Raw genomic sequence first — 57671 nt, 5'->3', positions numbered from 1 at the left:
TCGGGGTAGGCGAGGGTCGCTTCGTCCAGGACGTGCAGGAAGCCGGGCGGGCCGGCACGGAAGGTGTTGTCGCACTCGCCGTACCGGTCGGCGGTGGCCAGGAAGAACATCTCCTGGCGTGCCACGAACTCCCGCATCCGGGTGTTGAGCCGGTCCAGGACCTGCTCGGCGTAGAACTTGTCGGCGCGTTCGGTGGTGCCCGTACGCTGCTGGACCAGGTGTTCGCCGTCGCTGCCCGGGCGGGTGGTGCGTACGGGCGCCGCCGAGCGGTGCCCGGTCTGTTCGGATGTGCTCAATTCCTTGCCCCGACCAGTTCCTCGATGGAGTCGTGCCGTATGCGGTGGGTGGGGATGCCGATCCCCAGCAGGGTGTCGACGCCCTGGCGGATCATGCCGGGCGGGCCGGACAGGTAGGCGTCGTACGTGTGCCACGGACCGTATTCGTACATGGCGTCGGGGAGCCGGCCGCACAGGTTGTCGTCGGGGCCGTCGTCGACGACCGGACGGACCGAGAGCCAGGAGTGCGACTGCTGCATGCGCAGCATCGTGTCGATGTCGTACAGGTCGTGGTCGCGGCGGGCTCCGTAGAAGACCTGGACGGACCGGCGGCGGCCGTGCCGGGCCACGTCCTCGACCAGGGCCTTGATGGGCGCGATACCGGTGCCGCCGCCCAGGCACAGCAGCCCGTTGTCGGTGGTGTGGTCCACGGTCATGGATCCGGCGGGGCCGCCGAGCCGGATCACGTCGCCCGGGCGGGCGCGGTGCACGAGGGCGCCCGAGACCCAGCCCGCCGGGACGGCCTTGACGTGGAAGGAGAGCAGCCCGTCGGAGCGGGGCGCGGAGGCGAAGGAGTAGTTCCGCCAGACGCGCGGCCACCAGGGGGTCTCGACGGATGCGTACTGGCCGGCGAGGAAGGGGTAGGGGGCGTCGGGCCGGAGGGTCACGACCGCGATGTCCGGTGTCCGCATCTCGTGGGCGACCACCTCCGCCTGCCACCAGGCGGGGGCGCGCAGCTCGTCCTTGGCCGCCGCGTCGATCATGATCTGGGAGATCACGGTGTACGCGCCCACCCAGGCGGCCTCCGTCCTGGGACCCCAGGTCTGCGGGGCGTAGGTGGAGAGGGCGCCGATGAGGCACTCGCCGACGGCGGGATAGTGCTCGGGCAGGGTGCCGTACTTCCGGTGGCCGCGGCCGAGGTTCGTCAGGTACGCGGTCAGGACGGCGGTGTCCTCCACGTGGGTCGCGGCGGTGAGCAGCGCCTTGAAGAGGCGGTCCCGCTGGGTGTCCATCGCCGCGGGGAACAGGGCCCGCAGGTCGGGGTGGCGCAGGAACAGCAGGGCGTAGAAGTGCGAGGTCACCTTGTCGGCGATCGGCTCGATCTCCGCCATCGTGCGGCGCAGCAGCGCGCCGTCGGAGGTGTCCTCGGGCGCCGGCCCGGCCGGGCCCGAAGGACCCCGAAGGCCGGAAGCGTCGGGCCCTGCGGGCCGGCCGGGTCCCGAAGGGCCCCCAAGGCCGGAAGCGTCGGGGCCTGCCGGTCGGCCGGGTCCCGAAGGGCCCCCGAGGCCGGAAGCGTCGGGGCCTGCCGGTCGGCCGGGTCCCGAAGGGCCCCCGAGGCCGGAAGGGTTGGGTCCTGCGGGCCCGGCGGGTGCGGCGGGGCGCGCCTGCGCGGGGGCCGCGGGGGCCTGCGGGGTCGTGGGGGCGGTGCGGTTCCTGGCGGCGCCGTTGCCGACCGGGCGTACCGGGGTGACGGGTCGGCTGGGTGTGCGGCGCGCGTCCGGGGGATGCTGCCCGGGCCCCGCGGGCGCCGGCGCCGGGGTCGTCGCCTTCGGGCTTCGACCGAACCAGCCCGCGTCCCGGCCGTCGCCGCCCGATCTGTCGCCATTACCCGACGTGGTGGTCGGAGCATCCATCGGTTTGCCTCGCCTCGAACGTCTTCCGGTCGGTCTTCGCACGCGGGGGCCGTGCGTGCCCCGATTTCTCTCCCCCATCGGAATTCCCGGTGATGCACACCCCTCCCACCGGCGTGCGAACGGGCTCGACCATACCCGGCGTGTGCGAATCACCGAATGCACTGTTCGATCGTCAGGCGGCGTCGAGTTGTGGCTGGTCAGCGCCCCGCAGGGCTCAGGAGCTCGGGTTTCGTCACGAGTTACCGACGAGTTAGACCGATGCGACAAGCCATTCTCCGCACAGTCATACGAATTCCCTGACGAAAAACCTGCGGGTCGCCCCGATCTCCCCCACGCAATGCACGCAAGTTCTTCACATCATCGCTGTACGGCGTCCCTACACCGCGGCGCAGGCCGGGCACAGGCCGCGGTAGGTCACCTCGGCTCCGGAGACGGTGAAGCCGAACCGGCCCTCCTCCGGGAGGTCGGCCAGGGGGTCGCCGGCCGGGTGGACGTCGCGGATGAGCCCGCACCCGGAGCACAGGAGGTGCTGGTGCGGCTGGTGCGCGTTGGGGTCGTAGCGCTTCGCGCGGCCGTCGGTGGAGACCTCCACGACCTCGCCGAGGGACACCAGTTCGCCCAGGGCGTTGTACACCGTCGCCCGGGAGATCTCGGGCAGCAGCTCCATCGCGCGGGCGTGCACCTCGTCCGCCGTGAGGTGGGTGTGGTCGCCGTCGAGGACCTCCGCCACGACCCGCCGCTGGGACGTCATCCGCCAGCCACGGCCCCGCAGTCGCTCCACCAGGTCACTCATGTCGGCTCACCTTTTCAGGTTCGGCGGGATGCCCCGGCGCGTTCGGTGTTCCTTGATTTGGTGTTCTTCTTGACTTGGATTCCGTCCATCGTAGGATCGGTTCCGCAGATAGCCAAGGGACAGGAAAACTCCAGAGCGGGCCAATGGCCGGGGGCTGGGCCCCGCGAGTTCCACAGCATGCAGTTCCTCCTGAACACCGTGATCCGTTTGGTCCGGAAGGATTCCCATGTCTGAGAACCACGACGCAATCGTCACCGACGCCAAGGCCGGGGGTGGAGGTGGCTGCCCCGTCGATCACGGGCGCGCCGCGCATCCCACCCAGGGTGGTGGAAACCGCCAGTGGTGGCCCGAGCGCCTCAACCTGAAGATCCTCGCCAAGAACCCCGCCGTGGCCAACCCGCTCGGTGAGGAGTTCGACTACGCCGCCGCGTTCGCCACCCTCGACCTGCCGACGGTCAAGCAGGACATCGCGCAGGTGCTGACCACCTCGCAGGACTGGTGGCCCGCCGACTTCGGCCACTACGGCCCCTTCATCATCCGGATGGCCTGGCACAGCGCGGGCACCTACCGGATCAGCGACGGCCGCGGCGGCGCCGGGGCCGGCCAGCAGCGCTTCGCCCCGCTCAACAGCTGGCCGGACAACGCGAACCTGGACAAGGCGCGGCGCCTGCTGTGGCCGGTCAAGAAGAAGTACGGGCAGAGCCTCTCGTGGGCCGACCTCATGATCCTCGCCGGCAACGTCGCCCTGGAGTCGATGGGCTTCGAGACCTTCGGCTTCGGCGGCGGCCGGGCGGACGTCTGGGAGCCCGACGAGGACGTGTACTGGGGTCCCGAGACCACCTGGCTGGACGACGAGCGCTACACCGGCGACCGCGAGCTGGAAAACCCGCTCGGCGCGGTCCAGATGGGCCTCATCTACGTCAACCCCGAGGGCCCGAACGGCACTCCGGACCCGCTGGCCGCCGCACGCGACATCCGCGAGACGTTCCGGCGCATGGCGATGAACGACGAGGAGACGGTCGCCCTGATCGCGGGCGGCCACACCTTCGGCAAGACGCACGGAGCGGGCCCGGCCGACAGCGTCGGCGCCGACCCCGAGGCGGCCCCGCTCGAGGCGCAGGGCCTCGGCTGGAGCAGCACCTTCCGTACCGGCAAGGGCGGTGACACGATCACCAGCGGTCTCGAGGGTACCTGGACGAACACCCCGGTCGCCTGGGACAACAGCTTCTTCGAGATCCTCTTCGGCTACGAGTGGGAGCTGTTCAAGAGCCCCGCCGGCGCGCACCAGTGGCGGCCGAAGGAGGGCGCCGGGGCCGGTACCGTGCCCGACGCGCACGACGCGTCGAAGAGCCACGCTCCGACGATGCTGACGACCGACCTCTCGCTGCGGATCGACCCGGCGTACGAGCAGATCTCGCGCCGCTTCCTGGAGAACCCCGCCGATTTCGCGGACGCCTTCGCCCGCGCGTGGTTCAAGCTGACCCACCGCGACATGGGCCCGGTTGTGCGCTACCTCGGCCCCGAGGTCCCGGCCGAGACGCTGCTGTGGCAGGACCCGCTGCCCCCGGTCACGCACGAGCTCGTCGACGCCGCCGACATCGCGGCGCTCAAGCAGCAGGTCCTCGACTCGGACCTGACGGTGTCCCAGCTGGTCTCCACCGCGTGGGCGTCGGCCTCGTCCTTCCGCGGCAGCGACAAGCGCGGCGGCGCCAACGGTGCCCGTATCCGCCTCCAGCCGCAGAGCGGTTGGGAGGTCAACGAGCCCGACCAGGTGGCGGCGGTCCTGCGCGTCCTGACCGGGATCCAGGAGACCTTCAACGCCGCCCAGAGCGGCGGCAAGCGGATCTCGCTCGCCGACCTGATCGTGCTCGCCGGCGCCGCCGCCGTCGAGCAGGCGGCGAAGGACGCCGGCTTCACGGTCGAGGTCCCGTTCGCGCCGGGCCGCGCGGATGCCTCGCAGGAGCAGACGGACGTGGAGTCGTTCGCCGCGCTCGAACCGACCGCAGACGGGTTCCGCAACTACCTCGGCAAGGGCAACCGGCTGCCCGCCGAGTACCTGCTGCTCGACCGGGCGAACCTGCTGACCCTGAGCGCCCCGGAGCTGACCGTCCTCGTCGGTGGCCTCCGCGTCCTGGGCGCGAACCACCAGCAGTCCCCGCACGGTGTGTTCACCACGACCCCCGGTGCCCTGACGAACGACTTCTTCGTCAACCTGCTCGACCTGGGCACGACCTGGACGCCGACGTCCGAGGACGCGAACGCGTTCGAGGGCCGCGACGCCGCCACGGGCCGGGTCAAGTGGACCGGCACCCGGTCCGACCTCGTCTTCGGGTCGAACTCGGAGCTGCGCGCGCTCGCGGAGGTCTACGCGAGCGACGACGCGAAGGAGAAGTTCGTCAAGGACTTCGTCGCGGCATGGGACAAGGTCATGAACCTCGACCGGTTCGACCTCCGCTGACGCCGGCGTTCGATCGGCCGGGCCCCCGGCCCGGCCGACCGAACGGTACGCGGGCCGCCACACAACTGTGATGTCCACCAGGTGAGTTGTCACCCAGAAGACATGGAACGTTGCACACCGTTCGTGTAGCTTCCCTCACGTCGCCGCCACACCTTGGGCACAGGGCTCCTTGGGACTTGCGGCGCGAAGGACCCGACACCCTGTTGACGACAGCAACCGAAGTCTTCACAGTCCGTCCGTACACCCCGCACTGCCAGGTGATCCACACCGAAGGCGATCACGCGGTCATCGGCATCTCCCCCGGGAACAGCTACTTCTCGGCCCAGAGGGTCACGGACCTCGCCCACTGGGGCATGCGCAACTTCCAGCAGGTCGACATCATTTACACCGACCTGTACGTGGCCGAGATGTACGAGGCCCTCGGCTACGGCCCGGACGAGGCACGCCGCAAGGCGGTGAAGAACCTGCGCGGCGTCCGCGCCAAGGTGAACAACGCCGCCGCCGAAGCCGATCCCACCGGCCTGCGGTTGCGCGCCCGCCCGATGTCGTCCCTCACCGACATCCCCGCCTACCGCGCGCTCCACTCGCACCTGAACACCCTGCTGGACAGCGACCCGGAGTTCCGCGAGACGTGCAACTCCCTGGTCGACGCGTTCCTTTCCTCCAAGGTCCTCGGAGGGCAGGCCGCCACCACCCGGCAGCGCGAGGTGTGCCTGGAGTACGTGTGCGCGGAAGCACCGCTCTTCCTCGACACCCCGGCCATCCTCGGCGTGCCGTCCTCCCTCAACTGCTACCACCAGCTCCTGCCGATGGCGGAACTGCTGTACTCGCGCGGCTCGGGCCTGCGCGCCTCGCGCAACCAGGGCCACGCCGTCATCACCCCCGCCGAAGGAGAATCCGATGAGCACTGACACCCTTCTCGACTTCCCGTTCTCCGCGCGCGGCGACCAGCTCCCGCCCGAGGTCGAAGCCCTGCGCAGCGAACCGGTCAAGCGGGTTCGCACGATCGCCGGGGACGAAGCCTGGCTCGTCTCCTCCTATGAGCTGTGCAAGCAAGTCCTCGAGGACCCCAGATTCAGCCTGAAGGACACCTCCGCTCCGGGGGTGCCGCGCCAGTACGCGCTGACGATCCCCCCGGAGGTCGTCAACAACATGGGCAACATCACCGGCGCCGGCCTGCGCAAGGCCGTCCTCAAGGCGATCAACCCCAAGACCGACGGCCTCACCGACTGGATGCGCGAGCAGGCCTCCGCCCTCGTCGACGGCCTCCTGTCCCACGGGGCGCCGGTCGACCTGCGCGGCCAGTTCACCAACCCCTACGCGGAGCACCTGCACTGCCGGATCCTCGGCATCCCCGAAGCCGACGCCCCGCGCCTGGCCGCCAGCCTCGACATCGCGTTCATGAACTCGGCGTGCCCCATCACCGGCGCCAAGCTCAACTGGGACCGGGACATCGCCTACATGGTGGAGCGCCTCGACGACCCCGCCACCACCGGGCTCATCGCCGAACTCGCCGCCCTGCGCGAGGACCCCGACTACGCGCACCTGACGGACGAGATGCTGGCCACCGTCGGCGTCACGCTGTTCGGCGCCGGGGTCATCTCCACCATGGGCTTCCTGACGATGGCGCTCGTCTCGCTCATCCAGCACCCGGAGGTGTGGGAGCGGCTGCGCAAGGAGCCGGAGAAGATCCCCGCCGCGGTGGACGAACTCCTGCGCATCAACCTGTCGATCGCCGACGGGCTGCCCCGGCTCGCCCTGGAGGACGTCACCCTCGGCGACGTCGAGGTGAAGAAGGGCGAGCTGCTGCTGGTCCTGGTCGAGGCCGCGAACACCGATCCGGCCGTGTACCCCGACCCGCACGTCGTGGACATCGACCGGCCCAACGCCGGCACGCACCTGTCCTTCGGCGGCGGACAGCACTACTGCCCGGCCACCGCCCTCGGCAAGAGGCACACCGAGATCGCCATCGAGGTGCTCCTGGAGAAGATGCCGAACCTCCAGCTCGCCGTGCCGATCGATCAGCTCGTCTGGCGCACCCGCTTCATGAAGCGCCTGCCGGAGCGCCTGCCCGTGCTCTGGTAGCGGCAGCCACCACGGTGTCCCCGGCCGGAACCTCCGGCCGGGGACACCGGTTCACCACCTGTCGTCGGCCAGCAGCCGCAGCGCCTCCAGGGCCACGGTGGCGGCCCTGCCGACGCCGTCAGCGACCACCTGCCGGTGCGGGTCGTACCCGCCGGTCGCCTCCACGTCCACGAGGTCGTCGGCGTTCGCCCCGTCCACCACCAGCACTCCGCCCGCGGTCAGTCCGCGCAGCGAGGCCGTGACCAGCAGCGCGGAGAGTTCCATCTCTATCGCGGCGACGCCGGCCTCCCCGTACGCCGGGAAGGGCAGCAGGCCGGGCTGGAAGGCCGCGCGGGTCCAGACGAGGCCCCGGTGGTGGGGTGCGCACGCCTCGCGGGCCGCCTTCGCGAGCGCGAGGACCGCCTCGGGCGCGGCCACCGCGGGGTACTCCGGCGGCAGCAGCTGCCCGGTCACCCCGTCGTCGCGTACCGCCCCTTCCGCGATGACCAGGTCGCCGTCGGCGATTCCGGGCCGGATCGCGCCCGCCGTACCGAGCCTGATGAGGGTGCGCACACCGGCGTCGGCCAGCTCACGGAAGAGCAGGATCGCCCCGGGGGCGCCCACCCCGTGTGAGGCGACCACCACCGGCAGACCCTCCCAACTCCCCGTGAACACACGGTATTCGCGGTGGTGCGACACCTCCTTGGCATCGTCGAGCAGCGCCGCGAGGGCTGCGGCGCGGGCCGGATCGCCCACGACCAGCGCGGAGGGCGGGAGGCCCGTGCCCGGGATGCGGGTGAGGGGCAGCGTGTCCAGCGTCATACGACGGCTCCGGTTCTCGTACGGGCGGCACGGCGGCGTGCCGCCGTGGTCAGGAAGAGGGCGACGAGCGTGACGGCGTACGGGGCGGCGTCCGTGGCCTGCTGGGGGAGGCCGAGCCCCTGCAGCCGGAAGCCGACCGCTTCGGCGAGGGCGAACAGCAGGGCGGCCAGCAGGACGCCCAGGGGCGCGGCGCGGCCGAGCATGACCGCGACCACGGCGATCCAGCCCCGGCCCGCCGTCATGTTCTCGGAGAACAACGTGACGTTGCCCAAGGCCAGTTGGGCACCGCCGAGCCCGCACAGCGTCCCGGCGGCCAGCACCGCCCCGTAGCGGTACTTGACGGGGCTCACCCCCAGGGCCGCGGCGGCGGCGGGCGCTTCGCCGACCCCGCGCAGCCGCAGACCCCACACGTGGCGGGAGAGCGTGAAGGCGGTGAGCAGGGCGGCGGCCCAGGCGAGATACGCGAGCGGCGACTGCCCGCCGATCAGCGGGAGCCCGGCCAGCCGGGGGTCGTCGAAGGTCCCCCGCACGCCGAAGACGGTGCGCAGCAGGAAGCCGGTGAGCCCGACGGCGAGGAGGTTCATGGCGACGCCAAGCACCACCGCGTCGCCGCGCAGGGTCACCGTGCCGACGGCCAGGATCAGGGAGTACGCGGCGGCGGCGAGCGCTGCGGCGAGCACGCCGAGCCACGGGCTGCCGGTGAACCAGCTCGTGGTGACCGCGGTGAAGCAGCCGATCAGCATCATGCCTTCGAGGCCGATGTTGAAGACGCCGGCCCGCTCGCACAACGCCCCGCCGAGCGCGGCGAGCAGGATCGGGGTGAGCGCGCGCAGCACCGAGAGGAAGAGGTCGGATTCGAGGGACATCAGGCGGTCTTCTCCTTCTCTTGCGTGCGCCGGCCGGCGCGCCGGGTCAGCCGCAGCCGGGAGGCGAGGAGGACGATGACGAGGGCCTGGAGCACCTGGGTCAGCTCGCGCGGCACCTCCGTGGCCCTCTCCATGCTCAGGCCGCCGACCTGCAGGACCGTGAAGAAGAACGCGGCGAGCACCGTGCCGAGCGGGGCGGCCGCGGCGAGCAGCGCCGCCGTGAGTCCCGTCCAGGTGTAGCCGGGCCCGGTGAGCGCGCCGTCGAGGAAGCGGTACGGGAAGCTCAGCACCCCGATCGCCCCCACCAGGCCCGCGATCGCGCCGGAGGTGCCCATCAGGCGCAGGGTCAGCCGCGCCCGGTCCACCCCCGCGTAGGCCGCGAAGCGCGGGTTGAGACCGGTCATCCGGACCTCGTAGCCGATGCTGGTCCGCGCGTCGACGAAGGCGAGGACGAGAGCGGCGGCGGCCATGAGGAGCAGCCCGGCGGTCACGGTGGTCGACCCGAACGCGGGCAGGGCCACGCCGTCGGGCAGTCGCCGGGTCTGCGGCAGGCTGGAGCCGGGTTCCTTCAGGGGGTACCGCACCAGGTAGGAGGCGAAGGAGACTGCCGGGTAGGCCAGGAGCAGGCTGCTGACCAGCAGCGGCACCCCCAGTCGGGTCTCGCACACGGCGGCGAGCACGGCGTGGGCGGCTCCGGCCGCCATGCCGGCGAGGAGGGCCGCGGCGACGGTGAGCGGGGCGGGCAGCGGCGCGTAGAGGCCGGTGACGGTGGCGGCGAGGCCGCCGAGCACCAGCTGCCCGTCGCCGCCCAGGTTGACGAGGCCGGCGCGCAGCGGCACGGCCAGCGCGAGGGCCATGCCGAGGACGCTGGTGCTCGTCGTCAAGGTGGCCGCGAAGCCGTCGGGGCCGAGGGAGCCGCTCAGGACGGCCCCGTAGCCGGTCAGCGGGTCCGCGCCCGCGGCGGCCAGGAGGAGCGCCCCGATGACGAGGGCGGCGACCACGGAGGTCAGGACGGGGGACCGCAGTACGGACGTGCGCGCGGAGGGGGAGGTGGATGTGGTCATGCCGCTGCGCCGACCCCCGCCATGGCGAGCCCCAAAGCGCGCTCGTCGGCCTCGTCCCGCGTGTAGGAGGCCGCGATCCGTCCCTCGTACATCACCAGGATGCGGTCCGACAGGGCTTGGATCTCGCTGAGTTCGGCCGATACGAGCAGGATGGCGTGGCCCGCGTCCCGATAGGCGATCAGCTGGTCGTGGATGTGCCGGACCGCACCGATGTCCACGCCGCGCGTGGGCTGTTCCACGAGCAGCAGCGGTGCCTCGTGGGCGAGTTCGCGGCCGACGAGCAGCTTCTGGAGGTTGCCGCCGGACAGCGCTCCCGCGGGGGCCGCGGGCGAGTGCGTCTTGATGCCGAAGCGTTCGATCAGGACGCGGGCGTGCGCGCGCAGGGCCTCGGGGTGCAGCAGCCCGCGCCGGGTGGCGAGGGGTCGCCGGTGGTGGCCCATCGCCAGGTTCTCCGCCACGGAGGCGGCGGGCGCGGTGCCCACCGCGGAGCGGTCCTCCGGTATGTAGGCGAGGCCCGCCGTCCTGCGCCGGGCCGGCGGGGCGTGGGTGATGTCGCGTCCGGCGAGCTCGACGCGGCCCGAGCCGACGGGGCGCAGCCCGGCGAGGGCCTCCACCAGCTCGCTCTGGCCGTTGCCCGCGACGCCCGCGATGCCGACGATCTCGCCGGCCCGTACGGTCAGGTCCACCCCGCGCACCGCCGATACGGACAGCACCGCCTCGCCGGGGGTACCGGGCGGGTGGACGCGGTCCAGCGCCACCCGGCGGCCGGTCATCGCCTCGGCGATCTCCTCCGCGGTGGTGTCGGCGGTACGGAGCCGGGCCGTGACCCGGCCGTCGCGCAGCACCGTGACGTTGTCGCTGCCCTCCAGCACTTCGTGCAGCTTGTGGGTGACGAGGATGACGGAACGTCCCTGCGCGGCAAGGGACTTGAGTACGGCGAGCAGGCGGCCGGCCTCGCCGGGGGTGAGCACGGCCGTCGGCTCGTCGAGGATCAGGACGCGGGCACCCCGGTACAGCAGCTTGAGGATCTCCACCCGCTGCCTCACCCCGACGGGCAGGGTGGCGACCGGGGCGTCGGGGTCCACCGGCAGCCCGTGCTCCTCGGCGAGTTCGACGACCAGGCGCCGCGCGGCCGCACGGTCGAGGAGCCCGAACCGGCCGGGCTCGGCGCGGAAGACGACGTTCTCGGCGACGGTCAGCGAGTCGAAGAGCCGGAAGCTCTGGTGGACCATGCCGAGCCCGGCGGCGATCGCGTCGGCCGGGCCGGAGAAGGCCACTTCGCGCCCCTCGACACGGATGGTGCCCGCGTCCGGCCGCTGCGTCCCGTAGAGGATCGACATCAGGGTGGACTTTCCGGCGCCGTTCTCCCCCATCAGGGCGTGGATCTCGCCGCGCCGCACGCTGAGGTCGACGGCGTCGTTCGCGAGCGTGCCGGGGTACCGCTTGGTGATCCCCCTCAGTTCGACGACCGGTTCGGAAGGGCTACTTGGCAGCAGGGTCATCGACCTTCAGCTCCCCGGAGACGATCTGGTCGCGCAGTTGCCTGACCTGGTCCAGGACCGGGGCGTGCCGGGCGATGACGCACTGGGACTCCGCGACGCCCGGCTCCAGGCCGGTCAGGCTGATGCCGCCCTCCTTGAGTCCATAGGAGACGCTCTGGCCGCCCTTGCCGCCGAGCACCTGCTCGATGCCCTTCTCCACCGCGACATCGGTCTTCTTGATCACGTTGTCGACGACGGTGCCGGGCGCGGAGGGGCACTGGTTGACGTCCACGCCGTAGGTGAGGGCGCCCTTGGCCTTCGCCGCCTCGAAGACGCCGTAGTTGCCCGCGGCGGCGGCCGCCATCAGCTGGTCGGTCCCTGCCGCGATCAGCGAGCTCGCCTGCTCCTTGGCGCGGGCCGAGTCGTTGAAGGGCGACTGGCCGCCGACGAAGCGGGTGGTGGCCTCGCTCGCGGGCGCTGTCTTCTTCGCCCCCGCCGCGAACGGATCGCTGTACCGGTGGAACTGGGGCGTGTCGAGCACGTCCACCGCTCCGACCTTGCCGCTCTTGCTGAGCAGTCCGGCCTCGGCGCCGGCCAGGAAGACCCCTTCGTGCTCCCGGAACACGGCGCAACTCACGTTGGGGTAGGTCTGCTTGGTGCAGGCGTCGACCACCAGGAACCGCTGGTCGCGATGGGCCTCGGCCTGCTGGGCGACCAGGTCGGCGAACTCGAAGCCGACCAGGACGATCACCTCGGGCTCGGCGTCCACCGCGGCCTGGACGTTCTGCTGCCGGGAGGCAGCGTCGGTGGACTCGTAGACCTTGGAGCTGCCGGAGTGCGCCTTGGCCGCCGCCTTGACGCCGTCCACGGAGAGCTTGAGGAACTCGTTCTGTCCCACCGCGTCCGGGGTGACGAGCGTGAAGGCCGGGCCGGCGCTCTTGCCGCCCTCCTCCTTCTTCGCCGCGGCGGCGTTGCAGCCGGTGGCGAGCAGGGCGCCTCCGGCCAGTGCCGCGGCGAGTCGAAGGGCGTGGGTACGGGATCTCCGGGACATGGAGGTGACCTTCCGGGACGGTTCGGGTGTACGGACGCACGGGTGGACGCGCGTCCGGGGATGCGGGATCGCGGTCCAGGCGGCCGCCCGCATGTGAACGGCGCGCGACATCGATGAATTCGACGTGAAATCCGGCGTGTTGTGAAAGGCTCGTCAGGAGCCCGGCGAGGGAGCGCTCAGCCGCGACAGGCGTCGCTGGCGCACCGGCCGTAGTCGAGGTAGCGGCGCAGCGTCAGCAGCATGTGCGCTCTCCCCTCGGACTACCGTGCAACAGATCGTTGAGGTCAGGAGCGTAGCACCGGGTCCGGGTGACGGGCCCTCCGTCTCGAACTGTGGTTCCCGCGGCTCCTGTACGGTGACGCGCACCCCTCCCCTCCCTCCTGTCCCCCCTTGAGCCTTTGGAGTGCACTGCCATGACCCGGGAACTGCGTGCCGTCGAGTGGGCCGGAGACGGTCTCGCGCTGATCGACCAGACCGCGCTGCCGCACCGCACGGAGGTGCTGCGCGTCGACGACGTGGAGGGCCTGGTCGACGCGGTCAAGCGGCTCGTGGTGCGCGGCGCACCGGCGATCGGCGCTGCCGGGGCCTACGGCGTGGCCATCGCGCTGCTGCAGGGTGAGCGCGAGGGCTGGGACCGTACGCGGGTACGCGAGGAGGTCGCCCGGATCCGGGCCGCTCGGCCGACCGCGGTCAACCTGGCCGTGTCCCTGGACCGGGTGCTGGCGCGGCTGGACGAGGGCCTGTCCGCGGTCCTGGCCGAGGCGGCCGCCGTGCAGCGCGAGGACGTCGAGGCCAATCACGCGCTGGGCGCGCACGGCGCGGACTGGCTGCTGAAGCGGCTCGGCGTGGACCGGCCGCTGCGCATCCTGACGCACTGCAACACCGGCGCGCTCGCCACGGCCGGCTGGGGCACGGCGCTCGGCGTGATCCGCGAACTGCACGCCCGCGGACGGCTGGAGACGGTGTACGCGGACGAGACGCGGCCGCTCCTGCAGGGGTCCCGGCTGACCGCCTGGGAGCTCGTCCAGGAGGGCATACCGCACTACGTGCAGGCCGACGGTGCGGCGGCCGGGACCATCCTGCGGGGTGAGGTGGACGCCGCGGTGGTGGGCGCCGACCGGATCGCCGCGAACGGCGACACCGCGAACAAGGTCGGCACGGTCGGCATAGCCCTGGCCTGCGCCCACGCGGGCATCCCGTTCATCGTGGCCGCACCGACCACGACGGTGGACCTGGCGACCGCGGGGGGCGAGGAGATCCCCATCGAACTGCGGGGCGAGGAGGAGGTGTTGGAGTGGGGCGGCGTCCGCACCGCGCCGGCCGGCTCCCGCGGCCACAATCCGGCCTTCGACGTGACGCCGGGCAGCCTGGTGACCGCGCTGGTCACCGAGCGGGGCGTGCTGGAGGTGTCGGCGGGCGAGCTCCCCGCGGAACACCTCGCCTGACCCGCGGCACGCGGAGGGGCCCTCCCCGCGGGGAGGGCCCCTCCGCACGGAACTCCACGGCTCGTCAGCCCGTCGCCAGCTCCAGTTCGAGGAGCCATTCGACGATCTCGGTGTGGTGGCGCGCCTGGCGCGGGGAGTCGCCCCACGCGTACAGGCCGTGGCCCGCCACGACCACCGCCGGCATCCGCGGGTCGCGGGCGGCCTCCAGGCGGTCTCCGAGGACCTTCATGTCCTGGCTGTTGGCGATGACGGGCAGGGTGATCTCCTCCCCCTCCGCCGGATGCCCGACGCCCTTGAGCATCTCCAGGTCCTTCAGAACGATGCCCCCCGGCTGCCTGCGCCCCATGAGCACGGAGGCGACGGTGTGCACGTGCACCACCGCGTTCGCGCCCGTCAGGTGGGCGACCCGCGCGTGCAGCTCCGCCTCCGCGGACGGCGTGCCGCCGAGCAGCGCCGCACCGTTACCGTCGACCAACACCACGTCCTCGGCAGTGAGTTCGCCCTTGTCGTGCCCGCTGGCCGTCACGGCCAGCCGGAACGGCTCGCGGGACAGCAGCACCGACAGGTTGCCGGAGGTACCGCGCATCCAGCCGAAGGAGGCGAAGCGCGCCGCCTCGGCCGCCAGTACCGCCCCCGCCCGCTCCAGGTCGGACTCCGTCGTCACGCTCCGCTCCCCACCACGCCGATGTCCTCGAAGGTCCGTGCCTCCGTGTGGTCCTGTACGCCCTGCTCGTAGTACGGCTCCCCCGGCCGCCGCACCCCCACCGCCCGCCATCCCGCCGCCCGGGCGGCGTCCAGTTCACCCACGCGGTCGGAGAGGAACAGCAGCCGGTCCGCGGGGATCCCGGTGCCCGAGGCGATGGTCCGGAAGGACCCGGCGTGCTGCTTCGGGCCGGCGTTCTCCGTGTCGTACCAGCCGCTGACGAGGTCGCTGAGATCGCCCTCGGGGCTGTGCGCGAACCACGCCCGCTGTGCGGCCACCGACCCGGACGAGTACACGTACAGCCGCACGCCCGACGCGTGCCAGCGGCGCAGCACGGGCACCACGTCCGCGTAGAAGTGCGAGACGAGTTCACCGCGTGCGAACCCCTCGGCCCACAGCACGCCCTGAAGGGTCTTCAGCGGCGTCACCTTCCGGTCCTCGTCGAGCCAGGCGTTCAGCGCCCGCTCGATCCGTGCCGGGCCCGCGTCCGGCTCGCCCAGCTCCGCCCGTACCAGCGCGAGGGCGCGGGCCACCTCCGGCTCGCCGGCCCGTTCGGCGAGCAGGGCGCCGAACCGCTCGCGCGCGTACGGATAGAGCACGTCGACGACGAAGCCGGTGGCGCTGGTGGTGCCCTCGATGTCCAGTACGACGGCGTCCACGCTGTGGGTCACGCCGCGTACCCCGCCGTGATCGTGTCGAAGTCGGGGAACCGCCGCGAGATGCCGCTGCCGGTGAACGTGCCGATCCAGCCGTCCTCCTCGTGGAAGAAGCGGATCGCGGTGAAGGCCGGCCGGGTGCCCATGTCGAACCAGTGGGTGGTTCCCTTCGGCACCCCGAGCAGGTCGCCCCGCTCGCACAGGACCGCGTGGACCTCACCCGCCACGTGCAGGTAGAAGATGCCCGAGCCGGCGACGAAGAAGCGCACCTCGTCGTCGTCATCGTGCGTGTGTTCCTCGAGGAACTTCTCCCGCGCGGCCTTCGCCTTGTCGGCGAAACCGGGGTCGCCGTCGGGGTGCAGGGCGACCACGTCGACGGTGGCGAAGCCCTCTGCCGCGGTCAGCCGGTCGATCTCGGCCCGGTAGGCGGTGAAGACGGCATCGCTGCCGGCGTCCGCCGGGACGTCCTCGCGTACCGGCCACCGCTCGTAGCGGACCCCGAGCGGCGCCAGCGCGGCGGCGATCTCGGCGGGCTCGGAGGTACGGCGTATGACGGTCTCCGGGCCGCTCTCCGGCCAGGTCGTCAGCAGCGTCACGGAATGCTCCAGGGTGGAAGGAGAGGGGTGCGGGGGTGCGGATCCCTGCCCCGCGCTGATTCTCGCCGCCTGTTGTTGCCACGGGATGGCGGCCGTATGGCAAGTGTGACAGGCCGTCGGCCCGAAGCGGGTGGCCCTCACGGGACCGCCCCCGCTACGCGGGCGGCGGCGGGAGGGCCGGCCGCTCCAGCCAGGCCGAGAACAGCTCGTCCAGCGGCTGGTCCGCGTAGCGTGCCGCGTGGCTGATGAACCCGGTGGTGGTGACCACGCCGTGGCGGTGCACGGTCGCCCAGTCGCGCAGCATCGGGAAGAACGCGCCGTCGCCCAGGGCCCGGCGGAGCGCGTGCACGGCGAGCCCGCCGCGCTGGTAGAGGCGGTCGTCGAACATCAGCTTGCGGCCCGGGTCGGCCAGTTTCAGGTCCTGGGGCTGCGAGGCCAGCAGCCGGTGTGCGGCGGCCGCGAGTTCGTGCGCGGTGCGGCCGCCGGAGCGCTCCGACCACAGCCATTCCGCGTACTTGGCGAAGCCCTCGTTCAGCCAGATGTGCCGCCAGTCGGCGATGGTCACGCTGTTGCCGAACCACTGGTGGGCGAGCTCGTGGGCGACGAGCCGTTCCGAACCGCGCGCGCCGTCCACGTGGTTGGTGCCGAACAGGGACATGCCCTGGGCCTCCACGGGGACGTCCAGTTCCTCATCGGCGACGACGACGGCGTACTCGCCGAAGGGATAGGGGCCGAACAGCTCCTCGAACAACCGCATCATGTCGGGCTGCCGGGCGAAGTCGCGGGAGAACTCGGGCAGCAGGTGCGCCGGCACGTGGGCGCTCTGCGTGACGCCGCCGAGCCCGGGGTCGCCGAGCAGCACCGTCTGGTACATGCCGATGGACAGGCCCACGAGGTAGCTGGAGGTCGGGGCGGGCTGCTCGTACACCCAGGTGGTGGTGCTGGCCCTGGTGGTACGGGTGAGCAGCCGGCCGCCGGCCACCACCGTGTAGGCGGAAGGGGTGTTGAGGGAGATCTGGTACGAGGCCTTGTCGGCGGGCCGGTCGTTGCACGGGTACCAGGAGGGCGCACCGACCGGCTGGCTGGCGACCAGGGCACCGTCGGTCAGCTCCTCCCAGCCGAGGCCGCCCCAAGGGCTGCGCACGGGCTTGGGGTTGCCCGCCCAGTGCACCTCCACGGTGAAGGCGGCGCCGGCGGGCAGCGGCTTGGCCGGGCGGACGCGGAGCCGACCGCCCCGGTGGGTGTAGTGCGGGGCCCGGCCGTTCACCAGGACCCGCCCTGTTTTGAACTCGGCCAGGTTCAGGTGGAACTCGGCGAGCGGCGCCCGCCCGGCGATGGCGCTGAGCCGGGCCGTCCCGGCCAGCCGGTTGGGGCCGGGGCGGTATTCCAGGGCGAGTTCGTACCGGTGCACGCGGTAACGGGGGTCGCCGTTGGCCGGGAAGTACGGGTCGGATGGCGCTGTCTGCTGGCCGTTCACTGCCGCTTCCGTTCTGGCCCCGTCAGGACCGCCACGCCTCGATCGGATTGCCCAGCCAGCGGGTGTCGGCGGGGACGGACTCCCCGGCCATCACCAGGGAGGCCGGCCCCAGTGTGCTGCGGGCCCCGACCGTGCTCCCGGGCAGGACGATTCCGCCCGGGCCCAGGGTGGCGCCCTCGCGGAGGACCACAGTATCCGTCCTCAAGATCCGGTCGTGGAAGAGGTGGGTCTGCAACACACAGCCGCGGTTGACGCTGACCGCGTCGCCCAGCACCACCAGGTCCGTCTCGGGCAGCCAGTAGCTCTCGCACCACACGCCCCGGCCGATCCGGGCGCCGAGCCCGCGCAGCCACAGGGTCATGAGCGGTGTCCCGGGGACCGCGCCGACCAGCCACGGCACGGCCAGTACCTCGACGAAGGTGTCGGCCAGTTCGTTGCGCCACACGAATCCGCTCCACAGCGGGTGCTCCCCCGCCCCGTGCCGGCCCACCAGCAGCCACTTCGCGGCGACCGCGACCACGCACGCGGCCGCGCCGGCCGTGAGCAGGACGGCTCCGGAAAGCAGTGCGGTGCCCCAGATCCCCGGGCCGCCCGCCGTGGCCGGCGCGCAGAGCGCGGCCACGGTCAGTACGGCCAGGGCGGCCGAGCAGAACACAGGGACGAGGCGGCACAGTTCCACCAGCCCGCGCGCCCACAGCAGGTGCGCGGGCGGGTCGTAGGTGCGGCTCCGGTCGGCGTTCGCGGCGGAGCGCGGCAGCCGGACCGGCGGCAGGCCCAGGTAGGAGCTGCCCTTCTTGGCCTTCTTCGGCGTGGCGGACAGCACGCCGACCAGTCCGTCGTCCGGCACGGTACGGCCCGGCGCGGTCATTCCGGAGTTCCCGAGGAAGGCGCGCCGGCCGATCTCGGAGGGGCCGATCCTTATCCAGCCGCCGCCCAGTTCGTAGGGGGCGGTCAGGGTGTCGTCGGCGAGGAAGGCCCCCTCGCCGATGGTGGTGAGGCTCGGCAGCGCGAGCACGGTGGACACCTCCGCGCCCCGGCCGATCTTCATGCCGAGCAGCCGCAGCCACACCGGGGTGATCAGGCCGGCGTACAGCGGGAAGAGCGTCTCCCGGGACAGGTCCATCAGCTGGGTGACCGTCCAGGCCTGCCAGCCGACCCGGCTGTGCGTCGGGTGGATTCCCGTGCGCAGACCGAGACTGAGCAGGCGTACGGAGACCAGCAGCAGTAACGCGTACGCGAACCCGAAGGCGAGCGCCCCCGGCACCACGGCGAGCAGCGCTCCGCCCAGCGCCCGGGCGAACCCCGCGTCGGCGGGCACGAACCGGCTCACCACGAGCAGGGCGGGCAGGGCCGCGAGCACCGGCAGCGCGGTCAGGCAGAAGCCGGTCGCGCCGTACATGGCCCGCCACCACATCCCGCGCGGCGGGCGCTCCTTGGGCCGGTTGTGCTTGGCCCTGCCGAGTTTGACGGCGGGTGCGCCGGCCCAGCGCTGGCCGGTGGGGATCTGTCCGGCCACGGCGGAACCGGGGGCGACCTCGGCCCGCTTGCCGACCCGGGCGCCGGGGAAGAGCATGCTGCGGGTGCCGACCACCGCGCCCGCACCGACCTTGACCGGGCCGATCTCCAGCCGGTCCCCGTCCAGCCAGTGTCCCGAGAGGTCCACCTCGGACTCGACGGCGCAGCCCCGGCCGAGTTTGAGCATGCCGGTGACCGGGGGCAGGGAGTGCAGGTCGACCTCGGGGCCGACCTTGGCTCCGAGGGCGCGGGCGTAGCGTTCCAGCCAGGAGCCGGTGAGCGAGGTCGCCCCGGTGTACTCGGCCAGCCGCTCGGCGGTCCACAGCCGCAGGTGCACGCTGCCGCCGCGCGGGTAGCGGCCCGGCGTCACGCCGCGCAGCAGCAGGCGGGCGCCGCCGGCCGCGATCGCGAGGCGGCCGGGCGGGCTGAAGAGCAGCACCGCACCGGCGGCGACGAGCCACCAGGAGGCGGTCGGCGCCCACGGGTAGGGCCCGAACCGGTGGAGGACGTTGCCGAGGGCGAGCAGTGCCACCGTCCAGCGCAGTCCCACCAGGGTGAACAGCGGGAGCAGCAGGAGCGCCTGGACGGCCTGGGACCGGAAGGGAACCGGGGCGACGGTCCGGGCGGCGCCGTCGTCCTGCGCGGACTTCTCCAGCCGCCGGGCCAGCTTGCGCAGGGTGGGCTGCTGGTAGATGTCGAGTACGGCCGCGCTCGGGTAGCGGGTGCGCAGCCGCGTGGTGAGCTGTGCGGCGGCGAGGCTGTTGCCGCCGATCGCGAAGAAGTCGTCGGCGGCGCCGGTGACGGCCACGCCGAGGGTCTCGCTCCACTGCTCGGCGAGCCAGGCCTCGGTGCCGTACAGCTGCTCGGCGGGGCCGGTGGCCTCCAGGTCGGGCAGGGGCCAGGGCAGCGCGTCGCGGTCGACCTTGCCGGAGGTGCGGGTCGGCAGCTCGTCGACGGGCGCGAGCAGCGGTACGAGGGCGGCGGGCAGTTCGGCGCGCAGCCGCCGGGCGGCGGCCGCCCGGTCCCAGCCCTCCTGGGTGACGAGGTAGCCGACGAGCAGCTGGTTGCCGCCGCGGGCGGTGCGGACGGCCGCTGCCGCGCCGGCGACGCCGGGCAGGGCCTGGAGGGCCGCGTCCACCTCGCCCAGTTCGATGCGGCGCCCGCCGAGCTTGATCTGCTCGTCGCCGCGGCCGAGGAAGACCAGCCCCTCCGGTTCGGCGCGTACGAGGTCGCCGCTGCGGTAGGCGCGCTCCCAGCCGAGTGATGCGAGCGGGGCGTACTTCTCGGCGTCCTTCTCGGGGTCGAGGTAGCGGGCCAGCCCGACGCCGCCGATCACGAGCTGGCCGCTGCCGCCCATCGGCACCGGCTCGCCCGACTCGTCGACCACGGCCAGTTCCCAGCCGTTCAGCGGGAGGCCGATGCGGATGGGTTCCTCACCGGTGAGGAGGGAGGCGCAGGCGACGACGGTGGCCTCGGTGGGGCCGTAGGTGTTCCAGACCTCGCGGCCCTCGGTGACCAGGCGCTGGGCCAGCTCGGGCGGGCAGGCCTCGCCGCCGAAGATCAGCAGCCGGACCTCGTTGAGCGCCTCGGGCTCCCACAGCGCGGCCAGCGTCGGCACGGTGGAGACGACGGTGATCTCCTGGTCCACCAGCCAGGGGCCGAGGTCGGCGCCGCTGCGCACCTGGGCGCGGGGGACGGGGACCAGGCAGGCGCCGTGGCGCCAGGCCAGCCACATCTCCTCGCAGGAGGCGTCGAAGGCGACGGACAGCCCGGCCATGACCCGGTCGCCGGGGCCGATCGGCTCCTCGGCGAGGAAGAGTTCGGCCTCGGCGTCCACGAAGGCGGCGGCGCTGCGGTGGCTGACGGCGACGCCCTTGGGCTTGCCGGTGGAGCCGGAGGTGAAGATGATCCAGGCGTCGTGCTCGGGGTCCGGCCGCCGCGCGGCGGGCCGGTCCTCGGCGGGGGCGGCTCCGGTCGCCGCGGTGGCGGCGGCCGGTCCGGCGGCCCCCGGGGCCGCGCCTGCCTGGATGCGCTGTCCGGCGCCCAGCACCGCACGCACCCCGGCCTCGCCGAAGACCAGCTCGGCGCGCTCGTCGGGGTCCTCGGCGTCGACGGGCACGTAGGCGGCGCCCGCGGCGAGCACCGCGAGGATGCCCGCGTACAGCTCGTTGGTCCCGGACGGCACGCGTACGCCGACCCGGTCGCCGAGCCCCACCCCGGCGGCCGCGAGGGCGCGCCGCCGGCGCTCGACCTCGGCGGCCAGCGCCCGGTAGGTCAGCTGCTCGGTGCCGTCGTCCAGGGCCAGCTCGTCGGGGTACGCCCGTACGGAGGCCTCCAGGACGTCGACGAGGGTGCGCGCCGGTGCGGCGGGCCCGGCGGTGAACCGGGCGGACTTGCCGGACTCCTCGTACCCCTCGCCCCCGTCGGACACGCTCCCGCCGCCGGGCACGGTGTCGTCGACCAGAGTGAGTTCACCGTGCTCAGGTGTGGCTGCCATCGGCCCTCACGTGTCGCTCCCGGAAAGGTCCGGGGCGCCGGCGGGGCCCGGGTCTGCCCAGGTTGTTCCGGTCCGGCGCCGAACAACCCACCAGCCTAATGGGGCATCAGGGTTTTTCTCGCTGAAGCCTTGCGTGTGGCCGGTAAGGAGCGGTAAAGGGCCGCGCGTCGAACTGCGCCGGTGCCGGGAGCGGGATATCAAGGACCGAGAAGGTGAGCGCGAGGCCCGGCGGTCGCCACCCACGGTTGAGGAGTACGTCTCGTGGAGTTCGAGGTCAATGGCGCCCAGCGCACGGTGGACGTGGACGACGACCCGGCCGCCGTGGAGGTGGTGCGCGACCGGCTGGGCCTGACCGGCACCAAGCTGGTCTGCGCGGGCGGGGTCTGCGGGGCCTGCACCATCCAGGTCGACGGCGAGCCCCGGGTGTCCTGCCTGACTCCCGCGGTGGGCCTGGCCGGACGGCGGGTGACGACGGTGGAGGGCCTGGCCGGCCATCCGGTGGCGCGCGCCTTCGCCGGCGAGGACGCCCTCCAGTGCGGCTACTGCACACCGGGGTTCGTGGTCGAGGCGGCGGCCTTCTTCGAGCGGTGGCGGGCCGCGCACGGCCGCACACCGCCCGGCCGGGAGCAGATCGCGGACGCGCTGGCGGGCCACCTGTGCCGCTGCGGCGCGTACGAGCGGATCTTCAGCGCGGTGGCCGCGGCCTGCGCGGGCGACTACGACGGGGCGCCGGGCGGTACGGACGCACGGGCGGTCCCGCGCACCGAGGCCCCGGAGAAGGCCGACGGCTCGGCCCGGTACACGACGGACGTGCGGCCCGAGGGAACGCTGGAGGGGATCCTCATCCGCTCGCCGCACGCGCACGCGCACGTCCGCTCCCTGGAGGCCGGGGACGTCCCGCTGGTGCCGCTGCTGCCTCCCGACGGGGTGGTGCGCTACGTCGGGCAGCCGGTGGCCGCGGTCGCGGGGCCGGACCGGGCCGCCGCACGGGCGGCCGCGCAGCGGGTCAGGGTGGACTACGAGGTGCTGCCGGCGGCGCTCGACGCGGCGCAGGCCCGCACCGGGCAGGGCCCGTTGGTGTACGAGGACAAGGCGGCCCGCAAGCGGGCACCGGGTTCCGGTGAGACCCCCCAGCTGCTGCCCACCCGCTGGCGCGGCAACCTGCGGGGCCCGACCGCCATGAGCAAACGCCCCGCCACGGCCGTGCGCCGGATCAGCGAGGCCCGGGTCCGCACCCCCGAACGGGTGGTCGAGGGCGAGTTCACGACCGCCGCGCAGACCCACACCCCGCTCGAACCGCACGCCTGCCTGGCCCATTGGGTCGACGGCACCCTGCACCTGGAGGTGTCCACGCAGTCGGTGCGGCAGGTGGCCGAGGAGGCCGCCGAGCGGTTCGGCGTGCCCGCCGACCGGGTGGTGGCCAGGGCCGTCCACGTGGGCGGCGGTTTCGGCTGCAAGATGGGGCTGACCTCGGACGTGGTCGCGGCGGTGGAACTGGCGCGGATGCACGGTGCGCCGGTGCGGGTGGTGTTGGACCGGGACGAGGAGCTCACCGACGGCGGATACCGGCCGGGCAGCCGGATCCGGCTGGCGATGGCCGCGGACGCGGACGGCGGCCTGAGCGCGCTGGCCATGGACGCGGACAGCGACGGCGGGGTCTCGGTGGGCGGCACTGTGGCGGCGCTGGCCCGGTTCGTGTACGGCAAGGCCCCGCGCCGGCTCCGCGACTTCGACACGCTCACCAACCGGCCGCCGGGCGCCCCCTTCCGCGGCCCGGGCGGGCCCACGCTGTGCTGGGCGCTGGAGCAGGCCGTCGACGAGATGGCCCACCGGCTCGGCCAGGACCCGATCGCCCTGCGCCGCCGCTGGGACGGCAACCCCAAGCGGCACGCCCTGTACGACTGGGCGGCCGCGCTGCCGGTCTGGTCGGGCCCGCGGGGCGGGACCGGGCGGCTGCGCCGCGGCGTCGGCGTCGCGGCGGGCAACTGGCTGTACTTCCTCGATCCCGTCACCGAGGTCGAACTCACCGTCGAGGACGGGATCGTCGTCGCCCGCTGCGCCGTGCAGGACATGGGGACGGGCTCGCGGACCGTGCTGCGCCGGGCCGTCGCCGACGCGCTCGGCCTGCCCGAGGGGCGGGTGATCGCCGAGGTCGGCCGGAGCGACACCGTGCACGGTCCCACCTCCGGCGGCAGCCGCACCACGCCCTCCCTGGTGCCCGCAGCGGCGGACGCCGCCGAGCGGCTGCGCGGCGCGCTCGGCGGCCCCGGCGTGGACGTCGCCGCCCGGCTGGAAGCGGCGGACGGCGTACGGGTGACAGGCCGGCGCCCCCGTGACCGCCGGGGCTTCGTGACCCCCTTCACGATGGGCGGTGTGTCGGTCGGCCGTGGTTTCACCGGCTCGGTGCAGGTCGCCGAGGTCGAGGTGGACACCCGGCTCGGCCGGATCCGTCCGCTGCGCGTGTGGAGCGGCATCGCCGCGGGCCGCATCCACGAGGACCGGCTGGCGCGCAGCCAGTGCGAGGGCGCGGTCGTCCAGGGCATCGGCTACGCGCTGTACGAGGAGCGGCGCACCGACCCGGCCACCGGGCGGGTGCTGACGGAGAACCTGGAGGACTACCGCGTTCCCGGCATCGGCGACACCCCCGAGATCACCGTCCACTTCCACCAGGAGGGCTTCGAGCACGTGCCCGGCGGCGGTGTCGGGCTCGGCGAGGTGGCGACCCTGCCGACCGCGGCGTGCCTGGCCAACGCGGTCCACGACGCCACCGGCTGGCGCCCGTACGACATGCCCATCCGGCCCGACCGGCTCCTGGAAGGACTGCGCCGTTGAGCACCGAGCCCGCCCTCACCGACCTGTCGGCCGCCGTCCTGACCCGGGGCGGGGAGCTGCGCGCCGGCGGCACCGACACCACGGCCCGGCAGCGCAGCGGCATCTCCCCGGGCCCGTTCACCGACCTGGGCGGCGCCGGCCACCTGCGCGGCACCAGCCCGCTGCCGGGCGGCGGGCTGCGGATCGGCGCCCTGACCTCCCTCGCCTCGCTGGCCTCCGACCCGCAGGTGCGCGCCGGCTGGCCGGCCCTGGCGCTCTCGGCCGGGACCGCGGCCACCCCGCAGATCCGCGCGGCCGGCACCCTGGGCGGCAACCTGCTGCAGCGCAACCGCTGTTGGTACTTCCGCAATCCGCATGTCAGCTGCCTGCAGAAGGGCGGCTCCGACTGTCCGGCGCGCACGGGCGACCACCACTTCGGGGTCGTCAGCGGGGACGGGCCGTGCATCGCCCCGCATCCGTCCACCCTCGCCATGGCCCTGCTCGCCTACGACGCCGAGGCCGAGGTCCACGGCGAATCCCCGCGCAGTGTCGCCGACTTGTACGGCGACGGCGACCGGCTCCACCGCGCCGACCACCTGCTGCCGCCCGACCGCATCCTCACCGCGATCCGGCTGCCCGCTCCCCTGCCCGGCGAGCGCGCCGCCTGCCACCGGGCCACCAGCCGCGCCCACGCCGAATGGCCGCTGGTGGAGGCCACGGCACGGCTCGCGTTCGACGGGGCCACGGTCACCCACGCCGCCGTGGCCGCGGGCGGGGTGGCGCGCGTCCCGCTGCGGCTGACGGAGGTGGAGGCCGTCCTGATCGGGCGCGAGGCCACCCCCGGGCTCCTCGCGGAAGCGGCCGCGACGGTCCTCGACCGCTGCCGGCCGCTGCCGCAGACCGGCTACAAGGCGACCCTGTTCCGCGACACCGTCCTCGAAGTCCTGGAGCAGGCCGCGGGCGCCCCCTAGGAGGTGTCCGCGGCCGTGATCCGCTCCAGGTCGGTCATCAGGGAGTCCAGCCACGACACCGTCGCGTGGTACCGCCGCGGCGCGCCGTCCGGGGGCGCCGCGGATCCGTCGAACGCCGGGTCCCGCAGCGGAAGCGGTGCCTCCGGGGTGTCCCCGCCGGGGTCCAGCCGCGCCGACACGAGCAGCATCCGCCCGGCCACCCGGTCCCCGAGCCGGGTCGTGCGCGCGGCCGCTTCCCGGCTCAGCGCGGGGACGAAGGCCCGCCCCCGCTCGGGCGGCGCGAGCAGCCGGTCCGCTCCCCACAGCGTGTGGTGACCGGTCATCAGTGCCGCCTGCCAGTCGGTCCCGCGGCGTGGCCGGCCGCCGTCCCCGAAGCGGGCCGGCTCGCTCTGGAACTGCGCGTACGCCGACTCCGCCAGGATCAGCGCGTGCCGCAGCGACCGGTGCCCCGGAACACCGGCGGCCTCGTCCCGCACGCCGCCGGCCGCCACCGAGGTGCTCGTCGCGACCACGATCTCCGCCGCCCTGCGCAGCAGCCCAGCCGTCGCGCGTCCCAGTTCGTCGTGCGCGCCCCGGGGCCAGGCCAGGAGACCGAACACGGCGCCGATCGCACTGCCGATCAGCACGTCCAGCATCCGGAGCCCGGCCAGCCGCCAGCTCGCCGGTGCCAACTGCGCGAACACCAGCGCCACCAGCACGGTGAACAGTCCCTGCGCCCACCCGACCCCTCTGACCGGCCCGACCGTGAACGAGAAGAGCATCCACAGCGGCAGTACGGCGGCGTACACCACGGTGTCGGAGCCCGCCAGCGTCAGCAGCCCCGCGGTCACCAGTGCGCCGACGAACGTGCCGGCCAGCGCCACCCGGACCGTGCTCCAGGTCTCGCCGACGGTGGTCCGCGTCAGGCTCAGGGTCGCCAGCATCGCCCAGAACCCGTGCGGGAGCGTGTCCACTCCGGAGACCAGCCGGACCGCCGCCAGCGCGAGGGCGATCCGCACCGCGTTCTGGAAGAGGACGGACCGCTGTCCGGCGTGCCCCTGGATCCGGTGCCACCACAGGCGCGGGGTCCTCATCCGCGCGTACCAGAACCGTGCGGAGGGCGCGTCCGGTGCCGCGGCGCGGCCCCGCACGGCCAGGTCGGCGGCCGTCGCCGTCACGAGCGCGGCGTCGGCGACCTCCAGGAGGGCCGCCTGCCGCCGCAGCACCGCCGGGGCGGCCTCCGGGTCGGCTCCGGCCAGCCGGGCGCGGGCCCCGGCGAGGTCCTCGTACGCGTCCCCGGGAGGTCCGCCGGTCCGCTGCCGGAGCACCTCGGCGGTACGCTCCGCGAGCCGCTCCACGCCGCGCAGCACGTCCGAGCCGCCGCCCCCGGGCGCTCCGGGGAGCACGGACAGGCGGCTCAGCAGGGTGCGCATGGCCAGACCCGTGTGCGCCAGCGCCCGCTCGCGCACGGTCGGCCCGGCCGGCCGGTCCGCCTCGGGCACCGTCAGCGGCCGCAGGCGGGTGCCCGCGTCGCGCGCCGCCCGGAGCGTGGCGTCCGAGGGCGCGTAGGGCGGTCCGGCCAGCTCCCGGGCGCAGCGCCCTGCGGTCTGTGCGGCGCGGGCAGCGAGTTCCCGGTAGGGCGTCGTCGGCGGTTCGGGGAAGAGGTACCGCTCGGCCAGGACGAGCAGCGCGAGCCCGACGGTCGTGCCGGTCAGCCGCTCGCCCAGGGAGCCCGGATCGTACGGCGGGAACGACGGCAGGATGTACAGCAGTTGCAGCCCCGGCCCGGCTCCGGCCGGGCGCGGCCCGCCGACGGCGGCGAAGGCCAGCGCGAAGCCGACGACCAGCATGCCGGTGACCGCGCTCCAGGTCCGCACCGACAGGTACGTGCCGGCCACGACCAGCAGCCAGCACACCGGCAGGAGCCGCAGCACCAGGGCGGCCCGCTGCGGTCCCGTGCCGGGGATCCGGGAGAGTCCGGCCAGGGCCACGGCGGAGAACAGCGCGTACGTCGCGCCGGTGGCCGAGCCGAACCCGTAGAGGAACAGGTAGAACCCGGCGGCGCCGACGAGCGTCACCCGCACCGCCCGGCGCCCGGTGGCGACGTAGGCCGCGGGGATCCGGCGCCGGGGCCGGTGGTCAGAACTCGACGGTGACAAAGCCGTCCTCGGCGGCCGGTTCGGGCTTCAGCACGCGGTAGCCGAACTCCTCCTTCAGGCTGCCGAGGTCCCAGTTCGCCGCCCGGTCGCGGTAGTTGAAGACGAGGTCCTTGGTGGCCCCGCCGTTCTTGAGGATCCGGGCGATGGCGACGTCGTCCGGGTGGCCGTGGACCTTCCCGTTGGTGGAGATCAGGTAGCGGCCGCAGTCGAGGAGGCCGAGGAGGTCGTTGGAGAGGTTCTTGGAGCTGCCGTGGTGGGCGACCTTCAGGGCGTCGATCCGCAGCCGGCCGCCCTCGGCCTCGGCGCGCGGCCGGATGGAGGCCACCAGGCGCGGGTCGTCGGCGTCGCCGGTGAAGACGATCCGGGTGCCCTCGAACTCGAACAGCAGGCCGATGCTGGTCGGGTTCGTCGGGGAGCCGTCCCGCTTGAACGGCGTTGCGGCCAGCGCGTCGATGTCGAGCGCGCCGAAGTGTTCGATGCCGGGCGCGAGCCCCCTCTCCAGGGGGTCCACTCCGGGGATCAGCCCGGCCTGCTCGCACTTCGCCTTCCACGTGGGGATCAGCGATTCGAGGAGGCGGCGGTCCGGCGCGAGGACCTCCATCGTGGATCCGTCGTCGAACCAGGTCAGTTCGTGGTCCACTTCGATGCTGCGGCCCTGGAAGGCCTTGTTCCAGGGCAGGTGCTGGGTCATCAGGGCGGTGGTGACCTTCTCCCCTTCCACGGCGCCGAAGATCTCGCGGTCGTGGAGGTGGTCGAAGCCGTTGAACCACACGTCCCCGAAGTCCACCGTCCGGTCGAGGTCTTCGAGGAGCGCGAGCGCGCCGAGGATGTGGTCCTGGTCGACGTGGGTCACCACGAGTACGTCGATCAGGCCGCCCAGGTCGGCGAGCACCGGCTTGATCCGCTCGTAGGTGCCGTGCCGTCCGCCGTCGAAGAGGATCCGCCGGGTGAAGTCGCCGTTGCCGTATTCGAGGAGCAGGCAGTCGCCGTCCTCCGCGGGCAGCATCCTGAGCCGGATCATCACGTGCTCCTTTGCCGCAGGTCGAGGATGAGGAACGGCTGGCGCATGTCGGCCAGCCAGGACACGCGGCGTACCTCGTCGAGGCGGCGTGCGCACTCGGGGTCGTCGGGGAAGGCGGAGAGCCCGTCGACGAGCCAGACGAGCCCGAGCGCGTAGAACGGGATGCCGCGCTCGAAGGCCTCGATCAGCCCGTCCCGGGCCCGCCGCAGGTCCGGGGAGGCGCGGCGCAGCAGGCGCACCGCCCGCAGGATCGCCCCGTCGCTGAGCCGGGGGAAGGAGTCGGCCAGCCGCTCCAGCCACGGGTCCCAGTACGTCTCGCCCCTCGTGTGGTCGGTGCCGATGAGGACGTAGGCCCCGGCCGCCGCCGCGAGCGGGTTCTCGAACTTGGAGTAGAGCATCGCCTCGACATCGGTGAAGAGCCGGGCCGCCATGTCCAGAGCGCCCTGGGACATGTACGCGAGCCCCGCGCCGACCCCCGGGTCGCGGACGGCGATGGCGACGGCGCTGCCGGTCGGGCTCTGCCGCAGGTTGACCAGGACTTCGACCTCGGTGTCGCCCCAGGGCAGCGGGAGGGTGACCAGGCGTACGGATCCGGCGGCCTCGACGACCAGGAACTGCCGCTCGCCGGGCGGCTCGCCGGGGATCCCGACGGGGCCGGCCGGGCCGAAGCGGTAGAGCGGCGCGACCGCCTCGCCGTGTACGTCGGGCTGCGGAAGGACGAGGGGCTCGCCCCGGGCGATGCGGCCGGCGACCGACCCGTCCGGCGGGCCCTCCCCCAGCTCCAGTACCGATGCGAAGGTGCAGCTCGCGGGCGCGGCGTCGCCGATCCAGGTGGCGAGCGCGGTCAGGTCCACCTCCGCCTCCGCCCCGGCGGAGGGAGCCGGGGCGACCATGGACCGTGAGGCGACGGACTCGGCGAGCGGGACCTCGGCGGGGCTGCGGTAGACCCTTTCCGACTCGATGTTGCCCATGAGGTACTGCCAGGAGTGCGTCTCGTACGGCGAATCCGTCATCACGAAGTCCACCGGGGTCTCCTCGCCCGCCACCGCCACGGCGTCCTCCGTCAGGACCAGCCCGGACGGCAGGGTCGCCGACACGAGGTAGCGGCCGGGCGTCACGGAGTAGGCCGCGGGGCGGGGCGAAATCCCGCAGGGGATGAGGATGTTGCGCCGGCTCTCGCCCTTCAGGTCGGCCGAGAGGATGTCACCGACGATCACCGCCTCGTTGGACTCCCCCGTGGGCGAGGAGGAGAGGAGGAGCCTGACGGCGAGTGCGGTGCTCATGGCCTGGCCAGTCGGACGCGGAAGAACGGCGGGCGGGCGTCGAGCCTCTTGCTGCGCAGGTCGTCGGGGCCCAGGACGGCCTCGACCGTGTACTCGCCGAACGCCAGGAACGGTGCCCACTCGCCGAGGTCTGGTTCCTCGCCGGGTTCGGGCGCCGGCCGCCGCAGCGGCTCCAGGTCGTCGCGGCGGCAGGCGAACGCGGCGCGCGCGTTGTCCTGGGGGTCGTCGCAGCCGATGTACACCGGGACGAGCGGGTCGCCCCGCAGCTCGTGGAGGTCGAAGTCGAACGATTCGCTGCTGACCGGGGTCGAGGCGTTCACGAGGGTGCCCGCGAACGAGGGCTCCTGCATGAAGCGGACGGTCGAGCGCAGCAGGTTGAGGGTGGTCACACGCCACACGCCCTCCTCCGTGTTCTCGCTCCCGGAGCCGTCGAGGCTCCGCAGCAGGGCGTCGGTGAAGAGGCTGACCCCGCCGGCGCGTGCGACGGCCTCCGTGCCGAGCAGGGTCGCGTAAAGGACGGCGTGTTTGCGCGGCTCGAAACCGGCGGGCCGCAGGTTCCCGCCGACGACGACCCGCCCGAGGGTGTCCCGGCCCACCGTGTTGACGAGGGTGTCGGAGCCCTGCCGGCAGGCGTCGACGAAGAAGACCTGCTGGGCGGCGCGGCAGTTGTTGAGGCCCCGCACCAGCGCCTCGAAGTGCAGGGCGCCGTTCAGGGGGCTGTTGCGGTCGGCGAACATGTCCGCCGCCAGGAGGGAGGAGTCGGTTCCCAGCGAGACGCCGTGGCCGCAGAAGTAGAAGACCAGCCGGGCCTCGGCGTGGTCGCCCCGGTCCATCCACTCGGTGACGGCGTCCACGATGTTGTCGATGGTTGCGCTTTCCACCACACGCGCGGCCTGCGTCTTCGGGTGGACGAAGGGGGCGGGCGCCGCCTCGCTCAGCAGGAGTGCCAGACTTCCCAGCGGTCTGCCCTTGTCGTTGTACTCGTCGATCATCCACGTCGCGAACGCGCGCGCCGAGAGAGGTGGTGAGGACAGCTGCCGCATTCCCACGGCGCCCGGGTGGTCCGTGGGCGACGGGCCGCCGTCCAGATGCGTGTAGGCACCGACCCCGATGACGAGCGCGTGCGTGGAGGCCGGCCCCGCGTTCTCGTCCAGGTGCACCGTGAAACCGGCCATGGCACCTCCGCGTGACGCACCGGCAGGCCGGTGGGAGGCTTTGCTCCTAGTATAGGAATGAATATGACGTATGTCCCTCGGAGACCGTGATGGGCAAGAACATCGTGGTGTGCCTGGACGGGACGGGCAATCAGCTCAAGGCCCGCGGCAACACCAACGTCGTCAAGCTCTACGAGATGCTCGACCTCCGCGACCCCACCGCGCAGATCGCCTACTACGACCCCGGCGTCGGCACCTTCTCGGCCGCGGGCGCCTGGTCGCTCCCGGCCCGCAAGCTCTCCAGGCTCTTCGGGCTGGCCTTCGGCTCGGGGCTCAAGGCGAACCTCGCCGAGGCCTACACGTATCTGATGCACCATTACGAGCCGGGCGACCGGATCCTCCTCTTCGGCTTCAGCCGGGGCGCGTACACCGCACGTGCCCTCGCGGGGCTGCTCAAGGCGGTCGGCCTGCTCCGTCCGGGCTCCGAGAACCTCGTCCCGTACGCCATCGCCGTCTACGCCAAGAACCGGGACTGGAGCCCCGACGACTGGAAGCAACTGCACCACTTCGCAGGGTCGTTCAGCAGGAAGGTCGACGAACGGACCGGCATCCCCGTCCACTTCATGGGCGTGTGGGACTCGGTGAAGGCCGCCGGGGTGCTGCGCTGGAACCTGCGCTGGCTCTTCACCCGGCGGATCCCCAACGTCGGCCGGGTCCGCCACGCCGTCTCCATCGACGAGAAGCGCCGGCCGTACGAGGAGTACCTGGTCCTGCCCCCGGAGGAAGCGGGGGCGGCGGGCCCGGTGATCGACGAGGTCTGGTTCGCCGGGGTCCACTCCGACGTGGGCGGCACGTTCGAGGACGACCCGAAGCTGCCCGCCGTGACCCTCAAGTGGATCGTGGACGGCGCCCTCGACTCCGGCCTGCTCCTCAAGGACGGGGCGTACGCGGACCACCTCACGCTCGGCCCCGCCCACGCGCTCGGCACGGTCCACCGGATGGGCGCCGTCTGGGCCCTGCTCACCTACCGGCGCCGCCGCGTCCCCGACGGCGCCCGGGTGCACGAGACCGTACGGCTGCGCGTCGAGGACGACGCCGGGTACGGGCAGCGGATCCCGGCCGGGGTGGTCTGGGCGGACAAGGACTGGCTGACCCCGCACCCGAGCGCCGGCTGACCGGCTGACCGGCTGACGCCGAGGTCGTCATCGACCTCGGCGTTCGCATGCGCGGCGCCGGTGCGGCAGCGGTCCTCCGGACGGGTGGTTCTGGCGAGGATCTTGGTGAATTCCCGTGACTCGGTCATGGGTTCCCCGGGTGGAGCGGCGGCGCGCTGCCACAGTCCTCTCGCGAGATGAGCGGGCCGCCCCGGTGCACCCGTCGGCGGCCGGGCCGGAAGGAGAGGGATGAGCGGAATCAGAGAGGGGGGTGCATGCTGAGCAACCGGGTCCAGCGGCGCGCCCTCACCATTGTCGGCAGTATTCTCCTCGTACTGCAGTCGCTCGTGTTCGTCGAGGCGGCGACACCCGCCTGGGCGGGCGACGACCGGGTGGTCGACAACACCGGCTTCGAGCCGCACAACGCGGTGGCCAACCCCCGCAGACCGTCACAGGTCGCCGTCATGCGGGGATGCACGGTCCGCATCGACAACAACTTCGGCAAGGACGCCTTCCCGATCACGCGGACGACGACCGTCCCGTGCTTCGGCGACCCGACCCTCGCCTTCGACTCGCAGGGCCGCCTGTTCGTCACCCACCTCTCCTCCAGCTTCAACACCACCGCGAACCGGTTCGGGGTGGGCGTCGCCCGGATCAACGACCTGACGACCCCGGGGAACCAGACCTACACCCCCGTCCAGGTGAGCGGGAACAGCCCGAGCAACCACGACAAGCCCTGGCTGGTGGCCGACTCCAACCCCACCAGCCCCTACCGGGACAACCTCTACGTCGTGTGGACGCACCTCGGCGCACCGTCGTGGCAGATCCAGTTCTCCCGCTCCGTGAACGGTGGCGTGAACTGGTCGACGCCGAGCGTCCTTTCCGTGGCCGCGGACGGAAACCCCTGGCCCTCCCACGCCGCCGTCGGCGCGAACGGCGACCTCTACGTGGCCTACCACGCCAACATCTGCAACGAGGGCACCGACGGAGCGGCCAACCAGGGCACCGTGCAGGTCCTGCGCGACGGCTCCGGCGGCGCCGACTTCGCCGGCGGCACCGTGCAGCAGCGGACCACGGCGTTCGCGGCGGGAGCGGCGACCGTCACCTGCAACGTGCAGGACGGCACCGGTGACATCCCGGGGACCGACTTCTGGCTCCAGGGCTCGATGCAGCCCTGGGTGCTGCCCGACCCCGGCCTGCCCGGCAACGTCTACGTCGTCGCCAACGACGACCCGAACAACAACTTCGGGAACGGCGACGACGGCGACGTCCGCATCGCCCGTTCCACGGACAACGGTGCCACCTTCGCCGCGCCGACCAGGGTCGACCACGGGCCCGGCCAGACCCTCGCCGTGATGCCCACCGCGCACATCGACCAGGACGGGAACATCGTCGCCCACTGGTACGACACCCGCGGCGGCCGGCGGAACGCGGGCAACAACTTCCTGCTCGACCTCTACGGGACGGCCAGCCGCGACGGCGGCGCGACCTGGGCGCAGGACTTCAGGATCAGCGACGCCCCCTTCGACCCGGACCTCAACGCCCGGTGCCGGTTCGGGAACAACCCGAACTGTGGCACCGTGACCGCCTCCCCGCAGCTGACCACGCGCATCGGCGAGTACAACGGCGTGTGGGCCGTCGACGGGATCGGCTACGCGAGCTGGACCGGCAACGCCACACCGCCGACCCCCACGACCCCGGCGCTGGGGGCGCAGAGCACCTACTACGACACGTTCTCGCTGCTCGGGGCCTTCCCCGACGCCTTCGAGCCGAACGAGTCGATCGACACCGCCGTGGCCACCGCGATCGGCGCGAACAACAGGGTCACCAAGCCGCGGCTGACCCTGCACAGCGCGACCGACGTCGACTTCTTCCGGATCGAGCCGCGCCACACCGGGCACCTCCAGGCCGAGATCGACTTCAACGAGGTGATCTCCGGGCTCCAGGTCCGCGCGTACGACAAGTTCGGCAACAAGGTCGCCACCGGGACCGTCGCCACGACCAGGCCGGGCAGCTCGACGAGCCGGCTCGCGATCCCGGTCGTCAAGGACGAGCCGTACTTCGTCGCGGTCAGCGACGCCGGCGTCTCGGACCCCACCGCGCCGGGCGACGCCTCGCCGACCGACCCGCCGCAGGCCACCTACGACCTCACCGTCGTCAACCGGGCGGCGCCCGAACCCTTCGGCCTCGACCTCAAGCGCGAGTCCGACACGGGCCGCTTCGACAACGACGACGTCACCAGGACCGCAGGACCGGAGCTCTTCCTCCGGGTCGACGACGCGGAGCTGCGGGCGGCCGGCATCCCGCTGTCGCCGCAGAACGCCACGGCGACGCTCGCCGACGACACCCCCGGCTACAAGGTGGCGGTCAAGCGGGACGGGGAGCGCGTCGGCTTCGCCCAGCCGGTGAATCCGGCCACCAAGCCGGGGCTGTACCGGATCGTCCTGGACCCCGTGCTGGTGGAGGGGGAGAACCACATCACCGCCGAGGTGGTGATCGTCGACCCGTCCGACGACCCGCGGCTCGCCGGCGTGCTCCACGTCGTCGGCGCGGGCGCGGAGAGCGCGCACCGGCTGCTGATCACGCTGGACACCACGGCGCCGGCCCGCCCGGCCGCTCCGGACCTGCTGTCGTCGAGCGACACCGGCGGCAACGACATCGACAACATCACGACGATCCCCAAGCCCGCCTTCCAGGGTTCGCGGGTCGAGCCCAACGCACTGGTGCGGCTGACCGCCGACCCGGCCGGGGCCCCGGGCCCGTCCGTGGTCGGCAAGGACACCGTCACCGCGGGCGGTGAGTACGAGGTCACCAGCTCGGCGCTCAACGACGGCAGGTACGACTTCGCCGTGCTGCTGGAGGACCTCGCCGGCAACGTGAGCCCGGCGTCGCCGTCCCTCGGGGTGACCATCGCCCAGCACTCGCTCACCCTCATGGGCGCGACGGGGAACCTCCTGGTCGACGTGGGCCAGGAGACCGTCACGGGCTACCCGGGCATCCCGGGCGGCTTCGTCGGCATCCGCGGGATCCCCGTGGTGAACCTCGACGCGAACGGTCACGGCGTGAGCGTGCGGGGCGGGGCGGCCGACGAGCAGCTGACCTTCACCCCGACCGGCTCCGACAGCGGCCGGCTGACCCGCTCGAACTCCGCCCAGGTGCTGAACTTCTCCCACGTGGTGGGTGACGTGCAGGTCAGCCCCGACGGCGGCGACGACGAGGTCACCATCGTGGGGACCACGCGGCAGGACAGGATCCGCGGCATCGTGGACCGGTTCACGACGCTGCGGGTCGAGGCCCTGCCGATGCTGCGCGGCCCGTCATTGACGCTGTCGCCGCTGCTCGGCCTGCGGATCGCCACCGGCGAGACCGAGCGGATCGGGATCCTCTCGCGCGGCGGCCAGGACACGGTGGACCTGACCGTCCTGGACACGGTCAGCGCCCAGCTGTGGGTGGACGGGGGTCCGCCGTCCGCGGTCCATCCGGCCAAGGGCGACGAGCTGATCGTGCGCGGCGGCTCGCCTCAGGCCGAGCTGTTCGAGGAGTACGGGGACAAGTCGGGCCAGGGATCGGTCTTCGTCACGTACCCGGAGACGACCCAGGCCAGGACGCGCATCGACTTCACGGACATCGAGGGCACCACACTCGACAACGGGGAGCCGGGCCACGCCGAGGGCGGTCACCACAAGCCCGAGGGCAAGGCCAAGCCCAAGAAGCAGCAGCCGTAGGACGACGACGCACCGCGCCCCGCCCCGGATGACCGGGGCGGGGCGCGGTGCGCTGTGCGTGACGTCAGCCGGTGCGCGGAGGTCAGACCGCCGGAACCGGGTAGGTCGGGTACTCCACGCCGGAGACGTGCTGGACGACGCGGATGACCTGGCAGGAGTAGCCGAACTCGTTGTCGTACCAGAGGTACAGGATCGCGTTGTCGCCGTCGACCTTGGTGGCGCCGGCGTCCACGATCGAGGAGTGGCGCGAGCCGACGAAGTCCATGGAGACGGCGTCGGGGGCGGTCGTGAAGTCGATCTGGCGCTTCAGCGGCGAGTGCAGCGACACGTTGCGGAGGTAGTCGAGGACCTCCTCGCGGGTGGTCTCGCGGCCCAGGCGCAGGCTGAGGATCGCGATCGAGACGTCCGGGACGGGGACGCGGATCGAGCTGCCGGTGATCGGAGCCTTCAGCTCGGGCAGCGCCTTGGCGACGGCCGAGGCGGCACCGGTCTCGGTGATCACCATGTTGAGCGGCGCGGAACGGCCGCGGCGGTCGGCCTTGTGGTAGTTGTCCAGCAGGTTCTGGTCGTTGGTGAACGAGTGGACGGTCTCCACGTGGCCGCGCAGCACGCCGTACTCGTCCGCCATCGCCTTCAGCGGCGGGACGATCGCGTTGGTGGTGCAGGAGGCGCAGGAGAGGATCTGCTCGTCCGGCTTGATCGTGTCGTGGTTGACGCCGTGCACGATGTTCGGGACGTCGCCCTTGCCGGGCGCGGTCAGGACGACCTTGTCGATGCCGGGGCGCAGGTGCTTCGACAGGCCCTCGCGGTCGCGCCACTTGCCCGTGTTGTCGATGAGGATGGCGTCCTTGATGCCGTACGCCGTGTAGTCGACCTCGGACGGGTCGTTGGCGTAGATCACCCGGATCTCGTTGCCGTTGGCGACGATCGTGCTGTTCGCCTCGTCGACGGTGATGGTGCCCTGGAACTGGCCGTGGATGGAGTCGCGGCGCAGCAGCGAGGCGCGCTTCACGAGGTCCTGGTCGCCGCCACCGCGGACGACGATGGCGCGCAGGCGCAGACCGTTGCCGGAGCCGGCCTTCTCGATGAGGAGGCGGGCGACGAGGCGGCCGATGCGGCCGAAGCCGTACAGGACGACGTCGCGGCCCTCGCTGCGCTCGATCTTGTTGGCCCCGGTGGCGCCGGCGACGGCCCCGGCGGTGAACTCCTCCACCGAGAGACCGCGGCCGTCGCTCTTGTACGTCGCGGCGAGCATGCCGATGTCGATCTGCGAAGGGCCGAGATCGAGCGCGGTGAGAGCCTGCAGGAACGGCAGGGTCTCGGTGACCGAGAGCTCCTCACCGTCGATCTGCCGGGCGAATCGGTGGGTCTTGAGGATGCTGACCACCGACTTGTTCACCAGCGAGCGGCTGTGAAGCAGGACCGTGACGTCCCGCTCCCGGTGCAGCTTCCCGATGATCGGGATCATCGACTCCGCGATCTCTTCGCGGTTTTTCCAGCTGCTGAACGAGTCCTCAATGACAGTCACAGGTTTATCTTTCGAGCTAGGCGGTGCTCATATGCTAACCCGCCGCTTTTCGGGCCCTCCCAGCGGGGGGCCGACCGTCGCGCGGAGGCTACTCGGCGATCTCCGTACGTTCCCACCACTCGTAGACCGGGAGCGGGCCCTCGGGGCCGTCCTGGTGGCGTGGGGTGGCCTTGAAGTGCTCGTATCCGCCGCGGTGGGGGATCTTCAGGTCTTCTCCCGGAGCGTCCACGGGCACGATCCGCTCGGTCAGGTCGTCCGGGCCGCCCACCAGTGCCGCCTTGTTCGCCACCTTGTTCGCCATGGCTCCAGTCTTCCCGCCCGCCGCACGCCCCGCACGTCGGAGGCCGCGGTGGTTCGGCCGGCCGTGGAGCGGGCAGGCGGTCAGCGAGAGTCCCGGTCCGCACCCCGGGAGGACGCCGTGAAGCTGCAGTTCCTGGGCCCGCTGTACGCCCACCCCGGCCCCGTCGCCTCGGTCTGCCTCGACACCTCCCGGGACATCGACGAACCCGACCGGGCCCTGGACCTGCGCTGGCGCAGGCTGCGCCGCAGCCTGCTCGCCCACGACGCCGACGAGGCCACGGTCGCGGCGCTGGAGGCCGCGGTCGGCAGCGACCGCGAGGTGGCCGGGCGGCACGGCCTGGCGGTCTTCGCGGCGCACGGGAGCCTCGTCCTGGCGGAGCGGCTGCCCGACCCGCCCGAGCGCGACAGCGCCCGGTTCGGGATGCTGCCCGACGCCCTGGCGCTCGCCCTCCAGCGCGGCCCGGACATCCCGTACGCCGCGCTCGCCGTCCGCCGGGTGCACCTGGCCGAGGCCGCGGGCGGCGATGAGGAGCTCCAGCTGGACTTCGAGACCGGCCGGTGGCCGATGAGCCGGGTCGCGCCCGGAGCACGCCTCCACCGCCGGATACCGGTCGAGGGCTGGCCCAAGGAGGCCGAGCAGCTCCTCGCCGAGCTGGTGGCCGCCGTGCGCGCCGAGGCCCTGGAGCTGGTCGTGCTCGCCGGTGATCCGTGGACCGTGAACAGCCTGATGCGGTCGGCCCCGAAGAAGCTGCTCGGCAACTTCGTCAAACTCAAGGACGGCCACTACCGGCGCCCGGAGCCCGGCCGGGCCCTCATGGAGGAGGAGCTCGGCCTGCTGTTCGAGGGCAGGCTCTCGGAACACGACCGGCACCAGCTGGACGCCTACCTGGGCCAGCACGCCCGGCACCCGGAGTACGTCGAGGGACTCGCCGCCACCGTCGCCGCCTTCCAGCGCGGGCAGGCCCGGACCCTGATCCTCAACCGGCCGGTGCGGTTCTCCCGGCACCTGTGGGTGGGCACGGCGCCCACCCAGCTGGCCCTGTCCGGCGAGGACCTGAACGCCTTCGGCCTGAACTACTACTGGGAGGAGCCGGCCCCCGGAGCCGCCCTGATCCGGGCCGCGGCCGGCACGCAGGCCGAGCTGGTCGCCGTGCCCGAGGAGGAGCTTCCCCTGGAGGACGGCGTCGCCGTGCTCCTGCGGTACACCGTCCCCGAGTGACCTCCGCTGCGCGCCTCCCCGGGAGCGGGCGCCGCACGCGGCATGCTCGGTCGCACAGGCCGGACACCCGTGGGCCCAGCGCCCGGGGCGGTCGGCGACCCGCGGCGGGAAGGCGTGGAGAGGGTGCCACCGGCGAAGGAGACAGCGCGCGCGGCGGACCGGGTGCGCCGCGCCGCCTCGGCGCTCGATGCCCGGCTGCCGCTCGCGGAGCTCGCGAAGGGCGGCGTCCGCAAGGCGTTCCCGGACCACTGGTCCTTCCTGCTCGGCGAGATCGCGCTCTACAGCCTGATCGTGCTGCTGCTGACGGGCACCTACCTGGCCTTCTTCTTCCAGCCGTCGATGGGTGACGTGCCGTACGAGGGCGCGTACGGCCCGCTGCGCGGCCTGCGGGTCTCGCAGGCCTACGCCAGCACGCTGCGGATCAGCTTCGACGTCCGGGGCGGCCTGCTGCTGCGCCAGATGCACCACTGGGCGGCACTGGTGTTCGTCGCGGCCATCGCCGTGCACCTGCTGCGGATCTTCTTCACCGGGGCCTTCCGCCGGCCGCGCGAGGTCAACTGGACGGTCGGGCTGACCATGTTCCTCCTCGCCCTGATCGAGGGCTTCGCCGGCTACTCGCTGCCCGACGACCTGCTGTCGGGGACCGGGCTGCGCACGGCGCAGGGGATCATGCTGTCGGTGCCCGTCGCCGGCACCTACCTCAGCTTCTTCGTCTTCGGCGGCGAGTATCCGGGCGAGGACATCGTGTCCCGGCTGTATCCGGTGCACATCCTCCTCGTCCCCGGCCTGCTCGTCGGACTGGTGACGCTCCACCTCCTGCTGGTCGTCCACCTGAAGCACACCCAGTGGCCGGGCCCCGGCAGGACCGGCCGCAACGTCGTCGGCAAGCCGTTCTTCGCGCAGTACACGGCCAAGTCGGCCGGCCTGTTCTTCATGGTGGCCGGGGTGCTCGGCGTGCTCGGCGGGCTGGCGCAGATCAACCCGGTCTGGGCGTACGGCCCCTACCGGACGGACGTGGTCTCCACCGGCGCACAGCCCGACTGGTACGTGGGCTTCCTGGAGGGGGCGCTGCGGCTGATGCCCGGGGTCGAGACCCGGCTGTGGGGCCACACGCTGATGTGGAACCCGCTGGTGCCCGGCGTCGTCCTGCCCGGTGTGCTCTTCACGGGCCTGTACGCGTACCCCTTCTTAGAGCGCTGGATCACCCCGGGCGGGCAGGAGCAGCACCTGTGCGACCGGCCGCGGCACCGGCCGGTCCGCACGGCCCTGGGCGTGGCGGTGCTCTCGGCCTACGCGGTCCTGCTGCTGGCGGGCGCGCAGGACCTGCTCGCCTTCATCTCCGAGATCAGCGTCCAGGCCATCACCTGGACCCTGCGGTGCGCCCTGGTGCTCGTACCGCTCGGCGCCTTCTGGCTCACCCGGCGCGTCTGCCTCGCCCTCCAGCGCGGGGACATCGAAGCGCTGGAGCACGGTGTGGAGACGGACGAGGTGCGCCAGACGGTCGAGGGCGGCTACCGCCCGTCGCACCGGCCGCTGGAGGGCGCGCAGCGGCACGTGCTGCTCGTGCACGCGGTCCCGGAGCCCGTCCTTCCGGATCCGGCGGAAGCCTCGCAGGGGGTGCGGCGCGCGGCCGGGCGGCTGCGGGTGGCGCTGAGCCGGTGGTACTACCGCGACCGGCTGGTGCCGCCGATGACGCAGGCGCACCGCGGGCAGGTCGCGCAGATCCTGGCGGCTCCGCGGTGGACGGGGCAGGAGGAGGAGACCAGGTCCGGATCCGATTCCCGCTCCGGGGGCTGATCACCCGTCCTCCCGGCCGTCGTCCCGTCAGGAGGCCCGGTCACCGGCCCCGAACACGAACCCGAGGACGCCCGGGGCGAGCACGCCGAAGCCGATGAGGGCGAGCCACAGCCCCTGCACCACGCCCAGGCCGATCAGGGCCGTCCCCACGGCCGCGGTCACGGGGGCGTAGCTCCGGGCGGGGAAGGAGAACCGCCGGTCCCCGCCCTCCGCCACCTGCGCGCCCTTGCGGTCCTCGGGTCGCCGGCCGCCCCGCTGGAACTGCCGCCACAGGAAGGCGGCGATGAGCGCCGACATCAGGAACGACACGGCGAGGGCGGCGACGCCGGCCGGATCGGTCGAGTACCGCGCGTAGACGCCGCCGGTGACGACGAAGAAGACGGCGACACCGCTGAACATCCAGGCCTCGGCCTTCACGGCGACTTCACCTCCGGGTGGTGCAGGTCGAAGGCCGGGGAGTCCGACCGGATGCGCGGCAGGGCGTCGAAGTTGTGCCGGGGCGGCGGGCAGCTCGTGGCCCATTCGAGCGAACGGCCCCAGCCCCAGGGGTCGTCGACGCCGACGGCCGTGCCGTACCGCAGGGACCGGGCCACGTTGTAGAGGAAGGGCAGGGTCGACAGGCCCAGGAGGAAGGCGCCGATACTGGAGAGGGTGTTGAGGAGGGTGAAGCCGTCGGCTGCCAGGTAGTCGGCGTACCGGCGGGGCATGCCCTGCTCGCCGAGCCAGTGGTGGACGAGGAAGGTGAGCTGGAAGCCGGTGAACAGGCTCCAGAAGTGGATCTTTCCGAGGCGTTCGTCGAGGAGCTTCCCGGTGAGCTTCGGCCACCAGAAGTAGAACCCCGCGAAGGTGGCGAACACGATGGTGCCGAAGAGCACGTAGTGCAGGTGCGCCACGATGAAGTAGCTGTCGGTGAGGTGGAAGTCCATGGGCGGCGAGGCGATGAGGACGCCGGTGAGCCCGCCGAGCAGGAAGGTCACCAGGAAGCCGATGCACCACAGCATCGGCGTCTCGAAGGACAGGGAGCCGTTCCAGGTCGTCCCGATCCAGTTGAAGAACTTCACCCCGGTCGGGACGGCGATGAGGAACGACAGGAGGGAGAAGAACGGCAGCAGGACGGCGCCGGTCGCGAACATGTGGTGGGCCCATACGGTGGCGGACAGGCCGGTGATGGCCATCGTCGCGCCGACGAGGGCCACGTACCCGAAGATCGGTTTGCGGCTGAAGACCGGCAGGATCTCGCTGACGATCCCGAAGAACGGCAGCGCGACGATGTACACCTCCGGATGGCCGAAGAACCAGAACAGGTGTTGCCACAGCAGCGCCCCGCCGTTCGCCGCGTCGAAGACGTGGGCCCCGAACTTGCGGTCGGCCTCCAGGGCGAGCAGGGCCGCGGTCAGGACGGGGAAGGCCAGCAGCGCCAGGATCGAGGTGAACAGCACGTTCCAGGTGAAGATCGGCATCCTGAAGAGGGTCATGCCGGGTGCGCGCAGGCAGACGATCGTGGTGATGAAGTTGACCGATCCCAGGATGGTGCTCAGCCCCGAGACGGCCAGGCCCATCACCCACAGGTCCGCGCCGACGCCGGGCGTGTAGACGGCCCCGTTGAGCGGGGCGTAGGCGAACCAGCCGAAGGCCGCGGACCCGTTCGCCGTCAGGAAGCCGCTGACCACCATCAGGCCGCCGAACAGGTAGACCCAGTAGGTGAAGGCGTTCAGGCGGGGGAAGGCCACGTCGGGTGCGCCGATCTGCAGGGGCATCACCGCGTTGGCGAAGCCCGTGAAGGTCGGGGTGGCGAAGAGCAGCATCATGACCGTGCCGTGCACCGTGAACAGCTGGTTGTACTGCTCGTTGGAGAAGATCTGCAGGCCGGGCCGGGCGAGTTCCGCGCGCATCAGCAGGGCCAGGACGCCGGCGAAGAGGAAGAAGGCGAAGGCGGTGGCGAGGTACATGTTGCCGATCACCTTGTGATCGGTGGTCGACAGGATCCGCAGCACCGTGGAGCCGGACGCGACGCGCCGGTCGGTGAGGGCGTCGCGGGCCACCGCGCTGGACGTTTTGTCGACGGACACCATGGGGCCTCCAAGAGTTCCGCTGCGAAACTACGGCGCTCCGCGGAGCGCCGGCCGTCGCACCTCGGCATCCGGTGCGGGTGCCACCCGAACGGCCGCCTCCGGTCGGCGGGTTTCCGGGCTGATCGTTCGAGCGTATTGATCTTTACGCACCTCTTGAGCGCTATTTCGAGCGTGTGCTACAAACGGTCGGCGGGGCCGCGGCCCGCCGACCGGTGAGCCGGCAGCGCCCCGGCTCTGGAGGCTCCATGTCCGCCTCATGGTCCCGCCGTTCGTTCCTGCGCCTCTCCGGCAGCGCCGCACTGCTCGCCGGAACCTCGTCCGCGGCCGCCGTCTGCTCGGGCGGTCCCGCCCTCGCCGCGGGCGACGCGTACGACACCCTGCGCCTCAGGTGGCGCGAGATGGTCCTGGGCAGCGGCTTCGACCCGGCGGCCGCGCCCTTCAACGCCAAGCTCGGCCTGATGGGCGGTCAAGCCGCCGAACACCGCTCGGCCATGGCGCCGGTGAGCGGCTCCCTCTGGCCGGACCTGCCCCTGACGGCCTCCTCCTCGATCACTCTGAGCTACTCCCGGCTCGCCACCATGGCCCAGGCGTACGCCCAGCCCGGCACGGGTCTGACCGGCGGCACCGCACTGCTCGCCGCGGTCACGACCGGTCTCGACCACCTCCACGACCAGGCCTACAACCCGGCGAAGAGCCAGTTCGGCAACTGGTGGGACTTCCGGATCGGCTCGCCCCAGCTCCTCCTCGACATCAGCACGGTCCTCTACGAAGAGCTGTCCGCCGACCGGCTCGCCAACCACCTGGCCGCCGTGGACGCGTTCGTCCCCGATTCCTCGGTCGCCGCGTACACGGGCACCAGCACCGGCGCCAACCGGGTGGACCTCTGCCGCTCGCTGGCCCTGCGCGGCATCCTCGGCGGGAACGCGGCCAAGATCGCGCTCGCCCGCGACGCCCTCTCCCCCGTCTTCCCGTTCGTCACCGCCGGGGACGGCTTCTACGCCGACGGGTCCTTCGTGCAGCACACATACCTCTCCTACACGGGTTCGTACGGGGTGGTGCTGCTCGGCGGACTGGCCTCCCTCTTCGCCCTGTTGAACGGCTCGGCGTGGGCGGTCACCGACCCCGCCCGGCAGATCGTCCTCGACTCGGTGGAGGCCTCCTTCGCGCCCTTCCTCTTCAACGGCCTGATGATGGACGCGGTCTCCGGACGCGCCACCAGCCGGGGCAACCCGCGGACCGACTCCCACGGCTTCCAGGGCGGCGACCACGGCCGCGGCCACGCCGCCATGGCCTCCATCGCCCTGCTCGCCGCGGCCGCGAGCGGTACGGAGGACCGGCGCTGGCGCGGCCTGGTCAAGGGCTGGATGCAGCGGGACTACTACAGCCCCGTGCTCACCGACACCGACCTGAGCGTGCCCTCGCTGGCCCGGCTGAAGGCCGTGCAGGACGACAACGCCGTCAGCGCCCTCGCCGAGCCGACCGCGCACCGGCTGTTCCCGAGCATGGACCGGGCCGTCCACCGCCGGCCCGGCTGGGCGGCCTCGATCAGCATGGCCTCCAGGCGGATGGGCCTCTACGAGACGGGCAACGGCGAGAACCTCCGGGGCTGGCACGCCGGGGCCGGGATGCTCCAGTGGTGGGGGAACACGTACGCCAACGGCCAGTACACCGACGCCTTCTGGCCGACCGTCGACCCGTACCGGCTGCCGGGCACCACCGTCTCCCGCAAGGTGCTCGCCGACGCCGAGGGCGGCGCCTGGGGGCTGCCGAGGCCTGACGTGAACTGGGTCGGCGGGGCCACGGACGGGGAGTACGCCGCGCTGGGCCAGTTCGTACGGGGGCTGTCGAGCACCCTGTACGCGAAGAAGTCCTGGTTCTGCCTGGCCGATGCGATCGTCTGCCTGACGGGCTCCGTCCGGAGCGCCGACGGCACCGTGGTCGAGACCGTGGTCGAGAACCGCAACCTCGGCGCGAGCGGCAGCCACGCACTCACCGTGAACGGCACCGCCCGGTCCACCGCCCTCGGCTGGTCGGCCACCCTCACCGGGACCGAGTGGGCGCACATCGCGGGCCATGGCGGCTACGTCTTCCCCGGCGGCGCCACCGTCAGGGCGCTGCGCGAGGCCCGGACGGGGTCCTGGCACGACATCAACACCGGCGGCACCACGGACCCGGTCACCCGCCGCTATCTGACCCTCTGGTTCGACCACGGCACCGACCCCGTCGACGCGGCCTGCTCCTACCTCCTGATGCCGGGCGCCTCCACCACGGTCACCGCCGCGCGCGCCGCCGACACCGGCTGGCTGACCGTCCTCGCCAACGACAACGACCGGCAGGCCGTCGCGGTGCCCTCGCTCGGCGTCACCGCCGTCAACTTCTGGTTCGCGGGAACGGCGGGCGCCCTCACCGCCGACGCGCCCGCCTGCGTCCTCGTACGGGAACACGGTGACGGCACGGCCACCCTGTGCGTGTCCGACCCGATGCGGATGCGGACCGGGCTCACGGTCACCTGGCACCGGCCCGTGGCCTCCGTACTCTCCAAGCCGGCCACGGTGACCTCGGCCGTCACGGGCTCCGCCCTCACCCTCGGCTTCGGGGACCTCACCGGACGGGCCGGGGCCACCCAGCGGATCAGGGTCGCGCTGGGCTGACGGCAGGGGCTACTTCAGCGCTCCGGCCGTCAGGCCCGAGCGCCAGAACCGCTGGAGGCAGAGGAAGGCGATCACCAGCGGGATCACGGCGATGAGGGAGCCGGTGATGGCCAGCGAGTACATCTCGGGGCTTTCGGTGATCGAGACGTTCCACATGTAGAGGCCCAGGCTGACGGGGTAGAGGTCCTTGTCGTTCAGCATGACGAGCGCGCCGTAGAAGTTGTTCCAGCTCGCGGTGAAGGAGAACAGGAACAGCGTCGTGAAGCCCGGGGCGAGCATCGGCAGGACGATCGAGCGGAAGGTGCGCACCTCGCCCGCGCCGTCCATCCGGGCCGCCTCGATCACCTCGTACGGGACGTAGCCCTCGGAGAAGACCCGGGCGAGGTAGACGCCGAACGGATTGACCAGCGAGGGGATCAGCAGCGCCCAGTAGGTGTTGGTGATCCCGGCCTTGGAGGCCAGCAGGTACATCGGCAGGGTCAGGACCGCGCCGGGGACCAGTACGCCCGCCAGGACCACGCCGAAGAGCTTCTCCTTGCCGGCGAAGCGGTACTTGTCGAAGGCGTGGCCCGCGGCGACGGAGATCAGCGAGGAGAGGGCCGAGCCGACGACCGCGTAGAGGAGGGTGTTGAGCAGCCAGCGGCCGTAGATGCCGTCGTTGTGGGCGAAGACCTCGTGGATGTTGGAGAAGAGGTTGAAGTCTCCGAGGCTGAAGCCGTCGGTGCCGAAGAGGTCCCGGCGGTTCTTGGTGGCGGCGATGAGCAGCCAGCTGACCGGCATCAGCGTGTAGACGGCCAGGACGGCGAGCACCGTGTTGACGGCGGTCCTGGAGGCCCGGCCGCGGCGGGCGACGGTGCGCGTGCTCATGCTTCCTGCCACCGCTTCCCGATCCGGGTGACCACGAAGGACAGCGCGCCGGCCACGAGGGCCAGCAGCAGCGAGGCGGCGGCCGCGCCCGCGTAGTCGTGGTCGACGAACGCCTTGCCGACGATGTACATGGTGGGCGACCAGTCGTTGCCGAGGGACTGGGCCTGCTCGGAGAGCAGTTTGGGCTCGGTGAAGAGCTGGACGGCTCCGACGCAGGTGAAGAGGACGGTCATGACCACCGAGGAGCGGATGACGGGCACCTTGATGCCGAGGGCCACGCGCCAGGCACCGGCGCCGTCCACGGTGGCGGCCTCGACGAGCTCGCGGGGCACGGCCTGGAGGGCGGCGAAGAAGATCACCATGTTGTAGCCGAGCCACTGCCAGACGGCGATGTTGACCACGGAGGACAGGGAGTGGGCGGGAGAGAAGAAGTCCCAGCGGCCGCCCGCGGTCTCGATCCACTCGATCACCGGGCTGAGGCCGGGGGTGTAGAGGTAGATCCAGACGATCGAGGCGATCAGTCCGGGCACCGCGTGCGGCAGGAAGAGCGCGAGCTGGAAGAAGCGCCTGGCCCGGGCGTAGGCCGAGTCGACCAGCAGGGCCGCGGCGAGCGCCCCGCCGGTCATCACGGGTATGTACACCAGGCAGTACGAGGCCACGTGCAGGAACGACGCGCGGAACGCCGGATCGGCCAGCACCGCCGCGTAGTTGGCCAGGCCCGCGAAGGTGCGCTCCACTCCCCCAAACCCGAGCCCCGAGGACTGCTCCCGGTACAGGCTCATCCAGCCCGCGTAGGCCACCGGCGCCACCGTCACGACGGCGAACAGGACGAAGAACGGGGAGAGGAAGAGGAACGCCGCGCCGCGCCGGCGGCCGCCCTGCCGGGTCACTTGGCGAGCTTGAGGCCGCGGCTGCCGATCGCCGTTCGGGCCGACTCCTGCGCCTTCTCCAGGCCGCTCACCAGGCCGTTCTTGGCGGCCTCGTCCTTGAAGTCGGCGTTGACCTTGCCCCAGACCGGGCCCCAGGTCCATCCGGGGACGATCGTGTCGATCTGGGCGCCGGTCAGCCCGTAGAGGTCCTGGCCGCCGAAGTAGGAGGTGTCGAAGGCCTTGGCCGCGACCTCGGCCATGGCGGGGTTCGCGGGCAGGGCGCTGCTGGGGTTCTTCAGGGCGCCGAGGCGGGCCGTCATCGCGGCCGGGTCCGTGGTCACCCACTTGATGAACTCGGCGGCGGCGGCCGCGTGCTTGCTGCCCTTGGGCACGGCGAAGCTGGTGCCGCCGTACATGCCGCTGGCCGGGGTGCCCCAGTGCGGGACGGGGGCGACGCCCCACTTGCCCTTGAGGTCGGGCAGGGTGGAGATCATGCTGCCCGCGCTCCAGGCGGCGCCCAGGACGCTGACGCTCGTGCCGTCGGCCTTGGACTTGTTCTCCTCCGGGGTCCCGGAGCCGTAGTTGAAGACCAGGTCGTCCTTGAGCATCCCCTGCCAGAAGGCGGCGACCTTGCGGGAGGGGGCGTCGTCGATCGCGGGCTTCCAGCCGTCGCCCTTGACCTCGAACCACTTGGCGCCGGCCTGCCAGGACAGGGCCGCCTGCAGGGGCGCGTCCGTGGGGAAACTGCCGATCCGCACGGCGGGGTCGGCGGCCTTGATCTTCTCGGCGGCCGCCCGGTATTCGTCCCAGGTCGTGGGGACGCCGACGCCGTACTTCTCGAAGAGGTCCTTGCGGTAGAAGTAGACCTGCGGGGTGGCGTCGAAGGGGACCGACCAGGTCTTGCCGCCGAAGGTCACCAGGTTCTGCACGCCGGCGGGGAAGCTGTTCTTCACCAGCTCGGCGGAGGAGGCGGTGAGGTCCTCCAGGAAGCCCTGGCTCGCGAACTCCGGGACCACGTTGTACTCGATGGTCGCCACGTCCGGCGCGTCGCCCGCCTTGATCGCGTTGCTGATCTTGCTGTAGCCGTCGGCGCCGCCCGGTATCTGGGAGAACCGCACCTGGATGCCGGTGTGCGTCCTGTTGAACTCGGCGGCCGCGGCCTCGGCGCCGCCGGTCCAGGTCCAGTACGTGAGGGTGACGGGCTTGCCGTCGTCCTTGGCGGCAGACGACGCGGTGGGACCGGAACCGGCGCAGGCGGAGGTCAGCAGGGCGAGGGACACCGCTGCGGCCACCGCACCGTGGGCGCGCAAGGACTGAGCCTTCATTGACTGCTCCTGGGGCGAGTGGGCTGAACGGGTTGAATCATTCGCCCCGTGCGACTTGAACGTCAAGAGCAAATGAACTATCGATCAATACGATCAATTCGGGGTGTGAGAAAGGAGGTTCAGGCGGTCCTGTGGAGGTCCTCGCGGCGGACGCCGTGCACGAACGGCAGGCCTGCGGCGTAGCGGGCGATCTCCTCGACGGCGGAGTCGGCCATGCGGTGGAGCTCGTTGCCCAGCGAGCCCGCGATGTGCGGGGTGAGCAGTACGTTCGGCAGGTCGTACAGGGGCGATTCGGCCGGCAGGACCTCGGGCTCGGTGACGTCGATGACCGCCCGCAGGCGGCCCGAGGCCAACTCCTCGGTGAGCGCGTCCCCGTCGACGAGCGCCCCGCGCGCCGTATTGATCAGAGTGGCTCCGTCGCCCATCAGCGCCAGCCTGCGGCGGTCGATCATCGCCCGGGTCTCGGGCAGCGCCGGCGCGTGCAGGCTGACCACGTGGGAAACGCGGCAGAGCTCGTCGAGCCCCACGCCCCGTGCGCCGAGCCGCTGCGCCTGCCGCTCGCTCAGGTACGGGTCGTACAGGAGGAGTTCGAGGTCGTACGGGCGCAGCAGCTCGATCACGCGGCGGCCGATCCGGGAGGCGCCGACGATGCCGACGGTCCGGCGGTAGTTGCCGACGTGGCCGTACCGCTCGTGCCAGTCGTGGCGGAGGCCGCGGAGGCTGCGGTACTCCTCGCGCATCTCCAGCACGCGCTTGTTGGAGAGCAGGACCATGGCGACGGTGTACTCGGCCACGGGCAGGGAGTTGGCCAGGGCCGCGGAGGAGACCGTGATCCCGCGGTCCCAGCAGGCCTCGGTGACCAGGTGTTTGACGGATCCGGCGGCGTGCACGACGGCCTTGAGGCGGGGCGCGGCCGCGAGCACCCGCGCATCGACGGCCGGGGCGCCCCAGGAGGTGAGCAGCACCTCGGCCTGCGCCAGGGCGACCGCCACCCCGGGTCTGCCGAAGTCGTCGGCGACGCGTTCCGGGTCGAAGGCGGCCACCTCGTGGAGGCGGCGCGCGGTGGCGTCGTCCAGCAGACGGGGAAGAAGCTCGGGAGCCATCGCGAGCAGGGTTCGCGGGCGGCGCACAGACATGTGGGGTGCTCCTTGCGGCTGAGTGAGGCCGCGCCGACTCTATGGAGCACGAATTCGATCGTCAAGATCTAACACTCGATACGATCAATACGATCGGAATATCGGGCGGGCTAGCGCTGCCAGACCGTGGTGATGTTGCAGAACTCGCGGATGCCGTGGCCGGACAGCTCGCGGCCGTAGCCGGACCGCTTGACGCCACCGAAGGGGAGCGCCGGGTGTGAGGCGGTCATGCCGTTGACGAAGACGCCGCCGGCCTGGAGGTCGTCCGCGAAGCGGGCGATGTCCGCGTCGTCACGGGTCCAGACGTTGGAACTGAGGCCGAAGGGCGTGTCGTTGGCCCGTTCGACGGCCTCGTCCAGGCTGCCCACCCGGTAGAGCGTGGCGACGGGGCCGAAGGCCTCCTCCTGGTCGATGCGCATGACCGGGGTGACGTCCGCCAGGATCGTCGGTTCGTAGAACCAGCCGTCCTCGAACCCGGGCGGGCGCCGGCCCCCGCACAGGACGGTCGCACCGTGCTCCACGGCGTCGTCGACCAGCTCCTCCAGGTCGGTCCGGCCCGCCTCGGTGGCCAGCGGGCCCACGTCGGTGCTCTCCTCCATCGGGTCGCCGACCGTGAGGGCCGCCATGCCCGCAGTGAAGCGTTCGGCGAACTCGTCGTGGACGTCGGTGTGGACGATGAAGCGCTTGGCGGCGATGCAGGACTGTCCGTTGTTCTGCACGCGGGCGGTGACCGCCGTGCGCGCGGCCTGGGCGATGTCGGCGGACGGCATCACGACGAAGGGATCGCTGCCGCCGAGCTCCAGGACGGTCTTCTTGACGACGTCCCCGGCCGCGGCGGCGACCGCCCGGCCGGCGGGCTCGCTGCCCGTGAGGGTGGCCGCGGCCACCCTGGGGTCGCGCAGCACGCCCTCCACGGCCCCCGAGCCGATGAGCAGCGTCTGGAAGCAGCCGCGGGGGAAGCCGGCCCGGTGGAAGAGGTCCCCGAGGTACAGGGCGGTCTGGGGCACGTTCGAGGCGTGCTTGAGCAGGCCCACGTTGCCGGCCATCAGGGCGGGCGCGGCGAACCGGACGACCTGCCAGAGCGGGAAGTTCCACGGCATGACGGCGAGGATCACCCCGAGCGGCCGGTAGGAGACGCGGACGGCGGACGCGCCGGCGTCGCTCACGTCGACGGCGGCGGGCTGCTCGTCGGCGAGGAGGGATTCCGCCCGGTCGGCGTACCAGCGCATGGACTTCGCGCACTTGGCCGCCTCGGCGCGGGCCGCCGCGAGCGGCTTGCCCATCTCGGTGGTCATCGTCCGCGCGATGTCCTCCAGCTCCTCCTCCAGGAGCGCGGCCGCGTGGTTCAGGAGCTGGCGCCGCTCGGCGAACGGGGTGCGCCGGTACGTGGCGGCCGTCTGCGCGGCGTCCGCGAGGCACCGCTCGATGCCGGCCGCGTCGAGCGCGTCGAAGGTCTGCAGCGTCCGGCCGGTCGTCGGGTTCACGGTGGCGATGGGCATGGTTCGGCCTTCCTGTGCGGGGGGTGCTCAGCCGCTGCCCACCGCATCGTCGCAGGCGGGGCAGATCCGGCCGGCGTGCTCCGGGGCGTACCACGGGGCCCCCGGATCCGCGGGCGGCCGGGCCGGGGCCGTGTCCATGGCGAAGGTGTCCCTGCCGCAGAAGGTCCTCGGGCCGGGTACCGAGGTGGTTCCCGGGGCGGCAGGGGCCGCGTGCACGCGCAGGACCGACCGTTCGTCGTCACCCGACAGCTCGTACACCACGAGAATCCCGCTCATACCTTCGACGGTAGGCCGCGGCGCGCGGACGCGCCCGGTCAGCGCGCGAGGTCCGCGGGACGCGGGGCCCCGCCCCCGGCGCGCGGCCCCGGCCAGAACGCGGCCCGGTCGGCCGCCGGCAGGAGCGCCACCGCCAGTACGGGGAACAGCGCGGCCAGCGCGAAGGCCGGGGTGTAGCCCCGGTCGGCGATGAGCGCGCCGACCAGCGGCGGGACGAGGACCACCGCGGCGTGCTGCCCCATGCCGTGCACCCCCAGGGCGCGGCCCGCCCAGTCGGGGCCGGCGTACTCGGCGACGGCGGTGTTGTGCAGCCCGTTGGTGCTGACCGTCAGGCCCGAGGCCAGCAGCAGGGCCGCCGTGGCGACCGGCGAGTCCCAGGCGGCACCGGCCGTGAGCAGGGCCAGGTTCACCGCCGTGGCCGCCGCGAGCACCCGCATCGGCCGGATCCGGCCGCCCACGCGGTCGGACCACCAGCCCGCCAGCAGCCGCACCCCCGCCCCGGCCAGGTTGGCCACGGCCAGCACCCCGCCGGCGGCGGCCGGCGACCAGCCGCGCGCCTCGGTCAGGAAGAGCAGGGCGAATCCGGTCACGACGAACTGCGGCACGCACAGCACGGCGGCCGCGCCGTGCAGCCGCCACAGGTAGCCGCCGCGGTACGGGGCGGAGGTCCGTACGCCCGCCGGCCGGTCGGGGCGCGGCGGGTCCACGGCGAACAGGGCGATCGCCAGCCCCGTGACCCCGCACAGCACGGCGCAGAAGCCGAAGGCCGCGGACAGGCCGCTGTGGTGGGCGATCGGCGGCAGCGCGGCGGCGGCCACCCCGGTGCCGAGCGGCTGCGAGGCCTGCCGGACCCCCATCGCGATCCCGCGCCGGTCGGGCGGGAACCACCCGATGACCAGGCGCCCGGAGGCCGAGTGGACGGAGGACCCGGTGGCCCCGGCCAGGACCAGCAGCGCGCCGACGGCCCACACGCCGCGCACGGCCGCCGCCGCGGCCAGCACCGCGGCGGCGGCCAGCAGTCCGGTGGCCAGGGTCTTCTGCTCCCCGTACCGGTCGGCGATCACGCCCCAGCCGATCAGGCCGAGCAGGATCCCGATGATCGGGCACGTGACGAGGAGGCCGGCGGTGGCCAGCGTCAGCCCGAGCTCCTGCTGGAAGGCGGGCAGCAGGTAGGCCGGTCCGTAGAGCGCGGTGGTGCTGGCGGTCTGGCCGCCGGTGCCCAGGGCGAGCATCAGCCAACGGCGCGGTATTCGCTCCTCGTTCATGCCGCGACCCTAATGGCCGACCGCGATGCGAGACAGATCGTTTCGCATAGCGAGACATCTGTCTTGCTCTCTAGTGGCACGCGCCGGCGACCAGCTCCAGCTCGTCCGCCCACACCGCCGGGTCCCGGGGACCGACGTGCGGCGCCGCCAGCGACCGGACGCGGAAGCGGTTGCGCGGGGTCGTCGCGTCCGCCTCACGGATCATCAGGTCCTGGAGCGCCGGCGGGATCGCACGGTCCGCGGTGAACCGCAGGAAGGTGCGCGGCACCTGCCCCCACTTCTCCGGCAGCCCCCTGGAGTCGGCGGCTGCGATGGCCGCCGACTCGTCGGGCTCGAGGATGTTGAGGAGCGCCCGCACGGCCGCGTCCGGCCGGTCGGCCGCGAGCGCCTCCTTGGCCGCCGCGAAGAAGGCCGGGTCGCCCGAGCGCCAGTTGACCCGGTTGACTCCCAGCTCGGGCGGGGTCTTGACGCCGCCCAGCCGGAACAGGGCGCTGGAGGAGGCCTCCGGGGTGGTCATCAGCTGCATGACGGAGGTGTGCCGCGTCGGGCAGAACGCAGAGGCGTAGACCAAGTGGGAGATCAGCTCGGGTACTTGGTTGGCGACGGCGTTCAGTGTGGCCCCGCCGAGGCTCTGCCCCACCAGTACCACGGGGCCCCTGCGGGAGGCGGCGCGCACGATCCCCACGACGTGCGCCGCGAAGTCGGCCAGGGTCACCTTGCCGAGGGGCGAGGGTTCGGTGCGCAGCCGCTCCGGGTCCTGCGGAGTCTGGTAGGAGGACGGGAAGTACGCGCCGGGCCCGTGTCCGGGCAGGTCGACCGCGACCGCCCGGTGCCCGCGCAGCGCGAGTTCCGCCACGACCCCTGACCAGCCGTAGGAGTTGCTCCCGGCGCCGTGCACGAGGACGAACGTGGGCGCCGCGCACCGCCGCCCCTCCCCCTGCGCGGCCCGAGCCCCGTCCGCCAGCGCGGCGGAGCCCCCCGCCCCCACGGCGGCAACCGTTCCCGCCCCGACGACAACCGCCTTCAGAACCCCGCGCCTTGAGCGCGCTCCGGAACCCGTGATGCCATTCGATTCGCTCATACGGCCGACTCTATGGGCGGGCCCACCCCTTATCGCCTGATTCCGGCCAGTGTGCCGGGCCGCCCGCGACCGGGCCAGTCAGGTGACGGCCTCCTGGTCGTGCTCGCCGCCGATGCAGGTCCACAACCCCGTCGAGGAGTCGTACTCCACCTTTCCCCCGGTGTACTCGCATTTCTGCCTGTCGACGTCGCCGGGGGCCGCGGCCTGCGCGGCAGGGCCCAGAACGCCGAGGGCGGCCAGCATCACGGCGGTGGCGAACCCGAGGAGTCGTGGTCGTGTACGCATGGGGACCTCCCGTGGGAACGAGACATGGGTCATGACCAGCCTCACCACACATCACGCCGAGGCGCACGTCGGACTACTCCGATCGAGTGAAGGGCTCTCCGGGAGCGTCAGCCCGCGCAGGGCAGCAGACTGGTGTCATGGCGAACACACCCGTGGTAGCCGTAGGACGTCCGGATGACCTCGGTTTTCGGAAGGTCACGATCGACGACAAGCCCGCGGGGAAGGTGCGTTGCCCCAGGGAGCTGGACAAGCTGTTGCGCCACGCAGGTCTGGCGGCCGGGCACGAAATCGATTGGCACGGCGGCGACGGAACGGTCTGGCCGGATCACGCGTGGCGGCGCAGGGCCTACGGAGCCCTCATGGCGGCAGGCCTCCTGGCCACCGCGTACGTCTTCGTCCTGATCGGCATATCGGACACCTTCAACGCCCTGACGTACGCCGGACGCCTGACGGGATTCACTTTCTTCCTCGCGGCCCTGATCGAAGTGGTCGCCGCGGCAGCCACCGTCGACTACTGGCAGGAGCGGCACATAAAGCATTCGGGGATCCTCATCCTCATCGCGGTCGCGGGCTCCCTCGCCGCCAACCTGGTACTCCTCTTCGTGCAGATCAGGGGCAGGACGTACACACACTGGCTGTGGCTTTGGCTGACCCTCATACCGTGGTCGATCTGGGCCCTGCGGGTCCTCATCCGCAGCCGGGCGTGGAAGGGCCTCCAAAATCCCCGGCGCATCGCGATCGGGGTGATCATTTCCACCTTCCTCGCGCTGGCCAACACGGCGTACACGCAGATCTACGTCCCTTACGCGACGTCCCCCCTGGTGCAGAGCACTGCCGAATACGGCTCACCGAGCCTCAACGAGGAACGCACGAAGCTGTTCCTTCCGGTCCATCTGCACATGAAGAACTCCGGCCAGATCCCGGTCTATGTCCTCGGCAGCATCTATTGGATCCGCGGCAGGCTCGCCGACAGCAAGACATACGAGTTGATCACCTCGGACGAGTTCATCCTGCCGTCGGGCCGGCCGTTGAATCCGGGAGAGGAATGGTCGGAGGACGAGGTCGTCACCATCAAGGACCCCGAGAACAAGGACTTCCCCTACGAGGCGATCAAGGTCGAGACCGAAGCGTACGTGGCCAGGAAGGACAGAATGGCGATAACCGACGAGTACCTCTACTCGAGGAAGGGATCCCAGGCACTGGAGAAGGCGCACCAGGAAAACGACCCACCGGGGCCAGAGGCACCTTATTACAGGTACCAATCCGTGATATCGAACAGCAATGAGATCCTCAACATGACCCGGGGCCGGCAACGCATCACGCTGTGGCACACGACGAGCAAGTCCTATCCCTACCTCTACGCCAATGTGGCACCACCCGACGAGAGGAAGCCTTTTGACCCGAACAACCGCAACGCGAACCAGGAGAACGCCCGCCGGTACGGCCTCACGAAGGCGCGCGGCTCGATGACGCAGAAGCCCTTCGCGGAAATCCTGGAGTCGGCCCAGGCCGAGCAGCACTCCTCGGGTGAGGCTGCCACGCCGACGCGGTGACCGGCGGCGCCGGGCGCCGGGCGTCGATCCGACGCCCCATCAGGTCATCCGTCCCGGACCCTTGACTCCTTTCGCTCCACTCGCGATCCTCGTCCCCACCGTTGTGCGGGGCATGACAATTCATGCCTTCATTCGACCGCGCTCTCCGCCGACCGAAGGCATGAGTGATCACCTTGCCCCCTCACCCGCGCCCGCGCCGCCGGCGCCGCCGCCCCCTCGCCCTCCTGTCCCTGCTGCTCGCCGCCGTCCTGGCCGTGGCGCTCGGGCCCGTGCCCAGTTCGGCGGCCGACTCCGGGGCCGATCCCGGCTGGTGGAACCCCACCGCCCGGCCGCAGCCCGACTCCGAGATCAACGTCACCGGCGAGCCCTTCAAGGGGACCGACGCGCAGGGGCGGGTCCGTGGCTTCGTCGACGCCCACGACCACATCATGTCCAACGAGGGCTTCGGCGGCCGCCTCATCTGCGGCAAGCCGTTCTCCGACCTGGGCGTGGCCGACGCGCTCAAGGACTGCCCCGAGCACTACCCCGACGGCACGCTGGCCGTCTTCGACTTCATCACCAAGGGCGGTGACGGCAAGCACGACCCGAACGGCTGGCCGACCTTCAAGGACTGGCCCGCCCACGACTCGCTGACCCACCAGCAGAACTACTACGCCTGGGTGGAGCGGGCCTGGCGCGGCGGCCAGCGCGTCCTCGTCAACGACCTCGTCACCAACGGTGTGATCTGCTCGGTCTACTTCTTCAAGGACCGCGGCTGCGACGAGATGACCGCCATCCGCCTGGAGGCGCAGAAGACGTACGACATGCAGGCGTTCATCGACAAGATGTACGGCGGCCCCGGAAAGGGCTGGTTCCGGATCGTCACCGACTCCGGGCAGGCCCGCGACGTCATCAAGCAGGGCAAGCTGGCCGTCATCCTGGGCGTGGAGACCTCCGAGCCCTTCGGCTGCAAGCAGATCCTGGACGTCGGGCAGTGCAGCAAGGCGGACATCGACCGCGGCCTGGACGAACTGCACCGCATCGGCGTGCGCAGCATGTTCCTGTGCCACAAGTTCGACAACGCCCTGTGCGGGGTCCGCTTCGACGAGGGCGCGCTCGGCACCGCGATCAACGTGGGCCAGTTCCTGTCGACCGGCACCTTCTGGCAGACGGAGCAGTGCACCGGCCCGCAGCACGACAACCCGATCGGGCTCGCCGCGGCGCCCGCCGCGCAGAAGGAACTGCCGCAGGGCGTGAGCGTCCCGTCGTACGCGGCGGACGCTCGGTGCAACTCCCGCGGTCTCACCGAGCTCGGCGAGTACGCGGTGCGCGGGCTCATGAAACGCAAGATGATGCTGGAGATCGACCACATGGGCGTCAAGGCCGCCGGCCGGGCGTTCGACATCCTGGAATCCGAGTCCTACCCGGGCGTGATCTCCTCGCACAGCTGGATGGACCTCGACTGGACCGAGCGGGTCTACAAGCTCGGCGGCTTCGTCGCCAGCTACATGAGCGGCGCCGAGGGGTTCAGCGCCGAGGCCAAGCGCACGGACGCGCTGCGCGACAAGTACAACGTGGGCTACGGCTACGGCACCGACATGAACGGCGTCGGCGGCTGGCCCGGGCCGCGCGGCGCGGACACCCCGAACCCGGTGCGCTACCCCTTCCGCAGCACCGACGGCGGCTCCGTGATCGACAAGCAGACGACGGGCTCGCGCACCTGGAACTTCAACACCGACGGCGCCTCGCACTACGGCATGGTCCCGGACTGGATCGAGGACATCCGGCTCGTCGGCGGCCAGGGCGTGGTGGACGACCTGTTCAAGGGCGCGGAGTCCTACCTGACCACCTGGGGCAACTCCGAGAAGCACAAGGCCGGGGTCAACCTCGCGACGGGCTCGTCCGCTTCGGCCTCCACCAGCCAGTGGTGGAACCCGTTCGTCGACTTCTCCCCCGGCCGGGCCGTGGACGGCGACTCGGGCAGCCGCTGGGCCAGCGAGTGGAGCGACGACCAGTGGCTGCGGGTCGACCTCGGCTCCGCGAGCCTGGTGGGCCGCGTCACCCTCGACTGGGAGCGCGCCTACGGGAAGGCGTACCGCATCGAGGTCTCCACCGACGGCTCCACCTGGCAGAACGTATGGGCCACGACCACGAGCGACGGCGGCCTGGACACGGCCCGGTTCCCGGGGGTGTCGGCCCGCTACGTCCGCGTCCAGGCGGTCCAGCGCGCCACCCAGTGGGGTTACTCCCTCCACGAGGTCGGCGTGTACAGCAGCTGACCCCGGGCGGCAGCGGGGCGGGGGCCGGTCCGGTCC

The 57671-nt window shown here is 72.3% G+C and carries 43 protein-coding genes (1 of these 43 running past the window's edge); 13 read left to right on the top strand and 30 right to left on the bottom strand.

Annotated features, from left to right (window positions below; translation table 11 throughout):
* From ACFTXQ_RS10360 to ACFTXQ_RS10350, 3 genes are all read right to left on the bottom strand, one after another.
* On the bottom strand, positions 1 to 296 hold the 5' portion of the coding sequence (locus ACFTXQ_RS10360) for a pyridoxamine 5'-phosphate oxidase family protein (protein WP_382638065.1). The gene continues 520 nt to the left of window position 1, outside the view; 296 of the gene's 816 nt are visible here — the first part of the coding sequence; its start codon is at positions 294 to 296; its stop codon lies off the left edge, out of view.
* Positions 293 to 1909: a globin domain-containing protein gene (locus ACFTXQ_RS10355; RefSeq protein WP_382638063.1), complete on the bottom strand. Its 1617-nt coding sequence runs from the start codon at positions 1907 to 1909 to the stop codon at positions 293 to 295. The genes ACFTXQ_RS10360 and ACFTXQ_RS10355 overlap by 4 nt, the downstream gene beginning before the upstream one ends.
* 376 nt (positions 1910 to 2285) lie before the next feature.
* Complete coding sequence (locus ACFTXQ_RS10350; protein ID WP_382638060.1) at positions 2286 to 2702, bottom strand: Fur family transcriptional regulator; 417 nt, start codon at positions 2700 to 2702, stop codon at positions 2286 to 2288.
* A 226-nt stretch (positions 2703 to 2928) separates the two neighbouring features.
* Here ACFTXQ_RS10350 and katG point away from each other — a divergent pair, with 226 nt between their 5' ends.
* The 3 genes from katG (at position 2929) to ACFTXQ_RS10335 (ending at position 7245) form a co-directional block, all read left to right on the top strand.
* On the top strand, positions 2929 to 5160 hold the full coding sequence (katG, locus tag ACFTXQ_RS10345; RefSeq protein ID WP_382638057.1) for a catalase/peroxidase HPI: 2232 nt from the start codon (positions 2929 to 2931) through the stop codon (positions 5158 to 5160).
* Positions 5161 to 5363: 203 nt separating this feature from the next.
* On the top strand, positions 5364 to 6071 hold the full coding sequence (locus ACFTXQ_RS10340) for a tRNA-dependent cyclodipeptide synthase (protein ID WP_382638054.1): 708 nt from the start codon (positions 5364 to 5366) through the stop codon (positions 6069 to 6071).
* Positions 6061 to 7245, top strand: coding sequence for a cytochrome P450 (locus ACFTXQ_RS10335; RefSeq protein ID WP_382638051.1), 1185 nt, complete (start codon positions 6061 to 6063; stop codon positions 7243 to 7245). Before ACFTXQ_RS10340 ends, ACFTXQ_RS10335 begins: the two co-directional genes overlap by 11 nt.
* Before the next feature lie 51 nt (positions 7246 to 7296).
* Here the strand turns inward: ACFTXQ_RS10335 and ACFTXQ_RS10330 are convergent, their stop codons facing one another.
* From ACFTXQ_RS10330 to ACFTXQ_RS10310, 5 genes are read right to left on the bottom strand one after another with little or no spacing between them, the layout of a single operon-like run.
* The gene (locus ACFTXQ_RS10330; protein ID WP_382638049.1) at positions 7297 to 8046 is read right to left on the bottom strand and encodes a purine-nucleoside phosphorylase; all 750 of its coding nucleotides are present in this window, start codon (positions 8044 to 8046) and stop codon (positions 7297 to 7299) included.
* Complete coding sequence (locus ACFTXQ_RS10325) at positions 8043 to 8912, bottom strand: ABC transporter permease (RefSeq protein ID WP_382638046.1); 870 nt, start codon at positions 8910 to 8912, stop codon at positions 8043 to 8045. Before ACFTXQ_RS10325 ends, ACFTXQ_RS10330 begins: the two co-directional genes overlap by 4 nt.
* Positions 8912 to 9976 (bottom strand): ABC transporter permease, encoded by a 1065-nt coding sequence (locus ACFTXQ_RS10320; RefSeq protein ID WP_382638043.1) that lies wholly within the window; start codon positions 9974 to 9976, stop codon positions 8912 to 8914. Before ACFTXQ_RS10320 ends, ACFTXQ_RS10325 begins: the two co-directional genes overlap by 1 nt.
* A complete protein-coding gene (locus ACFTXQ_RS10315; RefSeq protein ID WP_382638040.1) occupies positions 9973 to 11478 on the bottom strand; it encodes an ABC transporter ATP-binding protein in 1506 nt (501 codons plus the stop codon). Before ACFTXQ_RS10315 ends, ACFTXQ_RS10320 begins: the two co-directional genes overlap by 4 nt.
* The gene (locus ACFTXQ_RS10310) at positions 11459 to 12508 is read right to left on the bottom strand and encodes a BMP family ABC transporter substrate-binding protein (protein WP_382638038.1); all 1050 of its coding nucleotides are present in this window, start codon (positions 12506 to 12508) and stop codon (positions 11459 to 11461) included. The genes ACFTXQ_RS10315 and ACFTXQ_RS10310 overlap by 20 nt, the downstream gene beginning before the upstream one ends.
* A 413-nt stretch (positions 12509 to 12921) precedes the next feature.
* Between ACFTXQ_RS10310 and mtnA the strand changes: the two genes are divergently transcribed.
* Positions 12922 to 13953 (top strand): S-methyl-5-thioribose-1-phosphate isomerase, encoded by a 1032-nt coding sequence (mtnA, locus tag ACFTXQ_RS10305; RefSeq protein WP_382638035.1) that lies wholly within the window; start codon positions 12922 to 12924, stop codon positions 13951 to 13953.
* A 64-nt stretch (positions 13954 to 14017) separates the two neighbouring features.
* Here mtnA and mtnB read toward each other — a convergent pair whose 3' ends face one another.
* The 5 genes from mtnB to ACFTXQ_RS10280 form a co-directional block, all read right to left on the bottom strand.
* Positions 14018 to 14617, bottom strand: coding sequence for a methylthioribulose 1-phosphate dehydratase (gene mtnB / locus ACFTXQ_RS10300; protein WP_382638033.1), 600 nt, complete (start codon positions 14615 to 14617; stop codon positions 14018 to 14020).
* Positions 14614 to 15327, bottom strand: a complete 714-nt coding sequence (gene mtnC, locus ACFTXQ_RS10295) for an acireductone synthase (RefSeq protein WP_382638030.1) — start codon at positions 15325 to 15327, stop codon at positions 14614 to 14616. The genes mtnB and mtnC overlap by 4 nt, the downstream gene beginning before the upstream one ends.
* The gene (locus ACFTXQ_RS10290; protein WP_382638027.1) at positions 15324 to 15908 is read right to left on the bottom strand and encodes an acireductone dioxygenase; all 585 of its coding nucleotides are present in this window, start codon (positions 15906 to 15908) and stop codon (positions 15324 to 15326) included. Before ACFTXQ_RS10290 ends, mtnC begins: the two co-directional genes overlap by 4 nt.
* A 154-nt stretch (positions 15909 to 16062) precedes the next feature.
* Positions 16063 to 17385, bottom strand: a complete 1323-nt coding sequence (locus ACFTXQ_RS10285) for a M1 family metallopeptidase (RefSeq protein WP_382638024.1) — start codon at positions 17383 to 17385, stop codon at positions 16063 to 16065.
* Between the two features lie 22 nt (positions 17386 to 17407).
* Positions 17408 to 21397, bottom strand: coding sequence for a Pls/PosA family non-ribosomal peptide synthetase (locus tag ACFTXQ_RS10280; RefSeq protein ID WP_382638022.1), 3990 nt, complete (start codon positions 21395 to 21397; stop codon positions 17408 to 17410).
* A gap of 261 nt (positions 21398 to 21658) precedes the next feature.
* On the opposite strand from ACFTXQ_RS10280, the gene ACFTXQ_RS10275 reads away from it, so the two are divergent.
* Positions 21659 to 24229 (top strand): molybdopterin-dependent oxidoreductase, encoded by a 2571-nt coding sequence (locus tag ACFTXQ_RS10275; protein WP_382638019.1) that lies wholly within the window; start codon positions 21659 to 21661, stop codon positions 24227 to 24229.
* Positions 24226 to 25179 (top strand): FAD binding domain-containing protein, encoded by a 954-nt coding sequence (locus ACFTXQ_RS10270; protein ID WP_382638016.1) that lies wholly within the window; start codon positions 24226 to 24228, stop codon positions 25177 to 25179. The genes ACFTXQ_RS10275 and ACFTXQ_RS10270 overlap by 4 nt, the downstream gene beginning before the upstream one ends.
* On the opposite strand, the gene ACFTXQ_RS10265 is transcribed toward ACFTXQ_RS10270, so the two are convergent.
* The 4 genes from ACFTXQ_RS10265 to ACFTXQ_RS10250 form a co-directional block, all read right to left on the bottom strand.
* On the bottom strand, positions 25176 to 27236 hold the full coding sequence (locus ACFTXQ_RS10265; protein ID WP_382638014.1) for an FUSC family protein: 2061 nt from the start codon (positions 27234 to 27236) through the stop codon (positions 25176 to 25178). The two genes, ACFTXQ_RS10270 and ACFTXQ_RS10265, sit on opposite strands and share 4 nt — an antisense overlap.
* A gap of 61 nt (positions 27237 to 27297) precedes the next feature.
* A complete protein-coding gene (locus ACFTXQ_RS10260; RefSeq protein ID WP_382638011.1) occupies positions 27298 to 28338 on the bottom strand; it encodes a ComEC/Rec2 family competence protein in 1041 nt (346 codons plus the stop codon).
* On the bottom strand, positions 28338 to 29621 hold the full coding sequence (locus ACFTXQ_RS10255) for a hypothetical protein (RefSeq protein WP_382638008.1): 1284 nt from the start codon (positions 29619 to 29621) through the stop codon (positions 28338 to 28340). The genes ACFTXQ_RS10260 and ACFTXQ_RS10255 overlap by 1 nt, the downstream gene beginning before the upstream one ends.
* On the bottom strand, positions 29618 to 30796 hold the full coding sequence (locus tag ACFTXQ_RS10250; RefSeq protein WP_382638006.1) for a caspase family protein: 1179 nt from the start codon (positions 30794 to 30796) through the stop codon (positions 29618 to 29620). The genes ACFTXQ_RS10255 and ACFTXQ_RS10250 overlap by 4 nt, the downstream gene beginning before the upstream one ends.
* Before the next feature lie 89 nt (positions 30797 to 30885).
* Here ACFTXQ_RS10250 and ACFTXQ_RS10245 point away from each other — a divergent pair, with 89 nt between their 5' ends.
* Both ACFTXQ_RS10245 and ACFTXQ_RS10240 read left to right on the top strand, forming a co-directional pair.
* A complete protein-coding gene (locus ACFTXQ_RS10245; protein WP_382638004.1) occupies positions 30886 to 31950 on the top strand; it encodes a DUF2235 domain-containing protein in 1065 nt (354 codons plus the stop codon).
* A gap of 254 nt (positions 31951 to 32204) precedes the next feature.
* Positions 32205 to 35654: an Ig-like domain-containing protein gene (locus ACFTXQ_RS10240; protein WP_382638002.1), complete on the top strand. Its 3450-nt coding sequence runs from the start codon at positions 32205 to 32207 to the stop codon at positions 35652 to 35654.
* Positions 35655 to 35736: 82 nt separating this feature from the next.
* On the opposite strand, the gene ACFTXQ_RS10235 is transcribed toward ACFTXQ_RS10240, so the two are convergent.
* Positions 35737 to 37182 carry a glyceraldehyde-3-phosphate dehydrogenase gene (locus tag ACFTXQ_RS10235; protein WP_382637999.1) on the bottom strand — a complete coding sequence of 482 codons (1446 nt, stop codon included), beginning with the start codon at positions 37180 to 37182 and terminating at the stop codon, positions 35737 to 35739.
* 88 nt (positions 37183 to 37270) lie between these two features.
* Positions 37271 to 37483: a DUF5988 family protein gene (locus tag ACFTXQ_RS10230; RefSeq protein ID WP_382637996.1), complete on the bottom strand. Its 213-nt coding sequence runs from the start codon at positions 37481 to 37483 to the stop codon at positions 37271 to 37273.
* Between the two features lie 117 nt (positions 37484 to 37600).
* Here ACFTXQ_RS10230 and ACFTXQ_RS10225 point away from each other — a divergent pair, with 117 nt between their 5' ends.
* Together ACFTXQ_RS10225 and ACFTXQ_RS10220 are read left to right on the top strand one after the other, a co-directional pair.
* A complete protein-coding gene (locus tag ACFTXQ_RS10225) occupies positions 37601 to 38701 on the top strand; it encodes a hypothetical protein (protein ID WP_382637993.1) in 1101 nt (366 codons plus the stop codon).
* A 123-nt stretch (positions 38702 to 38824) separates the two neighbouring features.
* Positions 38825 to 40498 carry a cytochrome bc complex cytochrome b subunit gene (locus tag ACFTXQ_RS10220; RefSeq protein WP_382637991.1) on the top strand — a complete coding sequence of 558 codons (1674 nt, stop codon included), beginning with the start codon at positions 38825 to 38827 and terminating at the stop codon, positions 40496 to 40498.
* A 27-nt stretch (positions 40499 to 40525) separates the two neighbouring features.
* Here the strand turns inward: ACFTXQ_RS10220 and ACFTXQ_RS10215 are convergent, their stop codons facing one another.
* The gene (locus ACFTXQ_RS10215) at positions 40526 to 40915 is read right to left on the bottom strand and encodes a cytochrome c oxidase subunit 4 (RefSeq protein ID WP_382637988.1); all 390 of its coding nucleotides are present in this window, start codon (positions 40913 to 40915) and stop codon (positions 40526 to 40528) included.
* Positions 40912 to 42447: a cytochrome c oxidase subunit I gene (ctaD, locus tag ACFTXQ_RS10210; RefSeq protein WP_382638413.1), complete on the bottom strand. Its 1536-nt coding sequence runs from the start codon at positions 42445 to 42447 to the stop codon at positions 40912 to 40914. The genes ACFTXQ_RS10215 and ctaD overlap by 4 nt, the downstream gene beginning before the upstream one ends.
* 368 nt (positions 42448 to 42815) lie before the next feature.
* Between ctaD and ACFTXQ_RS10205 the strand changes: the two genes are divergently transcribed.
* Positions 42816 to 45221 carry a polysaccharide lyase 8 family protein gene (locus ACFTXQ_RS10205; RefSeq protein WP_382637986.1) on the top strand — a complete coding sequence of 802 codons (2406 nt, stop codon included), beginning with the start codon at positions 42816 to 42818 and terminating at the stop codon, positions 45219 to 45221.
* Between the two features lie 9 nt (positions 45222 to 45230).
* On the opposite strand, the gene ACFTXQ_RS10200 is transcribed toward ACFTXQ_RS10205, so the two are convergent.
* The 9 genes from ACFTXQ_RS10200 to ACFTXQ_RS10160 form a co-directional block, all read right to left on the bottom strand.
* Positions 45231 to 46088 carry a carbohydrate ABC transporter permease gene (locus tag ACFTXQ_RS10200; protein WP_382637983.1) on the bottom strand — a complete coding sequence of 286 codons (858 nt, stop codon included), beginning with the start codon at positions 46086 to 46088 and terminating at the stop codon, positions 45231 to 45233.
* On the bottom strand, positions 46085 to 46978 hold the full coding sequence (locus tag ACFTXQ_RS10195) for a carbohydrate ABC transporter permease (protein ID WP_382637981.1): 894 nt from the start codon (positions 46976 to 46978) through the stop codon (positions 46085 to 46087). Before ACFTXQ_RS10195 ends, ACFTXQ_RS10200 begins: the two co-directional genes overlap by 4 nt.
* The gene (locus ACFTXQ_RS10190; protein WP_382637978.1) at positions 46975 to 48282 is read right to left on the bottom strand and encodes an ABC transporter substrate-binding protein; all 1308 of its coding nucleotides are present in this window, start codon (positions 48280 to 48282) and stop codon (positions 46975 to 46977) included. The genes ACFTXQ_RS10195 and ACFTXQ_RS10190 overlap by 4 nt, the downstream gene beginning before the upstream one ends.
* Positions 48283 to 48401: 119 nt before the next feature.
* Positions 48402 to 49418, bottom strand: a complete 1017-nt coding sequence (locus ACFTXQ_RS10185; RefSeq protein WP_382637976.1) for a hydroxyacid dehydrogenase — start codon at positions 49416 to 49418, stop codon at positions 48402 to 48404.
* Positions 49419 to 49528: 110 nt separating this feature from the next.
* Positions 49529 to 50917, bottom strand: a complete 1389-nt coding sequence (locus ACFTXQ_RS10180; RefSeq protein ID WP_382637973.1) for an NADP-dependent succinic semialdehyde dehydrogenase — start codon at positions 50915 to 50917, stop codon at positions 49529 to 49531.
* Between the two features lie 27 nt (positions 50918 to 50944).
* On the bottom strand, positions 50945 to 51193 hold the full coding sequence (locus ACFTXQ_RS10175; RefSeq protein WP_382637970.1) for a hypothetical protein: 249 nt from the start codon (positions 51191 to 51193) through the stop codon (positions 50945 to 50947).
* Between the two features lie 38 nt (positions 51194 to 51231).
* Positions 51232 to 52458, bottom strand: coding sequence for an MFS transporter (locus ACFTXQ_RS10170; RefSeq protein WP_382637968.1), 1227 nt, complete (start codon positions 52456 to 52458; stop codon positions 51232 to 51234).
* Between the two features lie 70 nt (positions 52459 to 52528).
* Positions 52529 to 53539, bottom strand: coding sequence for an alpha/beta fold hydrolase (locus tag ACFTXQ_RS10165; RefSeq protein WP_382637965.1), 1011 nt, complete (start codon positions 53537 to 53539; stop codon positions 52529 to 52531).
* Between the two features lie 78 nt (positions 53540 to 53617).
* Complete coding sequence (locus ACFTXQ_RS10160) at positions 53618 to 53824, bottom strand: hypothetical protein (protein WP_382637962.1); 207 nt, start codon at positions 53822 to 53824, stop codon at positions 53618 to 53620.
* A 137-nt stretch (positions 53825 to 53961) separates the two neighbouring features.
* Between ACFTXQ_RS10160 and ACFTXQ_RS10155 the strand changes: the two genes are divergently transcribed.
* Together ACFTXQ_RS10155 and ACFTXQ_RS10150 are read left to right on the top strand one after the other, a co-directional pair.
* On the top strand, positions 53962 to 55377 hold the full coding sequence (locus ACFTXQ_RS10155) for a hypothetical protein (RefSeq protein WP_382637959.1): 1416 nt from the start codon (positions 53962 to 53964) through the stop codon (positions 55375 to 55377).
* A gap of 248 nt (positions 55378 to 55625) precedes the next feature.
* On the top strand, positions 55626 to 57635 hold the full coding sequence (locus ACFTXQ_RS10150) for a discoidin domain-containing protein (RefSeq protein WP_382638410.1): 2010 nt from the start codon (positions 55626 to 55628) through the stop codon (positions 57633 to 57635).
* Positions 57636 to 57671: the final 36 nt, after the last annotated feature.

The sequence above is a fragment of the Streptomyces sp. NPDC057010 genome (assembly GCF_042673805.1).
GTDB lineage: Bacteria > Actinomycetota > Actinomycetes > Streptomycetales > Streptomycetaceae > Streptomyces.
The sequence above is the reverse complement of the archived record's forward strand: the minus strand, read 5'-3'. Positions and strand labels throughout refer to the sequence as shown.

What these genes read in the sequence shown, in the direction of transcription:
- ACFTXQ_RS10170 (WP_382637968.1), bottom strand. Translation starts at nt 52,458, where the DNA reads ATGAACGAGGAGCGAATACCGCGCCGTTGGCTGATGCTCGCCCTGGGC.
- ACFTXQ_RS10330 (WP_382638049.1), bottom strand. Translation starts at nt 8,046, where the DNA reads ATGACGCTGGACACGCTGCCCCTCACCCGCATCCCGGGCACGGGCCTC.
- mtnA (WP_382638035.1), top strand. Translation starts at nt 12,922, where the DNA reads ATGACCCGGGAACTGCGTGCCGTCGAGTGGGCCGGAGACGGTCTCGCG.
- ACFTXQ_RS10335 (WP_382638051.1), top strand. Translation starts at nt 6,061, where the DNA reads ATGAGCACTGACACCCTTCTCGACTTCCCGTTCTCCGCGCGCGGCGAC.
- ACFTXQ_RS10355 (WP_382638063.1), bottom strand. Translation starts at nt 1,909, where the DNA reads ATGGATGCTCCGACCACCACGTCGGGTAATGGCGACAGATCGGGCGGC.
- ACFTXQ_RS10230 (WP_382637996.1), bottom strand. Translation starts at nt 37,483, where the DNA reads ATGGCGAACAAGGTGGCGAACAAGGCGGCACTGGTGGGCGGCCCGGAC.
- ACFTXQ_RS10255 (WP_382638008.1), bottom strand. Translation starts at nt 29,621, where the DNA reads ATGAGCACCGCACTCGCCGTCAGGCTCCTCCTCTCCTCCTCGCCCACG.
- ACFTXQ_RS10320 (WP_382638043.1), bottom strand. Translation starts at nt 9,976, where the DNA reads ATGACCACATCCACCTCCCCCTCCGCGCGCACGTCCGTACTGCGGTCC.
- ACFTXQ_RS10310 (WP_382638038.1), bottom strand. Translation starts at nt 12,508, where the DNA reads ATGTCCCGGAGATCCCGTACCCACGCCCTTCGACTCGCCGCGGCACTG.
- ACFTXQ_RS10180 (WP_382637973.1), bottom strand. Translation starts at nt 50,917, where the DNA reads ATGCCCATCGCCACCGTGAACCCGACGACCGGCCGGACGCTGCAGACC.
- ACFTXQ_RS10250 (WP_382638006.1), bottom strand. Translation starts at nt 30,796, where the DNA reads ATGGCCGGTTTCACGGTGCACCTGGACGAGAACGCGGGGCCGGCCTCC.
- ACFTXQ_RS10165 (WP_382637965.1), bottom strand. Translation starts at nt 53,539, where the DNA reads ATGAGCGAATCGAATGGCATCACGGGTTCCGGAGCGCGCTCAAGGCGC.
- ctaD (WP_382638413.1), bottom strand. Translation starts at nt 42,447, where the DNA reads ATGTACCTCGCCACCGCCTTCGCCTTCTTCCTCTTCGCCGGCGTCCTG.
- ACFTXQ_RS10245 (WP_382638004.1), top strand. Translation starts at nt 30,886, where the DNA reads ATGGGCAAGAACATCGTGGTGTGCCTGGACGGGACGGGCAATCAGCTC.
- ACFTXQ_RS10155 (WP_382637959.1), top strand. Translation starts at nt 53,962, where the DNA reads ATGGCGAACACACCCGTGGTAGCCGTAGGACGTCCGGATGACCTCGGT.
- ACFTXQ_RS10325 (WP_382638046.1), bottom strand. Translation starts at nt 8,912, where the DNA reads ATGTCCCTCGAATCCGACCTCTTCCTCTCGGTGCTGCGCGCGCTCACC.
- ACFTXQ_RS10160 (WP_382637962.1), bottom strand. Translation starts at nt 53,824, where the DNA reads ATGCGTACACGACCACGACTCCTCGGGTTCGCCACCGCCGTGATGCTG.
- ACFTXQ_RS10190 (WP_382637978.1), bottom strand. Translation starts at nt 48,282, where the DNA reads ATGAAGGCTCAGTCCTTGCGCGCCCACGGTGCGGTGGCCGCAGCGGTG.
- ACFTXQ_RS10205 (WP_382637986.1), top strand. Translation starts at nt 42,816, where the DNA reads ATGTCCGCCTCATGGTCCCGCCGTTCGTTCCTGCGCCTCTCCGGCAGC.
- ACFTXQ_RS10260 (WP_382638011.1), bottom strand. Translation starts at nt 28,338, where the DNA reads ATGATCCGGCTCAGGATGCTGCCCGCGGAGGACGGCGACTGCCTGCTC.
- ACFTXQ_RS10175 (WP_382637970.1), bottom strand. Translation starts at nt 51,193, where the DNA reads ATGAGCGGGATTCTCGTGGTGTACGAGCTGTCGGGTGACGACGAACGG.
- ACFTXQ_RS10200 (WP_382637983.1), bottom strand. Translation starts at nt 46,088, where the DNA reads ATGAGCACGCGCACCGTCGCCCGCCGCGGCCGGGCCTCCAGGACCGCC.
- katG (WP_382638057.1), top strand. Translation starts at nt 2,929, where the DNA reads ATGTCTGAGAACCACGACGCAATCGTCACCGACGCCAAGGCCGGGGGT.
- ACFTXQ_RS10280 (WP_382638022.1), bottom strand. Translation starts at nt 21,397, where the DNA reads ATGGCAGCCACACCTGAGCACGGTGAACTCACTCTGGTCGACGACACC.
- ACFTXQ_RS10350 (WP_382638060.1), bottom strand. Translation starts at nt 2,702, where the DNA reads ATGAGTGACCTGGTGGAGCGACTGCGGGGCCGTGGCTGGCGGATGACG.
- ACFTXQ_RS10315 (WP_382638040.1), bottom strand. Translation starts at nt 11,478, where the DNA reads ATGACCCTGCTGCCAAGTAGCCCTTCCGAACCGGTCGTCGAACTGAGG.
- ACFTXQ_RS10240 (WP_382638002.1), top strand. Translation starts at nt 32,205, where the DNA reads ATGCTGAGCAACCGGGTCCAGCGGCGCGCCCTCACCATTGTCGGCAGT.
- ACFTXQ_RS10185 (WP_382637976.1), bottom strand. Translation starts at nt 49,418, where the DNA reads ATGTCTGTGCGCCGCCCGCGAACCCTGCTCGCGATGGCTCCCGAGCTT.